We start from the raw sequence: 57,671 nt of genomic DNA, 5'->3' as shown, positions 1-57,671 counted from the left end.
GTCACCACCAAAAGTGGTTCCCAGCAAGGTGTAAAGCGCCTCGTATTCCGCAATGGGCTTGAGGCTGCCATCGCAGGCAAACCAGCCGCTTGGAATACGTGGGAAAGCGAACAGCCGGATTTCTCCGAGATAAGGCGTGCTCATGGTTTGGCTCCAGTGCGAACTTGGATGCGGAAACGTGTCAATTACGCGACGGGAAAATGCCGTTCAACGCGATATTGAAATTAAGTACGCAATAAGGCTGCATGTTCGCGTGTGGCGTATTGCCACCCGTGAGCCCGATCGTCTGGCCGTTCAGCGGTACCTGCGGTCCCGAGGACGGCGCATAGATCGATTCCGATCCGCTACCGGCGTACAACGCGTTCGTTGGATTCTTGACCGCGCCGGCATTGGTCGAGCCGAGCGCTGTATGTGTATGCGGCGGAAGATTTGGCGACAGCAGCGTGACCGTTTCGACGCCGCCAAGCTCGCCCTGCACATACGGCGTAGGCTGCCAGGCGGGATCGACGGAACTCCCCGCGCCTACCGGCGTTCGCCCCTGCAGATTGGGCAATGCGAAGGTGGTTCGGCCATCGCCGCCATATTGCGTTCCCAGCAATGAGAACAGTGCCTGATTTTGACTAATGGGCAATAGTTGCCCGTTGCAGGCCGCAAAGCCGCGAGGCACTAAACCGAACCCCGCGAGCATAATTTGCCCGAGATAGACCTGAGCCATTGATATTCCCCCCTGTAGGATGCGCTTCCCCGGCGCGGCGCTAAATGTGCTCCAGGCTTGTCGCACTTACAAGGACATTTTTTCTTGCGTAAAAAGCAAGTTTCGTAAATATTTACAGGCACTGTTATTTGTGCCAATTCCCTGCTTCAATAGACTGGGGAATAACGAAAGCTGGAAGGCTTGTCGCGGGTCGAGGCAGGGAGCGCTCGACTACCAAGGTCTCCCGGACTCGTTACTGCAGTGACATCGCAATGATGTCAAACGCTGTAGAAAACAGGGAACCGGGGCCAATATGTTGAATCGTTTGTTTGAGCGCGCCATGGCGCGTGCAGGCAGGTTCTCCCATCTTCGATTGAAGATGAGTAGGTATCGTCCATCCAGTTTGCTTGCGCGTCTGACGATGCTGTTGCTGATTGCTTGCGGCCCGTTGTGGCCAGACCTAGCGCACGCCGGCGGGCCAAGCACCGAATGTCCGCCGACGCAGACGCAGACCGTGGCAGCCGGCGGCACCTTTACGGTCAGCCTTATCAGTTGCTCCCAATTGGGCCTGGATGGCCTTCCCGTACCTCCGTCTCATGGATCAGTGCCCACTGTGAATCCGACGGGCGGAAACGGCACCGGCGTGGTCACCTATGTCAACGATGGCCTCGGCGCACTTAGCGATACCTTCACCGTGTACGACGACGAAAACGGTGAGATCGTCTTCAACGTTACCGTCTTGCCGGTCACCTCACCGCTGACGGTTTCGCCGGCATCGCTGCCTACGCCGGTGATCGGCCAGTCTTACAGTGAGACCCTGAGCGCCAGCGGCGGCAAGGCACCTTACACTTTTTCGGCCACTGGGTTGCCGCCCGGGCTGACCTTCAATACCAACACCATCTCCGGCACGCCAACCGGCACCGGCTCGTTCGTGATCGCGGTAGTCGTGACCGATTCGACCACGCCGACCGCGCTCGGCGTCAACAAGAATTACTCGGGCAACATCGCCGAACCGGTGTTGACAGCAGCACCGCCGCCTGCGGCAGCGGTGGGTGTGCCCTACAGCTATCAACTGTCGATCAGCGGTGGTACGCCACCTTATTCGAATTACGCGCTGGTGTCAGGTCTGCCCGCCGGCCTCAGCCTCTCCAGCAGCGGCCTGATCACCGGCACGCCCACTGCGGTCGGTACGACCAGCTTTAAATTCACGGTACAAGACAGCACCACCGGCCTCTCTACTTTCTTCGGCACGGTGACCGCATCGCTGACCGTCAACGCGGTGCCGCCGATCACGCTGAGTCCGTCCACGCTCGGCACGCTGACCGTCGGCGTGCCGGTGAACCAGACGATCACGCCCAGCGGCGGCTCAGGCGTATCGCCCTATACCTTCAGCATCAGCGCGGGTACCTTGCCGGCCGGCCTGAGCCTGTCCACCACGACCGGCGTGCTGTCCGGCACGCCGACGGCCGGCGGCAGCTACAGTTTCACGATCGGCGTGCAGGATGGCGGCGCCGGCACCGGCTCGCTCGCCTACAGCGGCACAGTGCAACCGGCGACTGTCGTGCTGACGCCGACCACGCTCGCAGCCGGCACGCAAGGAGCAGCCTATAGCGCAACCATCACCGCGAGTGGCGGCACCCTACCTTACACTTACGCGGTGTCCGCCGGCTCGCTTCCCACAGGCGTGACCGTAAATAACAGCACCGGCGCGCTCAGCGGCACGCCGACTGTCTATGGCAATTTCAACTTCACCGTCACCGCCACGGACAGCAGCGGCGGCACGCATTATTCGGGCAATCGCAGCTACACACTGACGATCAATCCGAGCGTGCCGACCATCACTCCGGCCAGCTTGCCCAATCCGGTCGCCGGCGTGGCCTACAGCCAGACGCTGGCAGCCAGCGGCGGCAACCCGCCCTATACGTTTGCGATCAGCAGTGGCAACCCGCCGCCGGGGATTTCGTTGCTCGGCAACACGCTCTCGGGTACGCCCACCGCCACCGGTGTCGCGACTTTCACGGTCCAGGTCACCGACGCCGCCGGCACGACCGCGACGCGTACCTATTCGCCGAACGTCGCCGCGCCGACGATCACCATCACGCCGGCGACCGTGCCCACGGCGACCCTGCATGTGACGTATTCGCAGCCGCTCGCCGCACAAGGCGGCACAGCACCGTATACCTTCAGCGTGGCCAGCGGCGCTCTGCCGCCCGGCCTGCAGCTGGGCACCGATGGAACCCTGAGCGGATCGCCGAGCGCTGGCGGCACCTTCAATTTCACGGTCGCCGCCACCGACTCCACCCGCAACGGTACCTACCAAGGCACCCGCAGTTACGCGATGACGGTAAGTGCGCCGACCATCACGTTGACACCCGCCAACGTAGCCGCGGCTACGATCGGTACGGCCTACAGTCAGAGCGTCGGTGCAACCGGCGGCACGGCGCCCTATACGTTTGCAGTCACCAGCGGCAATCTGCCGGCTGGATTGCAGCTTAATAGCAGCGGCGCACTGTCCGGTACGCCTACGGCGGGCGGTACGGCCAACTTCACCGTGACCGCGACGGATGCCAACACCAATACCGGCAGCGCCACGTATTCACTGGTGGTGAATACGCCGACGCTGAACTTCACGCCGGCGGCCGGCACGCTCAATGCGCCATATGGCAGCGCTTACTCGCAGAGTTTCGCCGGCAGCGGCGGCACCGCACCGTACACGTTCGTGCTGAGCGGCACGCTGCCGAACGGTCTGAGCTGGAATCCAGCCACGGCGACGTTGTCGGGCACGCCGACCCAGCCGGGCAGTTTCCCCGTCTCGATCACGATGACCGATAGCAGCACCGGTAGCGGTCCGTTCTCCAAGACCAACAACTACACGGTGACAGTCGCCGCGCCCACCATCGTGCTCGCTCCCGCGACGCTTCCGTCCGGTGGTGTCGGTACGGCCTACACACCGACCCAGCTCACGGCCAGTGGCGGCATTGCGCCGTACACCTACTCGATCATCAGCGGCACATTACCCGCTGGCCTGAACCTGAGCGGCAGCGGCACGCTCAGCGGTACGCCGACGGCAGCCGGAAGCTTCAACGTAACCGCGCGCGCCACCGATGCGAATGGCAGTTCCGGCCAGCAAAGCTATACGGTGACCATCGCCGTGCCGACCGTGACGTTGAACCCGGCGACATTGCCAGTGGCGACCGCCGAGGTGGCTTATTCGCAAAGCCTCAGCGCCACTGGCGGCACCGCGCCGTACACGTATTCCATCAGCAGCGGCGCGCTGCCGGCCGGCCTGAGCCTGGATCCCGCAACGGGTGCGTTCGCCGGCACACCAACCGTGGCCGGTACCTTCGTCGTCAGCGTCACCGCCCACGACAGTAGTACAGGCACCGGTGCGCCGTTCTCGGCAAGCCGCAACTACACGCTTACGGTGAATGCGCCGAGCCTCACGCTGACGCCTACGACCTTGCCGCAAGGCAAAGTGGCGGTTGCTTACACACAGGCCACCTTGTCGGCTTCCGGCGGATCAGCCCCATACTCCTATGCAGTCACCTCGGGTTCGATGCCTGCCGGGTTAATACTCAGTCCAGCTGGCGTGGTGTCCGGTACGCCGACGACCGCCGGTTCGTTCAGCGTCACCGTAACGGCCACCGACAAATTCAACTTTGCGGGCGCTCAGGCTTACACCATAGTGATCGGACAGCAGGTGCCGATTGTTTCTAACGGCGCCGCCAGCACCAACGCCAACACCGTCGTGACGATCCCGGTGACGAGCGCAGGTGGGCCGATTACCAGCGCCGCCGTGACACAGCAACCGGCGCACGGCACGGCGACGGTCAACGGGCTGAGCATCGTCTACACACCGGCATCGAACTACTTCGGCGCCGATGCGTTCAAGTACACCGCGACAGGCTCAGGTGGCACGTCCGCGCCGGCGACGGAAACCATCACGGTCGTTGCCGGTGCCGTGCCGGTGGCTACTGCGCAGTCCGCCACGGTGCTCGCTGGCAAGTCGGTCACGTTGCACGCCACCACAGGGGCCGCGAATGGACCCTTCACTGCCGCAGCGATCACCACACAACCGCCCTCCGGCACGGTGGTCGTCCAAGGCACCGATCTGGTCTACATCGCAGCGGCCGATGCATCTGGCACGGTCGGTTTCGACTACACGCTGTCTAACCCTTTCGGTGCCTCCAAGCCGGCGCATGTCACCGTGACGATCAATGCGGTGCCGGTCGCACCCACGCTCGGGGCCACGACGACCGCCGGCTCGACGGTGCAGATTGATCTCACCGCCAGCGCGCACGGCGGTCCGTTTACGGCGGCGACGCTGGTATCGATTTCGCCGGCTAACGCCGGTTCGGCAACGATCAAAGCCAGTGGCACGGGCTACATGCTCTCGTACACGGCCGCACCGACGTTCGGTGGTGCCGCGGTGCTGCGTTATACGCTCGCCAACGCGTATGCCACTTCTGCGCCGGGTACGGTGACCGTCAACGTGACCTTGCGCAGTGATCCATCGAAGAACGCTGAAGTGCTCGGCGTGCTCGATGCCCAGGCGGATGCCACACGTCGCATGGCGATCGGGCAGATCAGCAACTTCCAGCGTCGTCTGGAAGCACTGCACAGCGGCAGTGGTGGTGGTGGCTTCAGCAACGGCATCACCGCGAGCTCGGCGGACAGCATGCGCCGCCCCGACGCGATGAGCGATCTGAACAACGATACCCAGAACGGAACGACCCGTTTCCTGGTCTCGCCGGACGCGCCGACGTCGACCAGTCCGCTGATGGGACCGAGCGGCGGCGGCACCACGCTGGGTGGTTTCTCGATCTGGACCGGCGGTGCCGTGAACTTCGGTAAGACCCAGCCGGGCACCAGCGACAACGGCGTCGACTTCACGACGCAGGGTTTGAGCGTGGGTGCGGATAAACAGGTGACCGAACGACTGGCGGTCGGCGTAGGCGCCGGCTATGGCCACGACGATTCGGACGTCGGTCAGCACGACAGCCGAAGTACCGTCAACAGCTACAACGGGGCGATCTACGCCAGCTTCCGTCCGACGGAGGCGCTATACACCGATGCATTGCTCGGCTATCAGTGGCTGTCGTTCGATGCGCGTCGCTATGTCACCGATGACAGCAACACCGTGTTCGGCAATCGCGATGGCAAGCAATGGTTCGGATCGTTTTCGGTCGGTTACGAACACCATACCGACGACGGCCTGCTGTTCACGCCTTATGGGCGGCTGGACCTGGCCCACGCGAATCTCGACGCCTACACCGAGCACGGCGACGCGACCTATTCGCTCGCGTATCAGCGGCAGACGGTCAAGACCAGCACAGGTACTCTTGGTGTGCTGGCGCAGTGGTCGGTCAAGAGCGACTACGGTGTATGGGCTCCACAGCTGCGCGCGGAGTTCGGTCATGACATGCAGGGATCGAGTGAAGCCACGATGCGCTATGCCGATCTGCTGAGCGGACCGCTATATCAGGCGACCTTGCTCAATCAGTCACGCAACCACACGTTGCTTGGTGCCGGCATAGGCCTGCAGACCGTTCAAGGCTGGACGTTCCGTGCCGAGTATGAGAACTACCTGGACAACACGAGCAAGGACAACCAGTCGATCCTGCTAGGAGTGGAGAAGAAGTTCGATCCGTAGGGAACGGACGCGAGTCAAGCTACTACTGCAAACGCGGCGTGACTCGCCCCGCTGCTACGATCTTCCAAGGGTACACGACAGGAACGTGTCTCTTGCTCCCATGTCGCGCCCACAATGAGCTGCTGCAGGTTTGGCTACAGGTAGAAAAACGTACCGGGGCCAGTTTTGTTCTTGGCCCATGTGGTGGACAAAACAATCTTCACCTGCGCCTACGAAGACGGACGTCTGGACATTCCAGAGCACATGCTCTTCGAGTTCGAGCCATTACTTGAAACCTACTAGTGTCCGCTCTGAGTGGAAGCGGACATTTGAGGGGGCTACTCTCTACCGTAGGCCGGTTCAAGATTTAGGAGGCGGTCAGTTTGATCCTCATACCCTCTGCTCCACCATCTTTCAATTCCCTTCGTTTATCCACTAATTCCTGCAAATTTCCAAGCGTCTCTCTGCGCTCGGCACGGAGAGACTTGGTGCTCTATTTGTGGATTGAGTTTCTACGAAGGTTGTCGAACAAAGTACTGAGTACTAAGGACTGCAGCCCACGAGCAGCGGTGCACACTCCGCCCGGGTACCACCATCTTTAATACAACTTTGATATAACAAGACACACACGCTGGGTGGAGGCAGTATTTGAGCTCGAGCTTGAGCTCCGCCGCTATATCCACTCACGCCCAATGCAGCGAGACCGACGATCACTGATAACACGGCAGACGATGAAACGATTTTCATAACGTTCTTCCCGTAAGTTAATGAGTACATCGCATAGCTCGCCGTTGCAGCGAGCTCCCCAAACTATACGCCTTCGATCCGAACGGCGCGCTCCTTGGCAACACCGGCATCTGACTCGCGATTGCATTCTTTACCCAGTGAACCCGAGAGCGTTTTCGCGCGACGTGGTAGACGCCCTGCTCTTCGCTTACGCCGGCGTGCGAACCGCGCGTCGGGTTGAGCTGCTGCGATTCCACCTGGCGGATGATTTCGCGTACGGCGCGCGCGTCGTTGAAGATGGCATGCCCCAGTAGCGACAGCGTGTGGTCGGCCAGCTCGGCTTCATGGCTGGCGTTCACTACATCGCCATGAGCGGTAATCATGTCGATCAGCTGGTTGAGCATATCGACCTGATCGAGGGTCATGCCGAAGGTGTAGCACGCACTCGCGTCGTTGGGCATCACCTCTGCGGCGTCACGCGTCGCAGCGACGTCGGCCGCAGGCGCTGACTCGCTTTCGCGCCAGTAGGCCGGAAACGAAAGGTCGTTCAGCACGAGACCCACCTGCTCCGCCAGCAATTCGAGGCAGATCGCCACCTGCCCCACATGGATCTCTGGGATCCATTCCTGCTGCACGTCCGGCGTGCGCGGTTGCGCGATATGCGAGAGGAACTCGGCGTACTCGCGCAGCTTCTTCAGCCGGAGCTGGCTGTCCTCCGGCAGAAAATAGCCCACCGTTTCCCGATCATCCGAATCGAACGTTGACATGGCCGCCTCCTCATTCCGTAGAAGTGCCCGTCCACAGCGTTACGCCGGACGGGAAGTCGGGAGGTTAGAAACCGCTAACAGACGGCGGGCGTATTCCCCTTGCGGGTGTTGTATTAGCCGCCCTCCCGACGCAGGCATCGCGTCGGTTGTACCCATAAGACACATAGGCACAAAAAACCCACCGATTTGTCGGAGGTGGGTACCGCTGTTAGAGGAGTTTCTACGCTCCTTGACATCGAGTCTGCTATCGCTGGTCGACGGTGTCAACCGCTGTGCGCTAACGACATACTCGTCGATTCCAAAAGGTCCGAAGTCTTATTCCCGCCCGCGATATCAGCGGCATCGTGCTGGATGGACCGTGCCGCAGAGATGATTCTTCAGCAACAAGTTCCTCAACGAATCGAATGTCATTCGCCCGCCCTGGCATGCGATGGCTATCCCAACGATCGGGATCATCAGCAGTTCCTGATCGCACCTGGTGGATCGATCCGGCGTGGACGTCGGACGCATCCCAGAACATGCCATGAGGCATTGGGTACGCGTAGTAACCGCTCGCACAGTTGGCGTGGCGACCATCCATCCACGCCCTCACCATCCTCGAGGAAAAGTTGAGGCCGCGCATCGCGTGCCGCCGCAGCTGCTCGGCCTGGCGTCAACGGGTACGACCGGTTTCGGCTCAGTGATTCCGGTCGCTCAAGTGTTCGCGGTCAACAAGCTGCAACCGCTGCGGACACGCTTCCAGCAGCTCAATGAGTGAATGGCTGGCGCCGGGAATTGTGAGGATGCCTCAGACTCTGAGCCCTTTGTCTAGCCCCCTTTGTCTAGCTTGTTATCCTCAAAGGGATAACTTTAAATCCTCTTCGAGCATCCCCGAAGTGAGATTTTCTATGGCCATGTTCTCTGTTCGTGCAGCTCTCGTATCTGCAAGATCGGCGGCCCTATTGATTCTTATAGGATGGCTGGCCTTTTCACCCGCGATCGCACTGGTTGTGACAGCCGGACCGACGACGGTTGCTCGGCCGGTGAAGATTGAAGCCGTCGATCAGTACTTGACTTGGCGGGGCGGCGTTGTATTTAAGAAAATGAGTTCTGCGCATATATCCGGCAGCATCGTCGATGGAGGCCTTCCTGGAACGAAGGAAGTCTGGACGACTCGTCGAGGTTTGTACTGGGAGCGCGAGGACCTCGACTCAATTCAGACCGCTGTTGCTGTCGCTGAAAGTGGCGGGTGGAAGACGAACCTGAGCGGTCAGGCGATCACGCTGTCGAACAGTGAATTGACCACGATGCGGCGTGAATCGGCGCTGCTGTTTGCTGGAATTTTCGTTGGCGAAATGCACGCGGGCGTCAGCGCAAGGCCCGACGAGTTTTACGACAAGACGCTATGGCATATCTTTCGAGTTTCGTTTGGTGACGAAGATACGTTTGACTTCTTCATTCAGCCGTCCTCGGGTCAACTCGGTGCGATCCGCATGACCGAGGATGGACGTTCCCGTATTGTTGTCTATTCCGATTGGAAGATGATCCAGGGCGTGCAGCAGCCATTTGCGCAGAAAGTCAAATCGGGAAACGAGGCCAGTCAGACGGATTTGCATGCCAGCCATGTCGTTCTGAATGCCGCATTTCCAATCGAACTTCTGAATCGGCCCAAGGACCTCGCCACAAAGACATTTTCATCTCCGTCCAATTCGAGTGGATGGATCGACTTCAAATTCGTCGATTCCAAACGCATCTTCATACCCGCACGGGTTAATGGACGAGAGGCGATGCTTCTGCTGGATAGCGGAGCAGAAACGACAGTTGTTGGGCATGAGGTTGCAGATGCCGCTGGCATCCGTTGCTCTGGCGAGATTGGAATGGAGGGCGCTGGCGGATCGGACAATGCCGCTCTTTGCAAAGGCATCTCAATCCAACTCGGCAATGCAAGGATAAACGGGATTGTAGCGACAAAGTTAGACCTCGATGCCATCGGTCGGACCGTAGGCGTTCCGATCGCAGCGATTCTTGGACAAGAAGCCTTCAACGCCTTCGTTGTAGACATTGACTTTGAGAAGCGAAGAATTGCCTTTCTCGCCCCAGACTCGTTCAAAGTGCCGATAGGCGCTCAACGCGTGGTTCTGAAACCGATCGCGGGCAATCGCGTACTCGACATTTCTGTGGAAGGAAAATCACCGATTCCTGTTTTCTTTGATCTCGGCAACGGATCTCCGCTTGATCTCTTCCCTTCGTATTGGAAGCCACAACATCTTCTGAGCAACCGGCCTCATACAGATTCGGAAACCGGCGGAGCTGGAGGCAAGAAACCAGTCGTTGTCGCTACGCTACGGACGGTATCCCTCGCGAATTTCACTTTCCATGACGTACCCACGAACTTTACCGCGGAAGCCGCAACTACAGAGAATTCGCTTCGGGTTAAAGGCAATTTGGGTATACCGATTTTCAGCCGCTTTCATCTAATGACCAACTATGCCGCAGATGAACTGTATCTGTTTCCGAACTCAAAGGACTTTTCAAATCCATTTAAAAGCCCTAAACATTGAGTAAGCCGCCGCTTCGTTACAACCCATTTGAGACGGATCGTGAGCTAAGCCAAACACTTGGCCCGGCGAATGGAGGGTAGCCTGAGTTTCACTTTCAAATGTCCCCGATCCATTCTGCTATCTTCCGATGCGGCGCACTTACATATGCACAGGAACGCTGGCATTGAGCCCGATGTAGTGGTCCGCGCTGGATGCTTCTTATTTAGACATCTATCTTCTATCGGAAAACGTCTATGTTCGGAATAAGGATTGTTCGCGCCGTCACCCTACTCGCGGCTTCTCTGGCACTTCTATCGCTTTTTGACATAGCCCACGCGCAAACCGTTGTCATTGGCGTGAATGCAGTCAATCCTCTGCGCTCTAGTGTTGCCGATCAGAATGCACTTATTGCGCAACTTAAGACTGCCCACGTGCGGATTATTCGCTGTGGCATCAGTAGCGATGCGAAAGGTATCGATTTCGCAAAGCGTCTGTATGCGCAGGGGATCAAGATCCAGCTGATCGTTAGCCCCGAATACTCACCGAATGCACCGGTGCGGCCCTACAAACCCGACGAATTCCCGCAGATGTGGGGCGGCCACCCGCTGTCTTCTGCCGATCCGACGCTTTCAAAGGCCGCTTTCCAGACCTTGTTCAACAGTCTGGATGCCAACGGCATTGGGTTGGCCGGCGTGGAGTTGGGCAATGAGATAAATTGGGCCGCTTTTAATCCGGAATTTCCGCTACCTGGCGAAGGAAAAACGTTTACGCTTTCCGATCTTTCGAATGATCCGGAAGGCAAGCAAATCGCCAAAGGGTTTGTGCAGTACCTGAAAGTAGTAACCGTACTGAAAGATGTTCGCGATCATTCAAAGTTGAATCGACATACACCGATCATTTCCGCGGGCATGGTTGACGCCGTGGATGGCGCCAAGCTTTACAACAACAAAAAGGAAGACATGGTGGGTCTATCGGCCACCCTCACCTTTCTTCGACAGCACGGCCTCGATTCGCTTGTCGATGCGTATGGCGTGCATACGTATCCTTCGCCTGGCCAACCTGGAAATTCGTCAGCGGCGGCGCAGCGCACCGCTCATTTCATGAATGTAGCAATGGCCGAATGTCGTCCGCGAGGCGCCGGTGGCGGCAAGCCATGCTGGATCACGGAATGGGGATTTCCCAATTCAAGTGCAACGTGCCCGATCCATGATGAGAGCCGCACCCTGCTCGTCAAGGAAATGCGCGCAAACTTTGCAACGGTCGTCGCACAAAAGCGTTTGGCTGGATTCACCTACTTTTCCTGGGATTCCGACCCGTGGTCCAAATCCGTTGCGGCGGACAGCGTTTTTCGTTGTGGCGAGTTAACCGAAGCGGGCAAGTTGGCTGTCGCTCCGATGTGAATCGGTAACGAGCAGATTGAACATGCGGCGTGTTTTCAATCGGAATTTCTTTGACAACAGCGTTGTTGTCGGTCGGTTAGCGCCAGCAATTTTCTCAGCATTGCGTCGCGGGATTGCTGATGTTCGCTGTGGGTCCAGGCTGTGTGAAACAGATTTGCGCCGACACCGGCAGTGAAATTACCACATCGAGACCCGCCGTCAGTACCCATCCGGTTGTTAGCCGGACTGGACACAGATAAGCTGCGATGGAATCAGCGCATTGAGTGGGGCATCCAAGCGCATCAAGGATGTATAGCGCAGTTACACGTCAGCACAGGGACAGACGAAATGGTTGACACACTAAAGCAGACAGACGGTGCCCTGTTCGGCATCGTAGTGCTCGTCGGTATCCTCGCTCTGCCAGTTGTTTTCATTCTTGGCAGTACATGGGCCTCAGATCATCTCCTCTCTCCTCTCATCGCTATTGGTTGGCTAGCCGTGGCGCTGGATATCTTGATACTTATGCCGCTTTCCATTTTCAAACGGCTTCGCGGCTTCACGGGCTCTGTAATTTTTATATCTTCCTACGTGTTTGGCTTGGTCACGTGGTTGCTAGGGTTCGTCCTGACCTATTCTCTCTGGGGCTTAGGCGCAGTCATCATCGGCCTCCTATTTTTTGGCGGCGGTGTCATCCCAATGGCACTACTAGCAACAATGTTGAAGGGTCTTTGGGATCCGTTCTCCACGCTACTCGTGCTGGTGATTATTACTTTTGCATCACGAGCCATAGGTTTTTCAATTGCCTCCTCAGACAGCGAGTAGTGGCGTCTAACTACTCGTCCAAGCGGATCATGCGTATTGTGCGATGCCGTTGCCAAACGACCAGTTTTCCTTGGCCGTCTCTAGCAGATTGATAAACACGTCCTCGGGGCGAAGTCCCGGAGCGATGGCGAGTTTCTCTGCTACGCATCGAAAGAATGCTTGTTTCTGCGTTACCGAGCGAGAGTCGCGGCAAGCAATCTGAATGACGACCAGATCATCGCTTCGTACGATATCCATATAACGAGGATCGCAGTCGAATTCATCGGCATCATGCTGGCTAACCAAGATGAAACGATCGTTTTCTGGCACATCGAAACTTTCACGCATGGCGGTGTAGATGCTGTCACGTACAGCAGCAATGTAGGCCGAGGGTTTGCCGCGGCGCATGGCGATGCGAACGAGGGGCATGAGCAATCTCCTGATGGTTAGTGCTTTGCTGAAGGCTGGGAAAGATGACCGACCATGTAAACATCAACACCATCTTCCACCGATGGATGGATGTTGCTTTGCCACAGTCGAAAGCGCAGCAACGTCCAGGTAGTGGGGTCATAGGCACGAATCGTTGCGATGGCGCCACGCTCAAGATCCATCTGCGCACCGATGCTTTCCGAATCGCGCAGCTCGCCCAGCGAGGCATGCGCGGCGATGGGCAGTATTTCACGCGTCGCATGGGTTGCGATGGACAGATCGGGAGCCGTTTCCGCACACCACACCGACCAGGTATGCACGATGGGACGACCAAACGATTCGACGACACCGGCGAACCCCGTGCCACCAAGAAACGTATTCATGCCTTGCGTGTCGTGCCACAGATAAAACGGTGCATACAGGTTTTCCCGATTGCCCGCGCTGCGATCAGCGTAGAGGTAAGCCTTGAACGACAACTGCGGAAAATCGTCCGTGAGATGCCCCCGCTCCGCAATGCGCCGCCGAATGATCTCCATGTCGTAGTCGGCAGGCAGAACTATGCGGTACTGCATCGTGATCATGGCGTCTTCGCTTCATTCATCACGGTGCGCAGTGCCGATACTGCCGATGCCGCATTTGGCCATCCCGCATAGAAGGCAAGATGGGTGATCAACTCGGCCAGCGTGTCGCGACTGATGCCGTTGTCCTGCGCACGCCGCAAATGAAACGGGAGTTGTTCGACCCGGTTGAGGGCGATCAGCGCCGACACCGTGGCGAGGCTGCGCTCACGTGGCGTCAAGCCGGGGCGCAGCCAGATGTCGCCGAACAGCGTCTGGTCGGTGAGTTCGGCCAGCTTGGGAGCCAGGTCGCCCAGGGATTGTTGGCCATAGTGAGGATCGAGGGACATGGGTGGCTCCGAGTGGTTTGACGGAACCTACCTTAGCGATCCAACATGATGCTGAAAATCGGGAATTAATGAATTCATAATCCCGTAAAGCAGGATGGTTATATGCAACGCATCACCTTTGATCTGGACGTCATGCGCAGCTTCGTTGCCGGCATCGAACTGGGCAGCTTTGCCAAGGCTGCGGAGCGGCTGGCCCGATCGACCTCTGCCGTGAGCGCGCAACTGAAAAAGCTGGAAGATCAGGCCGGTACGCCGCTGTTACGCAAAGCAGGTCGTGGCATGGCGCTGACCGAAGCAGGCGAAACCATGCTGGCTTATGCACGACGTCTGCTAGAGCTCAACGATGAAGCGGTCAGCGCTATGCGTGGTACTCAACTCGATGGTGCCGTGCGCCTCGGCATGCAGGAGGATTTCGGCGAGAACGTGCTGCCGGAAATATTGGGTCACTTCAGGCGCGCGCATCCGAAATTGCGGGTGGAAGTGCACATAGCGCGCAATGCGGTATTGCTGCAGTCGCTGGGCGCGGACCAGCTCGACTTGGCTTTGGCTTGGGAAACCGAGCCTGGCACGGCGCATGCCGAGCACATATGCACGTTGCCGATGCGATGGATCATCGGTGATAGCGAACAAATTGCCACGCTGCGCGAAAGTGACGAGCCGCTGCCGCTGGTGGTGCTCGATGCACCTTGTCTGATGCGAACGGCGGCGATTGATGCGCTGGATCGCGCGGGTATTTCCTGGCGTATCGCTTTCACCAGCGCGAGCCTGGCGGGAACCTGGGCTGCGGTGAAAGCTGGCCTGGGCATCAGCGTGCGCACACCACTAGGTTTGCCGTCGGAGCTGCGTGCGCTAGATGCGCATAACGCACATCTTCCCTCATTGCCAACCCTTGGCCTTGCGCTGTATCGCAGCGAAGCGGAACCGTCACCTGCCGTGACTCGCCTGGCCGAACTGATCCTGCAGCGCCTGCACAACTCGGTCCTTGCGTGAGTTGTCGATACGCAATCAATAGAAGCGCATGTCACCTCATCTTTTTTGTACTGCAGTGAACGGCCTTCTCATTAGTGCCACCGCCTGGAAGGCCAAATAGAGCGCTCAGAGATGCGCCGGAAGATAGTAAAAATGGCACCCGGCATGGCTAGTAGAGCAAGCGGCCATAGCTACGGCGCTTTTCGATCGTAGTAGGTTGAGTCACTCACAACTAGGTGATCCTTGATCGTGTAAACCGACATGATTCGAACGCTGATGGGTTTGTTTCCTGCATCTTTCAGATGACCGGACAGGACAAACTGAACGTAGACATGGTTCGCCGCACTTTCGATGGTGACGATGCTGTCTTTCGCGTCGGGTATGGCGTCGAAAATCCAACGGTATGTATCGGCGATCTTCGAGTTGCCAAGGAGCTCAGGATAGTCTGGGCTACGCAGGATTGCATCGCTGGCGTAGAGATTTTCGATAGCGGCAGCGTCGTGTCGATTGAATGCCGAAAATTTCAACTCAACCGTCCTTATCGGCTCAAGCTCTGATGTGCCGGAGCCTGACGTAACCGGACTTTCGACGGCTAGTGACGCGGGCCTCGTTACGCTACATACAAAGCAAGCAAAGCAAGAGAGAAGAATCATCGTGACTATTTTCATAAGCATGAGCTCTCGGTTCGTGTGGTAGTAGGATGAGCGCCAGGGAGGTTGCACATCGCTGAACAACCTCATCCTTGCGCCCCCTCCCCGGAAATCTGCCCTCTTATTGCATCGCGAGTCACGCGAAGATGATTGGAAAAAGCCGACATCCGAATACGCAGCAGGTCGCCCCAGACAGCCCGCTTGATCGGAGTGCATTTGGACAGGGCTGTGGTGTATTGCACCATTCGCCTTCGCCAGGGACTTATCAGCACAGGCGCCATGCGCCACCGAGTGAACTGACCGAGTGGGTCGAGCATTTCTGGTTGGAAACCTGGGATCTTCGGGGGTGCTCGCCACAGACGCGGATCGTGCTTCCGCATCCGAGCGTACATCTCGTATTCGCACCCGGCCGCTCGAAGATTTACGGTGTGCAGTTGCGTCGCTTTACCCGTGAATTGAAAGATAAGGACAGCATTCTTGGCATCAAATTTCGCCCGGGCGCGTTCTATCCATTCTTCGGAAAACCCATCAGCACGATCGCCAATTCGTCTGTGACCGCAGAACACGTTTTCCCCGATGCTGTATCCGCTGAGCAGCGTGTACTGATGTGCGGCGATGATCACGCCATGGTGGAGGCTGCTGCAAAATTCTTGATCACCCACTTGCCCGCGCGCGACCCTAACGTGGGAATCGCGCGTCGCATCGTTGATGCCATAGCGAACGACTGTGCAGTGACACGCGTGGAGCATCTCACCACCCGTTTTGGCCTGCCAGAACGCAAACTTCAGCGACTATTCCATCGATATATAGGCGCGAGCCCACGCTGGGTCATCAAGCGCTATCGTGTGTATGACGTACTCACTCAGCTCACCGCAGGCGAGCCTGTAGCGGGCGCGACACTCGCACAGAACATGGGCTACTTCGATCAGGCGCATTTGTATAACGACTTCCGGAAAATGATCGGTTGCTCCCCTGGCCAATATCTGGAATCAAAGTAGTGTATGTCTGCGTCGTGCATGTCTGCCCTGGGTCAAAAACGGGGACTAGAGATAGCTTATTGCGCTACCCTCGATAACGCACCCTAATCGCCTGCCCTGCGCCACCTGGCTAACTGCGACTACTTCCTCATCAGTACCAACGATAAGGCGAAGTTATAGCACGCGCCGTGCGCTCATATTCAATTGCCCGTATAAATGGCCAAATGAATTTGCTAGATTGAATGGGACGCTTTGCAAGGCGGTTGCATGAAGGTAAGGCGTCCGTGGGGAGCTCGTTGGGGCGCGGGGTAAAAGCCGCGATGAATTTTACAGAAGCTGGTTCAACTGACTTTGGGAGTATTTCCAATATGACGAATTTTGCAAACGGTATGTCGCGCACTTTTACACGTGGACGTCTAGCAGTGGCGTTGGCATTGGCGATCGGTATGCAAGGCCTGATGGTCGCCCCTGCTGCGCACGGCGCTGATGCCGCGGCGTGGGCGGCAACCCGCACGCAAGTGCCTGATACCGCCGATGCCGCCTTTAACGGCTATGCGGCGGATCAGGAGCTGGTGTCCATTACCGTAGCGTTGAAACTGCGTAACAAGGATGTGCTGGATAGCTATACCCAAGAGCTGTTCCATCCCGGTCCGTCCTACCACCAGTTCCTGACCAGCCAGGAGAGCGCGGCGAATTTCGCGCCGACCCAGCAGCAGGCCCAAGCCGTAGCGGATTACCTCACCCAGCAGGGCTTCACCCATGTACAGATTGCACCGAACCGTTTGTTGGTGACGGCTGACGGCACGGTGGGTGCGGCGCGCAGCGCATTCCACACCGAAGTCGGGCACTTTACCCGGAACGGGCATAGCGGCATTGCCAACACATCCGATGTCCAGGTGCCGGCGACTCTGAGTGGGCAAGTCGATCAAGTACTTGGCCTGCAAACGCTGCATCAGGCGCACACATTCTCGTTGCCGGCATCGCAGCTGCGTCCTGCCTATACCGTTGTTTCGGTGACCGGCAATTCGTCGGCGCACGCGTATTATCCGCAGGAGTTCGCCACGGTTTACGACGCGGGCAGCACAGCGGTAGCTACCAAGACAACGGTGGCGATCATCGGCTGGGGCAGCATGACCAATGCAGTGAACGACCTGACCCAGTTCGAAAGCGGTCAGAAGGTCACTGCCGTGCCGACTTCGATCGTCTCGACCACGACCAAGAGCAGCAGCGACGATAGCGGTCAGGGCGAATGGGGCATGGACGCGCAGGCCATCGTCGGCGTCAGCGGCGGCGTGCAGAAGCTGATCTTCTACACCGATGGTGGCACCTACAGCAGCACCAACGGTTCCAGTGGCGCCAGCAACAGCGGCCTGCTGCAGGTGATCAACAAAGCAGTGAGCGACAACACCGCCAAGGTGATCAACATGTCTTGGGGAGAACCCGAGTGCGACGGTGCGCCAGGCTTCGCGGACTCGGCATTCCAGCTTGGTGTAACGCAGGGACAGACCTTCTCAGCCGCGACCGGCGATAACGGCTCCTATCCTTGCCCGCTGAACGGTTCGGCTCCTGAAAACGGTGCTTACGGCAGCAAGACCACGCTCTCGGTGAACTACCCGGCGAGCTCGCCCTATGTAGTAGCGGCCGGCGGCACGACCCTGAGCACCAGCACGTCCGACGTCTACACCTCGGAGGCCTCCTGGCCCTACAGCGGTGGCGGCATCAGCGGTTCCGAAGCCACGCCGAGCTGGCAGTCGAGCAGCTATCCGCATCGTGAAGTGCCGGATGTGGCTTTCGACGCGGACTGGACGAATTCGCCGATCATCGTCTACTTCACCAAGAGCTCGACCTCCGGTATCTCGCAGTCGGGGTATTACACAAACGGTGGCACCAGCCTGGCCTCGCCGTTGTTCGTCGGTTCCTGGGCTCGCCTGGAGACCGCGAATAACAACGGTCTGGGTTTCGCCGCGCCGGCGCTCTATGCCTATGCAAGCAGCTTCCCGTTCCACGATGTCACCACTGGCAATAATGGCTATTACTCGGCCACCACCGGACGAGATAACGCCACCGGCTGGGGTAGTTTCGATATCCAGGCGGCAAGCACTTTCATTGGCGCAACCCCTGGCTTTATCACGGCCACCAATCCCTAAGTAATGCAGTAGTCGACGCCCAGGAGTCCGCTCGCTGCGGGCTCCTGGTTTTTTGCGCAGAAATTAGCAGGCGGTCAGTGACGGCCGTATTCTAAAGTCGACTGTCACTCAAAGCGGGGGATGTCGGTAGGACCGCGTTATGGACAGACATTCACCGCAGCCAGAGCACGACATGGCCCACGATAAGGCGGAAAGGGCTGGAGTGATTAGCCAACTCCTCTCAACACATCCCAGTACGCCGGGATTCCCACGGCCTGTTGAAGGTGCGCAATAAAGAGTTTTGCCTTCACTTCATGAGAACGCCCTGGAAGACGGACAGCATGGATGGCCGGCCGGGCACGCTGTGAAGGCTGGGGTATATCGGCAAATAAAGGGATCAGCCGACCGGCCTGAATATCCTCGAAGACAAGCCAACTGGGCAATTGCACAATCCCCAACCCGGCCAGTGCCCCTTGGAGCATGCCTCCCTTGTCGTCGGTACGCAGGCAACCACTAACCGGAAGTGGCTGGTTTCGGTTGACACCTTCATAGCACCACGCTCCCGCCGCTGCCGGCATCGTTGCCACCGTGATGCAGTCGTGGTGCAACAAGTCGCCAAGTTCTTCAGGCTTTCCCGCATGCTCGATGTAGCTGGGACTCACACACGTAATTTGGCGTAGTGGCGCCAAGGTCACTGCGTGCAGATCACTATCGGGAAGCAAGCCAATACGAATCGCGACATCAAGGCGACGCTCTACGAGGTCAATGACTTGATCGCTGAGATGGAGCTCGATCTCCACACCGGGATAGCGCCTCAAAAAATTCGCGATCGCCGGCGCCAAATGCAGGCGACCAAAGATCGTAGGCGCCGTTATGGACAACAGTCCACGCGGATCGTCGTTGGCCGACGAGATGGCTTCTTTCGCTTCCGCGAGTTCGTTGAGGATGTTACGTGCGCGAGGCATGAACTGCTCACCCGCATCGGTGAGCACGACCCGACGCGAACTGCGGTGAAACAGCCGAGAACCGACTTCCGCTTCAAGCCAGTCAATTTTGCGTGTCACCGATGACACGGCAACAGCCTGCTTCTTCGCTACCTGAGAAAAGCTTCCGCAGGCGGCGACTGCCAGAAAATCATTGAGCGCATCGATCATAAGGCTTGCCATTCTATCCAAATATTATTGCGTATTTCGCAATAGATATTTGCATATTTTCTTATTGTTCCAATTATCGCAACGATACAAACTCTCGCCGACCGACAAACCCAACCCTGTCGGGCTAACGGAGAGCTCGCGCAATGAACCTCAAGTCTTTACCTACCCGCTTCCTTCGCAACACGGTGCTCGCTTTGGCACTGGGCACGTTCGGCGTTGCCTTCACTGCCGGCCCGGTGAGCGCAGCGGCACCAATGGTCAAAACCCAAGCGCCGGGTTTCTATCGCACCATGCTGGGCGATTTCGAAATCACCGTCATCAGCGATGGCACCGTGGATCTGCCCGTCGACAAGCTTCTGAGTGAACCAGCGGCACTGACCGATGCGACGCTCAAGAAATCGTTCTTGGGCTCGCCACTGGAAGTGTCCGACAACGCCTTCCTGATCAATACGGGCTCACGCCTGGTGCTTGTGGATACCGGTGCCGGTACGTTGTTCGGCCCTACCCTTGGCAAACTCATCGCCAACTTGCGCGCTGCAGGTTACGCACCCGAGCAGGTGGACGACATCCTGCTGACGCATATGCACCCTGATCATGTAGGTGGCCTCGTCGCAAATGGACAACGCGTCTTCCCCAACGCCATTGTTCACGCCGACGAGCATGAAGCAGCGTACTGGCTCAACAAAGCCAACATGGATAAGGCTCCCGCAGATTCCAAGGGCTTTTTCCAGGGTGCCATGGCCTCGGTACAGCCCTACATCGACGCAGGGAAATTTCAGTCGTTCAACGGCAACGCAGAAATCGTACCTGGCGTGAGATCGATGGCCAGCCCCGGCCACACGGTGGGCCATACCGCTTACCTCGTCGAGAGCAAGGGCCAGGATCTACTGCTGGTAGGTGACTCGATCCACGTCGGATCCGTGCAGTTCAACAATCCGTCGATCACGATTGCTTTTGATACCGATGCGAAGGAAGCCGCTGACTCGCGAGCCAAAGTGTTTACACGCGCCTACAAGGACGGTGCGCTTGTCGGCGCTGCCCATCTCTCTTTCCCAGGCCTCGGTCATGTGAGTGCGAACGGTAAAGCGTGGCAGTGGATTCCGGTGAATTACACGACTGAGTTGCACTGAAGGTCAAAGCTTTTCTCCATCTCGTACTAAGAGAGGGGGCTGTCTGCCCCCTCCTCTTATCGCCTGAAACCGACCGATCGAACAACTTCCTGATTAGATGATCAGGCAGGCGTTGACTTGGCGAGTACTGAAGCTGCTAGATCGCGCTCTGCCATAAGTATTTTGAAGCTGTACGAGACCAATTGATGGCGCTTAATTGGTTTGTAGGTCCGCAATAGGGCGGCACAATCCATCGATGAGATCGCTGCCGGTCGAGAGAGCACCTATGAGCGTATGAGCTGCAAAAACGGCCATCTCGAGAGATGGCCGTCTGTGTTTTCTCTATAGCGAGCGTTGGAGCTTTTAGCGAATCACGCTACTCGTTTCGTCCTCAGAGGCAACCCGGCTGGGTTGCCACGGATGCGGGAGAGTTGCCAACGGCCACCGTCGTGGTCACCGTGTCATTGCTCGTGTCGATCACAGACAAATTGGCGGAATTAACATTGGCTACGTAGAGACGCTTGCCATCAAGGCTTACCGCTTCGGCTTGAGGAGCCGTCCCTACCGGCACCGTGGCAATCGTCTTGCCATTGATGGCGTTGATCACGGAGACGGTGTTGTCGTTGAAATTGGCTACATACAGACGAACGCCCAAGGGCCCTACCGCTACGGCGTTGGCACCATTCCCGGCCGGGTACGTGGCAGTCACAGTGTTTGAGTTGGTGTTGATCACGGAGACGTCGTTGGAACCAAAATTGGCTACATACACTTGTTTGCCGAAGGGTCCGACCGTTACGCCAAAAGGATTATTCCCCACCGCTACCGTGGCGGCCACGGTGTTGGTCGCCGTATTGATCACCGAAACGGTGCCGTCTTGTTCATTGGTCACGTAGACGTGTGCGCCATCATGGCTCACCGCTATGCCGGAAGGGCTGTCTCCCACCGCTACTGTGGCGGTCACGGCATTGGTGGCCGTGTCGATGACGGAGACATTGCCTGCATTCGCGTTGGCCACATAAGCCTCTGCCCCATTGGGAGTGATCACGATGGCTGCAGGAGAGCTGCCTACCGCCACGGTAGCCGTCACGGTGTTGGTAGCGACGTTGATCACGGACACATTGTCGGAACTGAGATTGGCCACGTAGACTTGCTTGCCATTGGGGCTGAGCGCTACGCCCGCAGGATTGGTCCCTACCGGCACGGTGGCCATCACGCCATTGCTGGCCGTGTCGATCACCGAGACCGTGTTGCCAGTTTGATTGGCCACGTAAGCATTGTTGTTTTTGGCTGCGGCAGGCAGCGCGACACTTGCCATCAGCAGAGGAAGCACGCAGCGGCTCACGCCGGCGGACCACCGGCGCCCTGAGGCACGCGTCTTGAATCTTAGTTGATCAGTCATCATGGAACTCCTCAATTGAAAGTTATGGGCGCTACGCAGCGCCCGGCAAGAAACCATCTCGTTGCGTCGGTATTCGTACCGTTGAAGATGTCTTCACCGGGAAGCTTGTTTGTTGTTGCCCCCTGTCGCGCACGCCTCAGACGAGGACTGCAACGCGAAACATTTCATTGGTGCGCGTGTTGTCGCTCAACGTTTACAGCCGTAATGCTCACGATCACTACAAGTGCCGATGCTTGCGAGACCCGCTCGTATCACACTGCGGCACTTGCAAACTGTGCGCTTACGCCATGAAGAAGGCATGACGAAAAAAAACATCTATTTATGTTAATTGCCACATTTTTGTCATTGCGAATTTTATTCGGATCGAATGAATCACGAGAACTCGAAATACATAACGTCCTCTGATCGAGATGGCGTTTTAATAACGCAGCAATCGCTGCGACGACGTTAATGAAGGTTTCGGCTTGATGATCTTTGCTCGTGCCGCGTTTCGCGTTTTTAAACCGGCAAAAAAGAGGAGAGAGCGATGGCTCTCTCCTCTCGTGCTTTATGAAACGTGGAACTTAGTGCAGGCAGGCACCCGGGGAGGTCGCGGTGAAATTAGTACCGGCATTGGTGATGTTCAGGAATGCCAGGCCCGTGCCCGATCCGACGGTGGTTACGCTACCGGTGATGGTAGCGTTGTACGGGGCGTCCACCAGTTTCGCCGTGCTGGCCAGGTCCGTCGATATATTGCCCTGGGCGTTACCCAGGAAATACGAAACGGCGACGATCGGATAGCTGGTCGACGGCACAATGCCACCGCGGCTACCGGGAATCGCATAATCCGTCGGCGGCACCAACGCAATGCACTCCGTGCTGGGAGGGCTGGTGAGTGCCTCAACTTGGGCGGTACCGTTGGTGGCATTGGTGGGGTTAATGACTTCGTTGTAGACCACATCAGTGCTGCCGATGACAAGCGGGGTGCCGAAGTTGGCTGTCGGGCTCTTGCTGGCCACATCGGCAAGCTGCAGGGTTGTCAAGCCTAGCGCGAGGGCATTGGCCGTCTCGACGTAACCGACGTTGCCATTGCCGGTGGCAGATGCAATGGCATTCGCTACGCCCGAATTACCGCTCGTGCCGGTCCAGTTGCTCGGCAGCGTTGTAAAGAAGTTGGAGATTACGCTGCCAGCTGCGGGTGTACCGCCCGACCCCGCCGTCGTAGAGCCGAAGGTTTGGCTGGTTTCAAAGACGCTTGAAAGCCCGGCGGGGCTGCAGTTATTCGACAGATAGTTGCTGAGGCTGAAGGAGGTGCCGCTGCCATCCGAGCGGTACTGCACGTTGATCGCAGTGGCAGGAATCGAGTGTCCCGAAGGCAAGGTAAAGGCGCTGGCCAAATGCGAGTCATTCCAGGCGGTGACCGTGCCGGAGAAAATCTGGCAGACCTGCGTCGCGGTAAAGTTCACTTCCGAAGCAGTCACCTGGGCGCCTGTGCTGTCCGTCAAATTGAAGCCAATGCCTACTGCGCCCGCAATGACCGGAAACTGCGTGGGAAAGTCGGAAGCGGAGCCATGACCGGTTTGGTAATTGGACACATCCGTCGCAGCCAGCGGTGAATCGGCCGCCGCAAAGCTCGGCTGGAGCAGATCCGTGCGGCTCACTGCCGGAGCACCGAAACCGTTGACGACACCATTGGCATTCTTCGCACAGTTAGTCTGCACGCCATAGGTGTTGGCTCCGATCGTGCCTCCAGCCAGGACATCCTTGCCCGCGCCACTGCCGGTCAGGCAGTAGGAGACACCGGGGTTGCCCGTCTGTGCCGCATACACGCCGAACAGCGAACCTGCAGCGATGCCGGTGCCGGTGCCGGTGCCGAAAAGTTGCAAATTGCCCGAGGCAGCATTGCTGCCCACATAGCCGACCGATGGCAGCGTCGCGCCGCCACCCACCAGCGTGCCAGAAGCGTGCGAAAGTCCGGCCAGAACCAACGCGATAGCGCCAACCACCAACTTGGTGCGGGTGCTGAACTTAGTAAGTCCGAATGTCATGGTCTTTCCCCAATTACGCATATACCTCCGAATTAGAGGCCCGTACTTTGTACATCCCGGCAATGACAACGACATTAAGTATTAATGTCGCCAAATATTCCAATTGAATTACACTATTTTTTATAGAACAAATCAGTTATGTCATATTTTCAGTAATATAATTAATATGCGACGGCTCGCACGAATATTCAAATTACACTATTTTTTATGACTAACTTCACGTTTTTCAGTCAATATTATTTTATAATCCTTTGGGGAGTTATATGTATCGGTATCTATCCAAATAACTTCGTCTCACGTCCAATACAGCGTGCGCTCACGCCTTGCATCGCTTTGGCTATTCGCCTACTGCCGAATGATGTACTCACGCAGCATGGAGTAGATCTCGCGATCAAGACTGGCCTGCTGCATCAATACGGCAAGATCACTCTCCTGCATTTCGCTCAGCACGCAGCGAACAGCGCTACGTCTGCCCTCAGCGCACCAGGTGTTCAAAATGATGACTAGGGCTTTCAACGGAGATTTCCTCCCTTTGTATGCAGCGTCCTGACTGCGTTGCCATTGCTTTTTCAGCGAATACGTCAGGCGTGCGCTGAAAGCCCGATCCGAGACGATAAGCAATTGACGCAGCTGCTCCATTTCACAGGTGGCAAGCACAGACTCGGCCCTGTCGTACTGTCGGAAATTGGAAAGCTGGATGAGCGTTTCCAGGAGCGCACTCTGGTTCAATGTGAGTCACCTCAATCCATTGCAGTGAACCGGTTCACTGCGAAGGGAGCACATCGCCTCCCTCGATATCGATTTCCGTGAAAACGACGGCTACGACTATTCGGCGAGCCGTTTACGTTCGCTTTCGGTCAGCGACTGCTTGCGCGCCTCGCTGAGATGTCCCGCGCCAAGCACTTGCACAGGGCTGTTTGGGTCGTAGCCGCTGCCGCCACCCATGATGCTTGAGCTGCTGTCGCCGAAACCAAGCACCTCGACCGAGATGATTGATGGCAATTTGCTGAGCGCATCATTCTGCTGCTGATTCACCATGTCCTGCGCCACCTTGCTCACCGCGCCGGCAGCGGCGCTGGCGGCAGTCAGCCCGCTGATGTTCACCGTCTGCGCTACCGGCACGCCAATCTTGCTGCCTTGCACCTGGATGTTGACGGCGTTCAGCACTTGCGCAGCGGCCACGTAAATGTTGCCGGAGACACGAATGCCCGCATCGCCGGCATCGACCGTGCCACGCGGCGCGACCAGGTAAACATTGCCCGCTGCTGCACCTGGAATGGTTTGCAAGGTGGCAATACCGGCACCGCTGACTTCGCCCTGGGCATCGATCAGGCAGAAAGCATCCAGGTCGCACAGGTACGTGGGCGGCGGTACCACCGCTACGGTTTTCGCACCCTGGCCCGCATTGATGTCGCCGTTGGAGCTCCAGATCACCATGTTGCCGCCCTGCTCGGTGAAGATGCGGCTTTGCGCCAGCAGCAGGCTGCGGTCGGTGAAGATATTCACATCACCCTGCTCCAGGGTGAGCACGCCCATGCTGTTGGGGCCAGCGACGACAGCACCGCTGGAGTTGGTAATAACGGGGGGCGCATCGACACTGCCGATCAAGGCCTGCCCGCCCGGACCCAGGATGTTGATGTTGCCGCCCTGCTGGGTCTGGATGGTGGAACTGCGAATATCCAGATCGCCCGTATCCACCGTTTGCGCTTCGCCATTGAGGCCGCCCGCGCCCGTACCATTGTCGGTGTAGCCGAGCGAAGCGGGAAACAGGCTGGAGATGGCGGCATAGCCGCGCACGTATTGATGGTAGTAGGGACTGCTGGGGTCGTTGTAATCCACGCCTACTTCGGCCAGCAGCTTGAAGAACTCCTGCTGCACGAATTGCTGTTGTACATAGGTAGGCAATTGCTGGAAGGCGGACTCGGCCTGCGACGTGGTCAACACCACGTTGAGCTGATCCTGGGCGAAACCGGTATCGACCGCCTTGCCGTCTTCCTGCTGTTCGGTGAATGTGACCAGGTCCGGCAGCAGGCTGCCAAAGCCATCCACGCCATTGGGGTTACTCAGATACTGGGTAAGGAAGTTGCTGGTTTCGATGCCAGGCCCCACACCGAACAACACATCGATGCTGGCGCCATCGTGCGGCAGATAGGGGTTGAGCGCGTTACCAATGGTTTCGATACCGGTTGAACCCTCGCTGGCACCTGCGTTGAGAATATCGGCCTGACTGGTCAGCGGACCGATATTGTGGCCCGCCTCCACATCCAGCGTGCCTACGCCACTCAGTTCAATCACAGGTAGCAACTGGTAATTCAGGCCCGCCGGAGTGAAAACACTCAACACATTGGGGTTGTATTCGGTATCGTAGATACTGCCGCCCGCCGCGATCCGAGTGATATCCGATGCATGCGTTTGCTGGCCGATAAACGAAAGATCGACGATATCCTGGCCCGCGTAGACCAGCGCCGGCTTGTCCGGCTCGATAAGCACTTGGTCCACCTGGATGCCATTGGGTGCCGCCGTGCCATCGGTGATGCTGCCATTGAGCGCATAGATGTGTGCCGGCGTCGTGTCGGCGTCATGCAGACCAGCCTGGTGCAACACACTGTCATACCCGGATATATTGGCCGTCGTTCCAGAATCCATATAGACAAGCAAAGATAGAAATCTGTAGTTCGCACTATCGGAGCCTTGTGGCTGCAAGGGTGAGGGCAATACCGAGGCATTCGCATCGATCAGGCCAAAAGCGTCTACACCGGCGCCATTTAAGTCGTAGTTTTGCTGAGCAAAATTGATCGAATCGGCAGCCAGCAGGCTCAGATTGCCGATGGCGGAGGGATACAGCCCGCCCGCCGTGAGCACATTGATATTCCCGTTCAGCGCAGTGAAATCGAGCGTCGAGGGCAGTACGCCGAGGTCAGTGTCGGTCACATCGTCACCCAGTACCTGGGTTTCCCAGGCGAGGCTGCCCAGTGTGAGGTTGCCGGAGGCGGTTATCGCCTTGACCGCCGAGCTGGCGCTGTAGCTTTGCTCATCCGGGATTATATTATTGGGAGAGGCATAGGACGGGTCGAGAATATCCGCGATATCCACACCATCGCGGGCTTGCACGGTCCACTGCGCATTCTGCAACGCAAGCAAGGTGGAAACTGGCGTCGTAAGGCCGCTAAGCGAAATGCCGTTTGGACCCGTGCTACCACTCGGTAGCACATAAGAAAAATCGGATCCGATCGAGCCGCCAGCGGACAGACTGCCCGTTCCATTGGCGACGAAGTAGCTACCGCTAAGAATGTTGCCGCCCGCGCTGACAGTCAGATTGCCGCCGCCCACGCTGGTGATCGCAGTGTCAGCCGCGTTGGCGTACCAGGTCGTGGGTAGCGAGACCGAAAGATCGCTGATATTGCCGCCCGCGGTAACGGTGACATTGCCGCCCACGCTCATCACACCCTGATCGAAATTGGCGAAATTGATCGACGAGCTGGTGGCGCTGTTGCCGGTTTCCAGCCACGGCCACCAGAACTGGCCGATAAACGTGCCCGCCGTGCCGGTGATGCTGCCGGTGGTGTCGTAGACCTGCTCGATGCCGTTGATATTGGCGCCGGCACTCAGCACAACATTGCCCGCATTGGCGGGATTGACCTGGCCAGTGACCAGCCAATCGGGTACGACTCCATCGTTAGAGGGGACGACTGCCGTCACCCCGGTGCCTGCCGTGGTTCCCGCCGCAGGTGCGCCCGCCGTGTAGACCGCAGCAGGCGCAATGGAATCCTGCCAGTCGATATCGCCTGCCGCCACGATATCGATGGAGCCGGTACCGGTGCGCACCACGGTCGGGAATTCCAGCGTTTGGCCGTTGCCGCCAGCGGCGGTGTATTGCACGGCGAAGTCGCCGTTGAGATTGACATTGCCTGCGCTGGTGTTCGCGACGACGGAAAGCGGGTTCGCACTGGAGAAATTGGCGCCGGCGACCCATTGGTAAGTACTGCTTGATCCGCCCAGCAAAGTGGCCGAAGCCAGCGAAACCGGATTGCCCAGGCTCGGCATGTTGGACGGCGAGTTGTTTGCCACCTGGGGGATGAAAATTGCGCCACTTATTGGCGAAAAGGGTGCATAGAAGAACTGCGAACCAAAACCGCCACTAGAGCCCAGATCGGAGGCGACATAGTTGTAGTAGGCGTTGTATCCATTGATATAGGTGCCGTAATCCGTCGAATACTGCGCGTAGCTGCTGACTGCCTCCGAATTCAGAGGCGACAGCAGGGGCGCGGGTGTTTGAATCTTTGAGAGCGGAAGGTTGAGGTTGGCATCGTCATTGCTGTCGTTGAAGTTGCCGGTCAACCATTGCTGATAGGCCGTCACATAAGCGGCGTAGCTCGAATAAGCACCGATTTGCGGCCAGGACAGGTTTTGCAGGTTATAAGGAAGGAAAGCGGCCACATCCGCCTGGTTGAAGGCATTCGACCAGGTGCCAGGTTGACCTGCACCCACGGTCTGAATGTATGTCTCGTAGTTTTCGTAGTACGCCGTGGCTTGGTTTGGCTGCGGAGCAGTTATCGGCTCATAGAAATTGGGAATGTTGGGGTTGGCAGCGTTGAGATTGGTAATGCTGTTGGGTCCGTCTATGCCGGAGGTAACTGGGTCCCAGAAAAAGGTCACTCCGCCATTCCACAGATTATAAGAAGGTTCGTATCCGCGCTGAACTTCCAGACTGTCGTTTTCCAGATAATTGATCGTGGCGTCATACAAATTTAAATCCGTGGCATACAACGAATCGCTTCCGCTCCCTGTAGTAGGTTCTGGAATGGGTACCGTAGTCGGCGCCCCATCATTCTGCTGATAGAAACCATCGGTAACGCTGGCATCGATATTCACGTTGTGCAGAGCTAGTACCGTCAGCGTGGGCGCGGTGCCTGAGGCGGAAACGGCAGGATTGGCGCCATAGCGATACGCCAGCTGGATCGTGCCATCGGCTGCGGTAATACCGGCGCCCAGATTCCAATTGGTAAGTACCGAGATGTCGCCACCGTTGATGGTCGCATCGGGATTGATCAACTCGATGCCAGGGCTGATCTGCAGATTGGCAATGCCTGCGTAGCGATTGCCGAAACTGTAGCCCGGCTGCTCCACATAGCTCATCAGGGTGCCCGGATCGCCGGCGTTGCCGCCGGCATAGCCGTAGAAGTCCTGATGCGCGGCGTTGACTGCATCCGGCACGAAGTAGTCGTTGCTCAGATAGGTTTGCAGCATTGCGGCCGTGGTGGGCGCCGTCAGCGTACCGCCCGCCGCGTTGTACCAGGTGCCTGCAACCATTTGCACCGGGGCGCCGGGAACTAAGCTTGCGTACCAGCCAGCAGGATCGATCAGGCCATCGAAATGTTGGGTGGGATTGGAGCTGGTGTCATCCGTGCTCCACGCCGCATACGGCACGATGAACACATTGTCGGCGCCAGTGATCGTTGCATTGCTGGCGAAGGTGATCGGCACATCGCCATTGGCCAGCAGCGGCGCGCGCAGGCTCACTATGCCGCCCACGTCGGCGGAGCCACCGGCAACATTGACGATCGCATTGGGCCCGAACACGATGCTGCCTGCACTGCCTGGCTGCACGTTTTCGTAGCCATACGTGGTGTTGAGCGTGCCATCCGGCATACCGATCGTGCCGATCTCCACGATGCCACCGAATTGCCCCGGCACACTGCTGGTAGCGAGCAAACTGCCGTTGACGGTGACGCCATTGCGACCATACAGCTCGATTTCACCGGCGGCGTTGCCGGAGACGTTGACCGTGCCTTCGATATCCACCACGCCGGCATTGGCGTTGACGGCACCGCTGCCGCCATTGGCGGTCAGGTATACATCCTGCGCCACCAGGCTTTGGCCGGCTGAGAGCAGCAAGTTGCCGGCACCGCTGGTGATGGAGATGCCGCCGGTGGTGCCCGCGCTGCGCGTTAATTGCGCCAGTCGATCCAGATCCAGCGCGCCGCCGCTACTCACGCTGAAATCGCCGCCCTGATAGCCGCTGACAGCGCCACCCTCAAAGGTACCATTCAGCGTCGCGAGATTATCCGCGGCAATGCTGAGGCTGCCGGCCGTGCCGCCCAGCGGCGCGCCAGCGAAATTCAACACCGCACCAGAATCCACGATCACAGAACCCTGGTTCGAGGTGAGCGCAAGGCTGCCACCCGCCGCATAGGTCGTGACGTCGTAAAAGGTTTTATTGACGCCAGCAGCGTCGACGTTGGCGCCGCCGCCAAGCGTGAGGTCGCCGCTGGTGGCAGTAAGGCCGACTCTACCCGCCAGCGCATCCACGCGCGTGCCCAAGGTAAGCGTGCCGCCACTGAGCGCCAGCGCCCCGCCCAGATTATTGTCGGTCAGCGCAGTACCGCTGGCGCCGTTGATGGCGAAGCTGCCCGTCGTGGTCAGCGCGGTATCGGCGCCACTTTCGGCCAGCAGGATCGGTGTGTTGAAGCTGACATTGGCCGCGCCGAAATCCATGCCACCGTTGCCTTGGCCGGTGATGCCCAGGCCGGCATTGGCGGTTACGCTGGCAAAGCCCTGTATGACGCTGTTGCCAGCGGTGAAATCCAGCTCGTTCGCGCTGAGCGTCAACTGGCCCGAGCCCGCTGCAGGCGCAACGGTCCCCGTGCCGACGGCATTGCCCAAACCCAGGGTGCCCGCCTTGATGCTGACCGTGCCGCCGTCGCTGACATAGGCATCGGCGTTGAGGTCGAGGGTCTGCGGCAGATCGATGCTGACATTGCCCAGAAAGTCGATGGCGCCGCGACTGTTCAGGGTGACCTGGCTGGCATCGTTGAACAGGCTCAAGGTGTCTGGGCCGATTACCAGACCGCCAGTAGCGGCCGTCGCGCCGCTGCCGATAAAGCTGATCTGGTTGGCGGTGGCCTGGATATTCTGTGCGGTGAATATCGCGTTCGGATCGACACTCGTCGCGCCGGTGGTATCCATGGTCAGCGAACCGCCGCCCTGCACGGTGGCGCCCGCGTCAATGGTGAGATTGCCCAGGGTGATTCCGGAAACATCATCGCGGGTGATCGGGGCGACGCCGTTCTGCGAGACACGCAGCAGCGCACCGTTGCCGCTGACGGCGGCAATACTGGCGCCGCTGCCGTTCGTGCCCGCATCGCTGCCGAATAACAGAGGCGTGGTATTGGGTATACCGGCCCCTGTCGCAGCGAGGTAACTGCCCGGCTGCAGCACGATGCCTTGCGCTCCCGGATCGCCATTGCCGCTGGCGACCAGCAGGATCTCCTGCCCTTGCAACGGATCGGCGCTGTCGTTGGACAGCACCACACTGTCGGCGATACTGGTGATCTGGTAACCGTCGCTGGTGAGCTGACGCGTGCCACCCAGCAGCAGGCTGCCCGCACCCAGCGCAGTCAACTGATCGGCGGAGATCTGCAGATAGTTGCTGCCCAGTGATGTGGAATCGGCCCCGGTCACCTGGATCGCCTGCGCCGCGATGTCTACCATGCCAGGGCGCCCAGCGTTCGCGGGCGCATTATCCAGGGTGGCGTTCAACTGTAATTGCTGAGTCGCGCTCAGCACCAGATGGCCGCCATCGGCAGGCAGCGATGGCGTGACCGTACCGTTGCCGGCGGCCTGCTTGGTGAAGTAGCTGTCCGCGCTGGTGAAGGTGTACTGCGAATACTGTTGCCAAACCGGTGCCGACTGCACCAGGAAGGTGGTGTTGGTGGATTGATGCGCACCGTCCAGGGCGTCCGCGAAATAACCCGTGATGCTTAGCGTGCCATCGGGCAGCACAGCATTCTGGCCCAGCACGCTGTTCTGCGAACTGGTGTTCTGCACCACGCGGTAGGCCCCCGGCAACGTTGCATAACTGGCTGGCAGCAAGGTGTAGTAGCCGGCAGCCAGGCCGGCGATGCTGGACAGGTACACCGATTCGCCTACGGCTGGGCCAGCGCCTGTATCCGGGGCGTTGGTCGTGGCCGCATCCTGCGGGCTGACCGGCGCGGTATAGCCAGGCACGATCGCGTAGATCGCCCGCCCGTCGGCGTATTGCGGCACCTGCACGCCGGCGGTGCTGTTGGCATAGCTGGTTTCGTATTGGGTCAGTACGTTGACGCTGCCACCCGTGCCCGGCACCCATTCCGATGCCTGCAAGGTGCCACCACCACTGATATCGATGGTAGCGCCGTTGTTCAGCGACACGTTGTTGCCTGCAATGGTGATGGACTTGGCCGGCGGCGCGGTCAGTGGCGAAACCGCATAGCCGGGAGCACCGGCATAGTTCCAGTCCAGGCCATCGATGGTGCTGCCATAGGGTACCGTTTCGCCATCGAGCGACACCGACGTGAGGCTGCCGGCGCCGAGCGTGACACTTTGCGTGGCAACCAGAGTCCGACCGTCAATAACAAGGCCGAAGGCGGCCTGCGTGGCACTGGGGTTCTGTACCCCAATGATGAGGTTGCCGGAAGGCACCCAGACCGTGCCGTCCTGCGCGATGTTGTCGGCATCCAGCAACAGGCTGCCGCCCGCCGACAGCGGCGCGCTGGCGGTGCCGTTGCCGAGGATGGTAAGCGTGGTGCTGAGCGCCTGGCCCTGCGCGTTGGTCAGGCCCGAAGGGTTAGCGTCGATCGCAAAGGAGTAGTTGCTGACCGGGTAAAGCTCGGCTGCCTGCAAGGTGATGTTGCCGGTGCTGAAGAGGGAGCCGGGAAACACGTTGGCGTTGGCGTATTCAAGGTCGATGGGTTCGTAGAAGCGGATGGCGTTGCTTGCGGTGAGGTTGCTGTTGGCCCACCCCTGCAAATTGATCTGACCACCAAGGTCCATGAAATCGGCATGGATGTCCAAGGTACCGTCACCCGCCACGGGGCTGTGTTCGGCCGCCGTTGTGCCTATAAGGCCGGTAACTTCTACATAGGGCGCGCTGATCTGTACCGTGCCGTCACCTACGTTGTAGGCAGTGGTGCTGACGCCGGACAAGTCCTTGCTGCCCGCAGGTAACGCGGTAAGGGTCAACGCATTCGCTTCAAAACTTTTGCCCAGCGAGAGAGCGATATTGCCGGCAAAGCCGATTGGTACAACGGAATAGAAATTGGCATTGTTGATGGCTGCTCCCGCCGAAACATTGGGACCAAGGCTGAGGCTGGTGATGCCCGAACCATCCAGGTGATCCAGCGCGAAATACAGCACGCCGGCATTGGCAGTCCCCGCTATCTCGCCACTCGGCTGCAGACCGGAGCCGGGCAGCAGCAGACCGGATTGCTGCAATACAATCGCGGTGGCGACAGGCATTGGGAAGTGGCTAAACCCCGCTCCATCCATGCCGACGATTTGCAAGCTTCCGCCTTCGGCCTTGGAACTACCCGCCTGCGCCGACAGGTTACCATCCGCATACAAACCCGCAGCACCCAGCACGATCGAACCGGCGTCGCTCCATACCGGCGTGGGTATGTAGCCGGTTTCGGCGCCGTTGAGCGCGCCATTGGCGACAGGCAGGTCGTAGACATCGGAGCTGCCCGACACATCGATCAGGCTACCCTGCTGGGTAACCACGTAACCTTGGGCGGAAGTCAGGCTGACACTGCCGCCGTCCAGCACCAGACCGGTGTGCGGGATATAACGCGTCGCCAGCCCGAGGCCCTGACTGTCGCCGGGCACGACCGCCGCCAACGGATCAATCAGGGACACCCCGGCAGCGTTCAGGACCGCATCCGCTCCCAGCCATACCTGCGGCACGTTTAGGTCGTAGCCAACAGGCGTAGTAGTGATATTGATGGTGCCGCCAGGTGCATCGATCGTGCCGTCCACGATGCTGGACTGAGTCCCGGCCAGCGTGATCCTGGCTCCCGCATCGGCAGAAATCACTGCCCCCGTACCCACCGTCAGCGCGCCCGTGACACCGGGATACGTCGCGTGGACCGCAGGACCAGCGCTTGTTTGATAATTCCGGTACAGGCCCGCGTTCAATGAGAAGCCGGGGCCGTTGGAGTCGCGGGAAATATAACGCAGATAAGGCGCCAACTGTCCCACACTGACATAGGCGCTATCGGTCGACACGCTCTCGCCATAGATGTCCGTGCCGGTGGGCGCGGCCAGCAGCGCGCTGACATTGGGCAACAAATTGTCACGGCTGACCTGCACCATCGCGCCGGGCGCGATATTGGCGTCGGTAAATGACGTAATCGCATAGTTATCGAAGCCCTGACCCGCAAAGAAAGAGGGCGACAGGTACAGGCCATTGCTCAGCGCCAGATCGTTGGTACTGCCACCGATCTGGACATCGATGGCCTGCAAGCTGAGCGTGCCACCGCCGCTAAAGCCGTAGGCGCGCAAGCTACCGTCCAGTACGAGCTTGCTCTGCCCGAGGGATGCAGGCAGGAAAGAATTTACGGCGTTGAAGCTACTTACCCCCTGATCGGCGTAGTCGATGAGACTGATACTGCCGCCACTGCCATCGGGTACACCATTGGTCAACTGCAACTGACCGGTGCTATTGACATAACCGCCGCTCGAAGCGTCGAGCAGGCTGCCGGACTGCAGCACGATCGAACCGGTTTCATCGGTTTGAACTGCAGGACTGCTAGGTTGGTCCCGAACCGCGATATTAGATTGGTCCTGAATGAGACTGATGTTGCCGCCGTTGATGTAGCTATCGCCGATGTAATTGCCGGCCGAAGCGTGCGCATCGTTGATCCATAGCCCGTCGGTACTTAGCACCGCGCCGCTGGCAATGGTGATGTCGCCGGGCACGATCGTGCCTGCAAGGCTGGTCGGATCGACAAAGTAACCTTGACCTGATCCCGTCAAGGTGATCGCGCCAGAGGGTGCGCTGATTTCACCCAGAATGGTGATGGCGTTTGCCGCAAGCTGGACCGCCCCCCCCGGCCGCACGCTGAGCACGGTGCCAGCCTGCTCCAGAATCTCGCCACCGATGCCCACCGGGAGACCGCTAGTGTTACTAGCGTACGAAGTGGAACTTAGGCTAAGCGTGCTGAAGCCCGCCTGCTGCACCAGATTGGCCGAGACCGGTACCCAGCGCGACAGGTCATACGGGTTGGTGCCAGCGGGATCGTCGTTGCCAAGCACGGCCGACCACAGCGTATCGACCTGGAAGCCGGGATCGATCTGCTCGATCGGCGCTACCGATTGTTGCAGCAGGATGTTGAGCCCAAGTGCCTGATCAGCCGTGTTCGTCCCATTGACCACGCTGATATCCAGCGTGCCGCCGTTGGGCTGCGCGCCCTGTACTACCTGATTGCGGCCAGCAAACGCCTGCGCGCTGATCTGTCCATCCAGCGTAAGGGCATAGCCCGTCGTGATATTGAGCGTGCCGGCGTTGCCGCCTTGGGCAAAGCCGTTGTCCCAGCGCGTGGCGCCCGTCAACAAAGGATTGCTGAAGTTGGTGCTGACGCCCCAGCGGTTGTCGATAACATCGTATTCGCCGGCGAAACCCACATAGTCCAGATTGGGATCGGCGTCGGCGATATTGTAGACGCGACCATCGGAGGCCAGCAGATTGGGCGTGGTGATCCAGCCGGGCTGATAGGCAACGTAACCGCCATCCAGGTTCAGTTCGGCGCCGCTGCGCACGATGACCTGGGTACCGTTGAAGTTGATGGTGCCGCCATTGGTCATCAGCTGGTTGACGGTGCGCGGTACATCGTCGACATAGCCGGAAACATTGAGGACAGGGCTGCCTATCCAGGCGAGGCCGTTGGCCGTGGTACCGCTTTGGGTGCTGTCTACCGTGAGGTTTTCGGTATGGTAGAGGAAGCTATCGCGCAGCAGGGGCGAGTTGGCCAGCTCGTTCTGGCCCACCAGTGGAATGGTGACCAGTAGCGCCGAGATCGGCAATTCGACATTGGCCAGCCCCGAGACATCGATGACCGCGCCATTGTCGACATAGACGCGGCCACCCAGCGGATCGGTGTAGCCATTAGTGAGATCGTCCTTGGCATTGATGGTGAGAATGGCATCAGGCGCTTCCAGCAGCGAGCCAGACTGGAAGTCAATGATATTGCCGCTGAGGGTGAGGCTGCTGCGGGTGAAGGCGGCGGTAGCCGCGGCGGTGGACGTGGTGGTCGCGCCATCTTCTTCCGGCAATACCGCAGTGATGGAGTTGGGGCCGAGTAACAGCGTGCCGCTACGAGGATATTCTTGGCCATAGTAATCATCCTGGGCGTTCAGAACGATGCTGCCCGGATAGTTGAGGCTGGTGGAGGCCAGTGCAACGCCATCCTGGGTCACGTTATAGCCGTCCATTTCCACTTCGCCGCGGCGTGATTGCAGCAGGCCGGTATTCGTGGCGGTGCCTTCCGGGTAGCTCGAGATCGTTGCCAGGCTCCCAGGCCCCGAGGGCACCACGGACAACGGCAGCGTGGTCTTGGTCGCATTCAAGTTTACGAATTCTGCGCCCGCCGCCAGGATCACCTGCCCCTGGTCGTCGACGATGCTGCCGGCATTGGAGACGTTGGGCGCGGCCAGCAGCACAAAACCTTGCGTGCCGCCGGTGATGGAGGCGCCATTCTGCACCACCACATCGTGGTTCTTGCCGTCGGTGAAAACGCCGTTGACCAGGAAAGGCGTAGCGTTCGAAATGGCGTTGATGCCTCCACTGAGAAATTCGCTGTTGCTGGTGGCAAGGTCGCTGCTGAAAAGATCCAGCGAACTGGCGATCAGCGACTGCGTATTCACCTGGCTGCCGGCACCAAACAGGATGCCGTTGCGATTGAGCAGATAGACCGTGCCTTCGGCCTTGATCTGACCGAAGATCTGACTGGGCACGCCGCTGGGATCGACGATGCGGTTCAGCACGATCCAGTTGTTGTTGGAGCCGTTGGTCTGGTTGCCGCCGCTTTGATTGAAATAGAGCGTGGTATTGCGACCGACGTTGAAGCTGTCCCAGGTCAGGATCGCTTTCTGTGCAGTTTGCTTGACCTGTACAGTCACCTGTCCATTGGCCGTGGATTGCGTCGGCGCGTTGGCGTTCTGCCATAGCGTTGGATCCGTGGCGGCGGCAGCGGCCACCTGCAGGCCACCCTTGACCAGTCCATTAGGCACCGGCGAACTCAGTTTTTGCGCAGCCTGTTGTGCTGCTTGCTGGATCGCTATCTGAGCGGCGACGGCCTGGGCGGCATTATTGAGGTTAGCCAGCGACTGTTGCACCGCTTTTTGCTGCAGCAGTTGCGCGGGTGTCTGGGCCGCTAGCCCCTGAATGGTCGACCCGGGTACGGTATTGACCGCTGTTTGCGCCGTCGTTTGTCCTTGCTGCTGCGCTAACCATGCTTGACTGAGCACCGGCGGTCCGCCGGCATGTGCCTGCATGGCTGCCAGCGAGAGGACCGATGCGATCGCGGACGCCAAGGGATGTCTGGCGCTCATCGTGCGCGACGATGGACGTAGACGTTTGCCTGAACCGATCGGTTGAATCACGAGAACATATCCCCTGGTGTATGTCGCACAACACAAAGCCAAGCCTTCGGCGGTTAGACCGATGTCTGCGACACCGACTGAACCATGTCATCAAAATTTAATGTGCACTGTCGTTTTCGTTTCACACCGGTTTCGCATGACGCCGCGCCATGAGCGAATTTGTGGCAATAGGAAGTCAGCATTCACGTCTAATGAACGCCAATCGGAAAACCAAACAACGTTGTTGGCGGCGGCGCTGGTGGTGGCCGCTGTGGTGTCACTGAATGGCCGAGCTGATTTCCCATCCGGTTGCTGAGCGCAGAAAAATTAAACTGCCCAACCTGGCGATTGCTCGGTTCGCGCGTCACGGCGTCCAGTTCGCTCGCTTGACGGGTCGGCGATCTGTTTTCCGCTGGGATCAGCCGACGATTGAGGCAATCGTATGACAGCGCTTGGTGACCATTGACGCTCACGTCTACGCACGACGCAGCGACGCCTGGCGGCACATCGACACTGGGCTCGACCTGCCCGACTGCCGGTGCCGCTGCCGCACAAAGTAGGTACAGTATGTGGACGTGAATCCGCATCGCCGATACCGCCTCGGTTCGAATCAGGGTGACGAACGCGTGTTGTTGCCTGTCAGCGGTGCTTCCAGGTCGAACGAGATCGTCGTGACTTTCGCATCCACACCCTGCACGACGGCTGCCGTCAAATCGTTCGACATGTTGCCGCCCAGCACAACGTTACGATCGAGCAACAAGCCGCAACCTTTGCTTTGATAAACGCTATTGATGACCGGCTGCGCCTCCTGCGCGATGCGAGCAAGTATTTTCACGCGCGTCGCTTCTACTTGCTTGGTGACCGTGGCGGCATGGGCCTGCATCGTCTGTACACGTTGCGACAAGGCCTGCTCGTGCGTCTGACGCTGGTCGGGGCTTAGCGACGCAGCTTGCGAACGGAAAGCCTGTACGTCGGCATCAATCGGCTTTCGTTCTCCATCGAGCTCGGCCTGCGCCTGATCGGAAATTTGCTTCAATCGCGCGGAAGCTGCCTTGCCGATCTTGGCATTGGCGAATATCGCCTCGCGAGACAACAGACAGACCCCTGCGACGGCCGGACCACTTGATGATTGGCTCGCGCTGCTCTGGGCATGCGCAGGCGATACCGACGTACTGCCCAAAATTACGCTGGCAACCATCAACAAAGTGATATCGAAACGCATGGCATACCCTCGTGGAAACACTGGTTTGAATAAGTGAACAAAAATGCGCTTTGAGTCGTTGCCATACAACGGTGTCATCACGGCTTCTTCGTACTCACCGCATTGGGGTCGTAGCGTTGTTCGTACAGCTGATCGCCATACCCTTGCGCCGCGTTTTCCAGCTTGACTCGCGACGATTGAGCGAACGGCTCGCGGCTGGATAAAACCGTGCGCACATTTATATGACTGTACGCATCGAGAATTTCGCTACCCACCTTGTATAGCTGGACGTTTTTCGCGGTGCATGTGGTTACCTGGCCTCGTGCCACTTTCAATTGGCTGGTCAGATCGGCTTCACTTGCATCCTGCGCTTGCATCTGCACTTTCAACTGAGCAAGTGTCTGGTGTTGTTGTTGCAACGTTGCGTCGTCTGCCGCTCGCGCGGCGTGTTCGCGAGTCAGTTCCGATGCGTCGCGCCCGGCGAGTGATTGCTTGCTTGCCAGCTCATTTTTCGTTGCCACCAACGCCTTGCGTGCCTCATCGCGCTCCTGCTCCAATGTAGCCTTCTGCGCCTGCCATTGCGCTTGTTGGTCCTGAAGATTCTGCAGCTGGCTGCGTGTGTCGCTGAGTTGGCCGCGCAACTGCTCCTCCAGGGTTTGGGCCGTGGCGGAATGTGTAAGCATCAGCAAGCATAGGATGCTTAATGAAATCACGAAGCGCTTCATCATTCGATCCTCAGAATTTTGTGCTGAGCTCAATCTGCAACACATCGATGGCCAAGGGTGGGCCGTACACCTGCTTGGCATCGTAATAGCGAGCCGATAACCAGGTACGCGGTGCAATGCCGTAGTCGGCGGTGAAAATGAAGCCTTTGTTGTTGGTGCCCCCAAGGTCGAAGTTCGCGTCTGTCAGACCATCGAGCATCGAATCGGGCTGTACGTACTTGTAGCCGAGCGCGATGTTCCATTCGTTGGCTGCCATGGGATGCGGCGTGCCGACAATGCCGCGCACCAACCACGCAACCGGCCCGCTTTTGTAGGGGCCCTGAGTGGTTGCCGTTGCACCGCTTTGATAGTTGTTGATGGGTTGGCCCAAGCCACCGGGATACCGATTCAAAGCGTCGCTTTCGTGGTAGGCCATATTGCGTGCATAGTCTGCCTGGAGACGGACCGATGTCTCACCTAACTTGAAGTCGAGCTGGTTGTAGAAATCGGCAACGTGATAGTTGTAAGAGAGGCCGACAAACTGCGGCTGTGCGTAATTGCTTGGCGATGAAGGGTCCGGGATGATGTCGCGAATCAAGAAGACCGTGTTGCCCTTTTGCATGAACTGCGGCGCGGTGTCATCCGTACTGCAATAGTTGATCCCGGTGTAAAGGGCGCACGGTGAAGAGAGCTCGCCGCGCATGTGATCGAAGTAGTAGTAGGCCAGCGCCGACTTGAATTGGGTATCGTTATCGATCTTCCATGTCGCGCCTATTTGAGCGGCCGTCATCCACTTTTCATTGCTTACGTTCTTGTCGTAACCAAATGCCTCCGACGGTGAGTCAGAGGAGGTGTATTCAATAGGAAATGCGCCGACCGTTGCGAACGAGTTGAGACTATCCGTAAAGGGCAGATCGAAGTGGCCTGCAACGCCATCGAAATTCAGCTCAGTCGAATAAATAAGATCCGACACCACAAATGGCTGCGCCATACGGCCAGCCGTGAGCGAACCCCAATCGGTGGGCTGCCAGCGAATCCAGGCTTGATCCAACCAAAGGTCCTTCTTGGTCAAGCCGCCGCCCAACGTCTGTGTGGTGGACACCGGGTTGTCGTCGCTACCCGAGCCGATGCGAACACCTGCGGTTACCGTATCGCCCAGTTTCACTGCAACGCCCAGGTGAGCCTGCAGACGCAGCATATTCAGGCGATCCTGCTGGGAATTGAGAATGGGCGGATTCGCGCCCTGCGTGATGCTGTTGATGTCGAACGGGCCATTGCGATTGAACGCACCGTAATCGATGAAGTACGGGGAGTTGTTTCGGCTGTAAAACCACGATTCGTCGCGCACATGCACGTCGCCATACCAACTGATACGGTCGAGCCATTCGGGTATCGCGTTAGGCGTGGCCCAATGTTCGGTCTTGGCTTGCGCAACCACTTCTTGCTTGACTTGATCGCGTATTTCGTTGCGCACACTTTCCGGCACGTATGCAACACGCACATCACCCGGCTGCGCGCCATCGGATGGGGGCGCTGCAGAAACAGCGCTGCGTGCCTGTGCAGCTTCTGTATTGGCCTGCGCAAGCAAGCCATCCGCATCGGCCTGGGTGATCAAGCCTCGCTTCACCATGAGTCGAATGAGATTGACCGTTGCATTTGGCGACGGCGCGGCGGCATCTTGGGCGAAGACCGAAAGAGCTGCGCCACTCAGCAAGAGGCCGACGGATAGACACAGCAATCCCCGGCGTAGACGTCGGGGATCTCGGGCGGCAATTTTAGACTTCATCAGATTCTCCAATACGGTTGCGCGGCGATCGTGCTAAATGAGAAAAGTGGGGCGATGCTGTATTCATCCCGGTCGATGGCCGCGCATCGCAACGCGCACCGGCATGCTCAGGCTTGGCGGCGGTGGTGTGTCGATGTGCAGGCTACGCAGTACGTCGAGTAGCGCGTTATCGGTGGCCTGTATGCCACTGGAATTGATCAGCTCGATACGCGTAACACTGCCATCGGCGGAGAGCCATAGCTTCGCGTGCACGTCAAAGATCAGCCTTCGCGTGCGGTCATCGCGTTGAATCGCTTCTTGCAGCGCGTAGCCCAAATATTGCTCGTAGGACGAACCGCCCACGCCACTGCCGCCATTGCTGCCGACCATGCCGCCACCGTCGCCGGCAGCGATGTTGAACGAGTCGTTGCCTGCTTGTGCCGGTGCATCGATGCTCACTTGCTTGGCGACATCGGGTGCCTGTTTCGGCGCCTCGACCGGCTTGGCCGGTTCGTTTGGCTTGGGCAACTCCTGTTTGACTTCCTCGAGCTTCTTGGGCTCGGGCGGCTTTTCTTTGGGCGGCGGAGGCGGTGGCGGCAACGGCGTAATCGTTGCGATGCGCGGCGCTTCTTTGCGAACGCCGACTTGATGGCGGGCAAACGTCCAGATCAGCCACGCTGCAACAAGCACCATAGCGAGCGCGATGATGCGCCCACGCCACTGGCGCCAACGCGATTGCTCTGGATACCCGGACTCATACATCACAGCGCTCCGGGGTCAGTTGGACTTTTTGCCAGTCACGAGCCCGACCTGCGAGAGATCGAGGCGACGTAACAGGTCAAGGATGTCCACCACTTTCTGGTATTGGACATTCGAGTCACCCTTGACGATGACGGGGAAATCCGGCGTGAGCGCCTTCTGCTGGCGCAGCCGCTGCTCCAGCTCATCGATCGTCACCGGAAAGGCGTCCAGAAAGATCTGTCCACTCTCCGACACCGTGATCGCCTTGGTCTGCGCCTTGGCCAGGCTGACGGACGCGCTAGCCTTGGGCAGATTGACTTTGACACCTTGCACCGCCGCAGTAGTCATGATGATGAAAATCACCAAGAGCACATAGGCCAGATCGAGCATCGGCGTGATGTTGATGTCGTCGTAGGGCTTGTCTTCTTCCTGGGCTCGCATGTGCGTTTCTCCTAACCATCAACAGTGGATTGATCGATGGCGCGGTGAAGCTCCGCGAGGCGCGTAACGAACTCGTCCACGAATACCTGCATGTTCGCGGTCACTGATTTGTTGCGCGTCAACAGATAGTTGTAGCCAAACAGCGCAGGGATCGCGACGAACAAGCCGGCTACCGTCGCGAGCAACGCGGCAGAGATACCTGGCGCGATCGCGTTGATGTTGACGTCACCGGCGGCGGCGATGGCGGCGAACGTGATCATGACGCCGACGACCGTGCCGAGCAGGCCGAGGAAGGGACCGCCGGAGATGGCAATCGTCAACATCACCATCGAACGCGACAATGCCTGGTTTTCGCGCACCAGCGTCGAATCCATCACCGCCCGAATGGCCTCGATGGACTCGCTTGCGATCACGAGTCGGCCATTGCTATCGCGGCGACGCCACACTTCTTTGGCGCCGGTTTCATACAGTCGGTAAAGGGAGGAACCCATGAGCCCCCGCTGCTCACTCGGGGTCACCTTTCCGTCAGCAAGTCCCAGCAGATCGCCACCGAGCTCTCTAAAACGGCGCAGGAAGCGATCGTTGGCGTTAGATACCAGCGACACATAACGCCCGCGCTGCCACATCACCACCCAGGAGATCAGGGCCATGATCATCAGTGCGCCAATGACCACCCACGCATCGACCGTGACTGACTTGACGATGATGCCGAAGTAGCCAAAACCGAATCCAGATTTCTTCTCGTCTTCACCATAAGCAACCAGCTTTGATTCAGCGCCCTGGGAAAGTGCATCGGCGGCGATGAGAACCGGCGAACGCGCGACACGCGAAAGTCTGACCTCATCCATCTGACCCACGAACGAGGCGTAAGGCACTGCAGTTGTACTGACGTTGGCAAGGTCACCGCCGATCGTCGCGCCGGCATTCAATGCGGGCAACGTTGCGGACAGATTGGCGTAGCGCTTACCGTCGACATACAGCACGACATCGTTGCCGTTCGCAGTGACGGCAAGGTGGGTCCACACCGCAGGCTTCAGTGGAGTGCCCGCGACACTGCGCTGCGGCTGATCACCGTCCACTTCAACGAAAGGCGCGCCGGCGTTGATGCCGATAAGGAGTGCCTTACCGTCCTGTCGATGGCCGTACAACAACGTCTGTGTGGTTGGTAACGCGTCAAGCTTGATCCAGGCACTGAACGTGAAGCTGCCACCTTGCGTCGTGTTCAGCGACGCGCTACCCGGAAGTGTCAGCACAGTTGACCCCTCGAAACGCGCAGCGCTTCCGATGACGCCGCCATCAACAATGCGAGGAGTTCCGCCGACGACGTTGTTGCTATAGGCGGTCGCGTCTTTCGGCGCAGTGCCAGTCTTATCGTCAAAGTGGTACACAAGCGTGTAGTCGGCATCGAACGTCGCCGCTCCGCTGCTCAGCGCGGGTGCCTTGTCGTTGCCGTAATACATCCATACGGTTTGCTGACCACTGGCCGGCAGTTCGGGAACATCCAGCCAGATTTGCGCCACACCCATGACCGGGTCGAAGCTTTCGATCTGATAGTTGAGCGGCGTCTTGCCGTCACTGGCGACAAAGCGAAGATCAGTTCCTGTCTTTGTCACACCGTCAAATTGGAAGTTGCCCGGATGCAGCCGAATGAGCAATGGCATACGGCCCGCCGATTGGGCCAGGTCCGCTCCCTTCGCCGTGGTGTCAATCGTGATTGGTTTGCGATATGACCAATCGTCGTTCCACCACGACGTGTCGGTTGCAGTGCTCAGCCGCGGCATCAGCGCGAGAAAAAGCGCGCATGCAAAGATCAGGTAACGCATGGTCAGTGAACCTCTGTCCGAATGTGGCGATGTATTTACGGTGTCGAGACTTCTTAGAGCCCAGCCTTGACGCTGAAAAGGAGTTGCCCGTCATGCGCCTTGGTCTGCACGCCATTTCTGAGCGGATAGGCGTATTCGACTTGGCCATCCAAGTAATGAAACACGGTGAAGCGCGTACCAACGCCCGTACTCAGCAGCGTGAAGCGCCCGCGCTGTCCCGGTAGCGGATCGATCAACTGAAGGTGTGCGCCATCGAAAAAGGCATGGAAGCGCCAATCGTTGGCAAAGCTACCCAACCATGCATTGATGGATGGACTGCGCAGTTCAACGGAACCGACGCCGCCGGTATCGGCGGTCTCTTCGGCTGATAAGTAACCGCGCACGGTGGTTTCGCCACCGGCGGCAAATTGTTCGCTCGATACCAATGGCGCATCCGCCACTTGACCGCTGAAACGCGTGACCAGTGAGTAGTCGCCGGTGAATAGGCGCGAGTAATTGAAGTCGGCATGCAGGTACGCGAAGTTGTCGCGCGCGTTGAAACGTTGATTGTCGAAGGCCGAGTTTTCGCTTCCCGCCCCGCGCAAGCCGAAATTGCCGGCAAGGGTGAAGCCGGTTGTCGATTTTTCGCCAACATGTTGACCGGTATAAGCGAGCGTCAGCGGAACGTAGGTCAGGGGCGCTTTTTCAGTCTCGCCGCCGAGCGTGATGTTCTGGTCAAAGTGCTTGCGGCTAACGCCAAACGACACCGATTGCGTGTATTGGCCCAGTGCTGACAACTGCAGGGTCGCCTGCAAACTGAACGCTTCGCCCTTGCCCAGTACGGTGGTACCGCCCAATGTGTTGGCATTGCTGTTGGACTTATATCCCGAACCGAGCAAACTCCAGTCGCTGCTGAGTGGCGCCAAATAGGAGAGCGCATAGACCTCCGTCGCGCTTCGATCCTGCGGCGCAACGATATACGACGCCGAAATGGTATGGCCCAGCTGCCAAAGATTGTCGTAGCGGATGTTGGCGATCGTGCGCAAATCGGGCGTATCGGCACTGTGGTCGTTATCGACTTCGACGCTGCCATGCAGCGGATTGCTGTCATCGACCTTCAGTGTCACATCCATCGTCTGTGGCAGGCTGCCGGGACTGAGTACCGGAACGACTTGCCGTCCAGGCTGTCGATTGAGATCGGTCAATTGTTGTTGAACGTTGGTGAAATTAGGCACCGTTCCTTCGGCGAGCGAAGGCACCGCGTCGCGAATGGCTTGTGGCGAATGATATTTGGCGCCAACGACGCGCACATGACCGATCTCGTTCTCCGAGACCTTCAACAAAACGACACCACCCTTCACTTGTTGTGGCGGAATTTCCACCACGACTGATTGATACCCGGTCGACTGATACAGCTTTTGCAACGCATCGCGCGCGGCGTGTACATCCGTCATGCTGCGTCCTGGACCAAGAAAAGGCTCGACTGTTTTTTCGATATCGACGGCACCGAGCAACGTATTGCCACGCACCAGATATTCGTTGATCTGATAGGTCGACGGTGCCGGCGTCGGCACAGCTTTTGCTGCATCCTGCGCCGTGGCGTAAACAGGCAGCAAAAACGCGACGGCAAGCGCCAACGGGCAACGCACGCCAACCCATGGATAAATTCCCCTCCGCATGCTCATGCCTCGCCCTGATCCTGATCCTGAGTCATTGATTCAGCTCCATGTGCAAAGCGACTTGGTGAAGCTAGCGCAAGGTAGATAACCGAATCACGACAAGCACGTGTCGGACTCAAAACATCAAATGAATCGGTGTTGGCAGCAGTACCCTGAAAACCCCGCAGATGGGTTGGCGATGCGCCGTAATCGCCGCTCAAGGCCTGAACTGCTGCGCGGCCATTCCGTGCGCACGGGTGTTCAGTGATCGACAAAAATATCCTGCGACCAAACGGCGTTGATGCCCATAACGATCGCGCAGCTTCATTTCCGCATGTGGTAAGTGATCCATTCACGCGCCTGGTTTTTCTGATTCGATTGGCCACGCAACATTTACCCTTGAGGGCCGGCGCAATGCCGCCCCACGATCAAATAGAGGATCCCCACGCAGTCGTCGAACCGTTCGCGGTGTATTTGCTGGCTGTACCAGGCGTCCATGCCTTCCAGTCATCGTCCTTGCATGGATAGACAGATGACAGCGTGTACGACTGAACCGTGTCATTAAAATTTAATTTGCCGACACCAATCCAAGCGCAAACGACGCCTCAAGACATCAAAGCGTCATACAGTTAGAAAGATTTGGCCTTCCCGGTACGACTTAACTGAGGACGACGATGCCGCCGGGCAGTTCGATCACGCTGGCGCCATAGGCGTCATGAATCAAGGCGGCGACGTCGCCGAGTTGGTTGAGCGAAAATCTGGCCTGAACCTTTCGTGCAGCCAAGCGATCGTTTGCCAGAATGAGTTTTCCCGGGCGATAACGATTGATTTCCTCGATGACATCCGAGAGCGGCTGACCATCGAAGATCAGCACGCGTCGTCGCCATGCCATGGTCAGATCGGTATCGGCGTGGCTCAATGCGTCCATTCCGCCGCGACCGTAATCCACGCGCTGTGCTGCCATCAGAGATGCGCGCTTGCCGCCATACTCTAGTGTTGTCACGCCATCCAGACCCGTAACCTGCACTTGCGATCCCGTACAGCGAATATTGCATTGTGTTTGCCCAGATACCTGCACGCGTCCTCCGCCGGCGTAAACCGTGAATTGACTTTGCGCTGCACCGGAGGTCTTGATGTTGATCTCGCCGCTGATCAGGTCGAGGCCAACGGCATGTCCTGCGGCCTTGCGCAAATTCATCGTGGTCTGCGTGTTCATCACGACGATCAGGCCCGGACTCAGTTCAACCTGCCGTTGCTCGCCCGTGCCGGTGCGGTAGTCCGCAGACATGTCCGATAACGATGGCCACAGTTGCAACGGCGGTCGCACCAGGAGGAGCGCCGCCGAGGCGGCTACAGCGCCACCGAGAAAGGCCCGGCGCGTCATTCGCCTAGGCTGCATGCGCGGCACCGCCGAGATGGCAGTGACAGAGGTAGCGATTTGCGCTGCCTCACTCGAAGCCACCGCTTGCGCAGCGGGCCCAAGGTTTTCCCAAAGACGTCGGGTCTGGGCGAATGCCTCCACATGGGCGCGACTTTGCGCGCACCACTGCTCAAATGCGCGCGCGTCTTTTGTGGTGACCATGTCCGACTTCAGATGCAAAAGCCAACGCTGCGCTTCGCGACGCAGGCCCGCTCCGTGGTTGGGGACGTTATCGAACAGTTTCATGCTTCTAAGACTCTTTTCCAGCGCCGGGACCGAACCGTTGGGTGATTTTTCGATCAAGCCGCTGCCCACAATGGAAAAGTGCCTTTCTCAGCTCTTTCCCAACCATGCGCACGGAAATGCCAAACCTCAGCGCAAGCTCACTCAGCGGAACGTCGTCCAGCCGCGCTGCGGTCAGAATTTCCCGCTGACGGGAACTCAGCTCTCTCAACGCCTTTTCCAGCGCGTGCACTTCAAACTGTGCGTGCACAATCCGCGCGGGATCCAGGGTTTCGGCGCCAACGTTCAGCAATTCTTCCACCTCGCTCCCCGTCAAATAGCGTGCATCGACCTGACGCTGATCCGCGGCGACGTTAAGTGCCATTCGGAAAAGGTAACCAATCGGATTGCTGAGTGCCGCTCGACTGTCCCCCATTCGCTCAATGCGCAGATAGGTTTCTTGCAACGCGTCGTTGACGAGATCATCGGAACCGAGCCGATACTTGAGGCGCCGCCGCAGTTCGGAGCGCTGTTCGAGGAACAAGCGAAGCAACGAAAACGGCGAATGCTCCATGACAGTTCTTTTCTACTGCACTGCGTGGTCGGTTGTAGCGCAACTCAAGCCCGACGCAGCGCCTCGTGGCATCAACAGCACGGTCAATGGTTCTGGCATGGTCGAGGGAGGCGCGTCGAGTGTCAGTTGCTCTAACGCTCTCACAACCTGAGCGCTACGCGCCTCGGTTGACACGCTCAATAGGCGGGTCTTCTTCACGCGGCCATCGGCGGCTATCCATAGCTGCAGTGCGAGGCGGTAATTTCCTGGGCGCGTCTCTGGAGACCGGCAGAGCGCCAACTCGATCGGTTTCTGTATTCGTGCCGCATAGTGGCTGATGATGCTCTCACTGCCTTCTGCGACAACATCGAGTTGACCCAATGCGCTGTTTGGACTGGCGTGAACAGCCGGATCAGCCACCTTCAGAGTGAAAGCTTGATCGGAAGAATAGCTTGCTGTGAGACCGGTCCCTATCAGTATTTTCAGCAATGCATCCACTTTGTTGAAGTCTCCGAGCACTCCTTTGGAACGCACCCCAGCGGTCATTGCATCATCGAACAATACCGCTTGTCCGGTGACTTCGCTGTACTGCCTGAGCGCGGATAGAAGCGGCTGCGGCGGGATGTTGAAACTCACCTTCTCGATTTGGTTTTTTTTGTCCCACCCAGGAACCTGATACGGCAATGCCTGGTATGCCAAACATGTTTCCGAAAGCATCAGCCCAACAAGACACAGCATCAGTCTGTGCTGAAATTGTTTGGCTGCACTCTTATTTACGCGATGACGCGCCACATCCCCTCTCCGAGCGGAACTGACAGGTTAAGTGCGCGATATGACAATGGGGTGACGATACTTGGAAGCTTCTGGCGATGCGCCAAGACAGGCGACAAGACGTCAGCGTTTGAAAGCTGGCTTATCAGGTCGACGTCCAGCCTCGTACTGAATCCTCCAATCAGAACGTTGCCAAAAATCGGGATCGGTGCGAGTCCTTCAATACGCGACAGCTCGTTCCGAGTTCTAGCCGTCTATCGCGTCCAGGGAGACTATGATGCCTGAGGCGAGTCGCGTGACTCGACTATGAAACGCGTCTTCGCCAACGCCATTGTTCACGCCGACTCAGTTGCACTGATCGCAAACATCGAAGCGTAACCTGGGTGAACACGCGACAGGCTAAGTCGCATGTTTCAAGCCGGCAGCACGGCAATCGGCAGATACGCCGCTAGGCATATTCCAACCTACGACGTTGCTACAAGAGTTACGACTTCCAGCGACGGTGCGAATACATGCGTGCGATACCTCTAAGGGGAGGGCTAGGCCGGAAACACCCTCCCCTCATCCGCAATTCCAGCTAACTAGCGCAGAAGACAGGTCACCGATGAAACAACTGCCATGTGGTACGAGCTTGGGGCATCGATGAGACAGTTCGAAATTTTCGGTGACTGCCTTCTGCACGGTCACGGTAACCCAACGCGATTCAAAGCGGCATCGCCTCATAGGCCAAGATACTTGTCTTGAGCAGTCCATTTGCCGTGGCATTAGAGAATCGGCGTGTGGCTTCTACCCTGCTCAATACGTAGCGTTATGTGCTTGTTCTCGTTGTCGATGTCTCGTCCATTCCACATTGCCAAAATCAAGCGGTGTTGTGTGCATCCTAGCGCTAAGCTACGGCCCATAGTCAGAAGACGCACCCACATGCAGTAATCGATCACCCGCAAGCTGTTCAGCCTTATTCCGAGACTTCTCCCAGGAAGATGTTTGGCCTAGCGCCTGGTATACACGTGCCTCAACCCAGGCGGCGCGCCAATCCGTATTACTCCACATGGAAAGACTGCCACTGACTGCTATAGCCTGATCGAGATGCCCGATGTCCAGGAGCATCAGCGCGTAGGATTTACCGACACTTACAATAACTTCTGGTACACCCAGCTTCTCCGCGGATGCCATGGCCAGCTTGAACTGCTCGACAGCCTTGTCATGATTCCCTTCGATCCAGTACTGAGCGGCAATCGCGCGTATCACATAGATGTGGGTCCAATCGTCCTTCACCGATAAGTGGGTTTCCCACTCGACCATGGCCGAGACGTCATGCTTGGCCTCATCGGCCTTACCTGCACGCTGAAGGGCAGATATCCGAATAAGCCAGGTTTCTGCGTAATCTCGCCGATCGCCTTCCGCTAATGCGGGCGTCAGCGCTTTCGAAGCCAATGACGCTGCGCGCTCGTTATTTCCCTGGTCCAGAGCCACCCTGGCGAGCAACTTGTTTGTCTCGGCAATCTGTGCGGCATCGTTCTTGGGATCTGCTTCGTTGACGATCAGCTCACCAAATGTAGCGGCTTCGGATGTTCGTCCGTTATCGGCCAGCGCTATAGCACGCACCATGGTTAATTCGCGGCGCATCGGCGCGTCGATGAATCCAAAATCTCTCTCATTCACGGGCCAGAAGCGATCCGTCGTGCCCAACTCGTCGGTGAACTTCAACAGCATTTGCTGCGCGTATGCCAAACCATCCAATGTAGACGGCAACATGGATCGCATGCCCATTCCATGGAACTGGTCATAAGCATTCTGCAGCAAAGATACCGCCGCGTCGGGCTGTGCTCGGCGCTCAGCGAGAAGTCCCATCTCGAAATCCGCCTTGGCGGCACCTACGGCATCGCCCGACAACGCGTAGTTAACGCGGGCCCGGCCGAGATCAGAGGTCGCATCATCCAATCTCCACAGCATCTGTTCCACATAGGAATGATCCAAATAAGCGTTCGCCAGCGCCTCAGTGTCTTTCTGCTCCTGCAGCGTATGCAGCGCTTCAGTGAGTTTGGCCTCGCCTTCGACGTCTTGGTTTTTATCGCTGTAAATCATTCCGAGCTTTGTCAGGATTTCCCCACGCAAGACGGGCTCTTGTTTTTTATCGGTTAACTGCTTCAACAAGGTCGACAGGCGTTGTTCGCACGAGTCCTTTTTCCCTTCATCGCAATCGAGCGAAGCCACCGTGTAGGCAAGTTCCGGCTTGTTACGCAGGTCGGGCGGTGCCATATCTATCAGTTCGCGCGCGGCATATGGTTGGCCGGCCAACCTTGCCGCATCGATGCGCTGCATGTATTCCAATTGCGAGTCACTGGCAACACGCGGCCCACTCGCTCCCGCAGCGTAGCCAAGCTGTGCAAGCAGCAAATCGCTGGCAGCACGAGACGCTTCCAATACATCACTGGATGACGACTCAGCTCGCCATATATGTCCATCCTGGCTCCTCGCATCCAGATGAACACGCCAGCGATTACCTGCCAATTCGACATGTGGACGTATCACTAAAGCAAATGAAGAAAGCCCTTCACCCGAAGCATCAGCGCGCTCTTTAAGTAGTTCCAATACGGCTTGACTGGTTTCTGTGGGAATCTTTGCCTCGTGCAGTCTTGTCGATATCAGATCCATCAAGCCGAAATGCAGCCATTTCCAATCTTCGGGTGCATTGACCTCCACGGGAAGCACGATCGCCGCACTTTTGTTGAAATGAATAGTCGCTTGAGCCTCTTTTGGGCGAAGCCTCTGCTCTCCCGCGTAGCCCGCAGCAAGAACGAGCGCGAGAATCAAAGCAACAAAGAGGTAACGACGGACTGGCCTCACATGCGGCAAAATACCGATCGCGTCATCGTCATCCACGTCACCCGCAGCTTCCGAAACGAGGCCATATGGTTCGACGCCCGAATCATGTTTCACCGAAGCCGGCGCATCAAAAGTAACCGTAGTATCGAGCATCCAGCGGTAACCAACGCGTGCGATGGTCTTTATACAGCGCTGTTGCTCATTGCCGACATCGCCCAGCGTGCGCCTCAAGCGGACGATGGTCTGGGCCAGGAGATTCTCGCTTACGTCAGTACGTCCCCACACTGCGGAAATCAATTCGTCCTTTCCGATGGGACGCTCGCGGTGCTCGATGAGATAAACCAGGCAATCGAAAGCGCTCGCAGAGACAAAGAGCGGCTCGCCATCTCGGCTCAGCTCTCTGGCAACAGGGTTAAGGCAAAAATCGCCGAACTTATAAATCTTGGCTTCCATGCGGTGAATCATAGGCCTGAAGGGCTTGCCATTTCAGCGATGCAAGATACAGGCTCAGCCTGAGGGCTGAATATTCAGAACGCCACGCTCGAACGCAAGCTTGCCGGTTTGGGCGAGTCGCTTCCGTTGGGACTTGATGACTTGACCGAAGCGACTTTTGTTGCGGCCTCCATGCTCCGAGATTCGAACGTGGGTTACCGGCTGATACCCATGTATGCCTATCTATTGGGGCTAACGTGTTCTTCGTCACGTGCAATGGGTCGCAATGTGGCAGCGGCGTCCTCAATTGACAAACATCTGGCACCTTGCGGCGATAGATGGCCTGTCCGCAAAACGCGATGATTTGATCGCAATGTCTGATAACAAGCAGACACGGCCACATGGATGTCAATTTGGTGCGGATTGCACATGACGCAATCTTTTGGAGCCACGCACAGGCTCCCGATCGTTACAGGGGCAATCCATGAATGACAGATGCTTGCATCGCAGGCATGCGGCAGGTTTTACGTTGATCGAGCTGATGATCGTGGTGGCGATCATTGCGATCCTCGCTGCCATCGCCATGCCGATCTATAGCAACTACGTCACGCGTAGCAAGCTTACCGATGCGCAGAACGGTCTGAGTGCCACGCGTGTCCTGATGGAACAGTACTACCAGGACAACCGGCAATACCCGAGCACGAGTAACTCGGCCAACTGCGGCGCGAGCATGCCCGTGTCGCAGTATTTCAGCTATACCTGTTCCGCGACCACGACGACCTACAAAATCACGGCCAGCGGATCTTCTCCCTCTACCATCAATTTCCAGTTCACTATCGACCAGGCCAATAACCGCGGTACCTCCTACGCTGGCAGTTGGTACACCACCCCAACCACTACTTGCTGGGTGACCGCTCCGGGTGTGTGCCAATGAGTCGATCCGGACAGCGCGGCGTCAGCCTGATCGAGCTGATGATCGTGATTACGATCACGGCCATCCTGGTCATGCTCGGCATTCCCAGCTTCCAGCAGTGGATGCTCAACACGCGCATCCGCAGCGTCACCGAATCGATCCAGAACGGCTTGCGGCTCGCCCGCAACGAGGCATCGCAGCGCGGCGCCGACGTGCGCTTTCAGTTGATCTCCAGCAGCAACTGGCAGGTCTGCACCTTACCTGTCAGCGCCGCCAGCGCGGCGGCCGCCACCGATTGCAGCAGTGCCTCAAGCACAGTACTGCAGACATTCAATTCGCCCGGCAGCGCCAGCAACGTGCAGGTCGGCGCCACGACGGCCACCAGCAACGTAGCCACCAGTGTCTATAGCGGAATCATCAGCGGCGGCATTCCGGCCGGCATCACCTTCACGTCGTTGGGCCGTCCATCTGACTACGGCAATACATCGATTCTGCGCATCGATGTCACCGCCGCCGAAGCAGCGCTGCAGGCGACCAGCCGACGCCTCGTCACCACGATCTCTGCGGGCGGAATGGTGAACATGTGCGACCCGGCTATCACGCTCAGCGCCAACAGCCCGCAGGGGTGCCCATGAAATACGTAAACCCTCGATTGAACCGGACTGGGCTTGCCATATCCCGTCGCGGCTTTGTCTTGCTGGATGCCTTGGTCGCGGTCGTGATCTTTTCGATCGGCATTGTTGGACTGGTGGCATTGCAGGGCTCGGCCATGCAGATGACCAGCGCCGCCAACTACCGCATTGATGCCGCCATGCTGGCCGATCAGCTTATCGCGCAGATGTGGGCCGATGGCGCTCCCAGCGACTTGGCGACCGATTACATCGGCAGCGGTGGCAAAGGCGATACCAAATATTTGACATGGCTCAGCAGCATCGATTGCACGTCGACATCGCACGTGACGGGATGCCTTCCCGGCGTTCCAGCCAACCCTCCCAGCATCGAGATCAGTCAGCAGGCCATCACCAATTCGAGCAACGCTCAATATCAGGTGACGATCACGATCAACTGGCAGGCGCCCGCCGATAGCAATCCGCATAGCTATGTATCCATTACCGACATTGGCTATTGATCCCATGCAACGCTTACGACTACATCACTTACGACAACAGGGTTTCTCGCTGATCGAGCTGATGGTCGGCATGCTGGTGAGCATGATCTGCATCCTGGCGATCATGTCGGCTTTCGCAGTCTACGAAAGCCATAAGCGCACCACGACCAGCGGCAACGATGCTCAGCAAAACGGCAGCTATGCGTTGTATGCGATGGAGCGGCAATTGCGTACGGCCGGTTCGGGGATCGTGCAGGGCTTTAACTACAGTCTATGGGGCTGCCCGGTCAGTGCGTATAGCTATACAGGCAGCAGCACGACGTCAACCTTGCCGGCCACGTCCCTGCCCGCTCCATTCAGCACCTCCAGCTGGCTTCTGACTGCACGATTGGTACCGGTGTTGATTGCGGCCGGCGGCAGCAATCCGGATGTCATCGGTACGGTCAGCGGCAACTCGGCGTTGCAGGTTTTCCAGATCACCGTCAGCAGCACACCCTCGGCAAGCAGCGTGGTGGTCAGTAATGCTCTGGGCATCCTGACGGGCGACTATCTTATAGGCACGTTGTCCAATGGCACCTGTGCATTGGCGCATACCCACAGCGCATCGCCGACGGCGCAGGTCAGCAGTACCACCATCGCGCTGGATATGACCAACAGTGCGCCGACTGGCCTGATCACCGCCACCAAGTTGTTCGATCTGGGCCCCTCGCCCGCTTTCACCCTGTTCGGCGTCGATCCCAGCACCAACTCATTGGTGTCGTACGACCTGCTGCAACGGCCGATCAACAATAATGCCGCCACCGTCATGCCGATCGCCGATGGCATCGTGCAGCTCAAGGCGCTGTACGGCATCCACAATGTTGGCGATACCAATCCCAACCAGATCGATCAGTGGGTACAGCCCACCGGCACCTGGGACATCGGCACGCTCACCGCGAGCACGGCTGCGGCACAAACGGCTATGTCGCAGATCCAGGCGATCCGCGTTGCGGTAGTCGCGCAAAGCCGATTGCCGGAACGTTCCACGGATTACGTCGGCAGCACGTCGCTGACGCTGTTTCCCGATCTGTCGTCATCGTTGCAATACACCGTGACCACGCAGACGCAGTATCGCTACAAGGTTTACGACACCACGATTCCGATCCGCAACGCACTCGTCACCATGCACTACTAAACGACATGAATATTCCCATCACGCGTTCGATCCGCCATGGCCGCCGGTATCGGCAACAAGGCATGGTTTCCACCCTGATCGCACTGATTGTGCTGGTTGTGTCGTTGCTGGCCGCGATGGCGCTGATGCGCTCGGTGGACACCAGCAACACCATCGCCGGCAGCCTCACCTTCCGCCAGGGCGTGTTGCAGGAAGCGGAGCGCGCCTATGTGGACGCCCAGCAAAAGATCACCTTTACCCAACCCACCAGCGATACGGATAACGCCCCGCTCGGCTATTACGCCGAGCCGCAACCTGCCACCGCGCGATCCGCCGGCGACGTGCCCAACGTGCTGGTGAACGCAGTCAGCGGCAGCATCGGTAGCGTCACGCCACTCAACAGCACCGACAACAGCGTGACCTATGTGGTCGAGCGGCTGTGCCCGACATCCGGCGCCGCCACCGTCACGGGCTGCATCGTGTCCGGCGCTTCGCTACTTGGCGCCACCTCGTCCAACCAGACATCGGACAACCTGACGCCCTTCGACAACGGTGCCTATGCAGCCTTTCGGCTGACCGTGCGCGTCAATGGCTCGAAAGGAACCAGCGCCTACGTGCAGACCATTCTGCGCTGATCCAACGGCGGCATCGTCGCCAGCACGACCACCTATCTATCGGCATTACGGAAGCGTCCATGTCCAAGTTACTTCGCGTACTACACCGGCTTTATCTTGATCGCGTACTGCTTGCCTGCGCGGTCGCATCGATGGTCGTCGGCCAGGCTACCGCACAGACGACGCTTTCCGATACGCCCGTGTACAGCACGTCCAACGTACCCGCGAATCTGATGATGGCCCTGTCGGTGGAATACCCAACCGGCACGGTCGGCGCCTATACGAATGCGACCGGCTACTCGCCGAGTACCACGTATCTCGGCTATTTCGATCCGACCAAGTGCTACGACTACAACAACAATACCGGCGCGGGCTATTTCCTGCCGATCAACACCTCCGGCCCGACTTGCAGCGGGCACTGGAGCGGAAACATGCTCAACTGGGCGTTGATGACCTCACTCGACGAGTTCCGCCAGGCACTGACCGGTGGCAATCGCGTGATCGATACCACCTCGACAACGGTGCTGGAGCGCTCCAACCTCAACGCGGCACAAAGCAGCACCAGCAATTTCCCCAACAAGCAGATCGGCAGTTCGGTAAACGTGTCGCCCTCGACGGTGATCGGTGACAGCAATTACGCGTCATTGTCGAATGTGTATCTGGAGTCGGCCGGGCAAGGTATCACTTTCATCATTTCCAACAACAGCAGCTTCCGCAACACCGGCCAGACCAACGGCATCAACAACCAGGCGACCACCTACAATGCGGAGGTGGCGGTCTGCGTAGCCAACATGTTGGAGAGCAACTGCAACTCGGCGCACAAGTCTACTGATTACGTAGGCGCCGGCGCCTACAACAAGCCCGAAGGCTTGATCCAGCAGAACTACACCAAGATCCGTGTCGGCGCGTCGGCCTATGCCTTCCTGAATGGTAGTACCCAGCCGAATGGCGCCGTGCGTGCGCTGCTGCGCGACAACGGTCCCACCACCTATAACGGCTACGGTGCTCGCCAAACCAACAGCTACGCGGAATGGGACAGCAAAACCGGCATTTTCTATACGAATCCGGATGCGGCCGACTCCATCTATGCCACCGCGCCCGGCGGCGGCGCCTTTCCCAAGAGCGGTGCCATCAACTATCTGAACCAGTTTGGCTATCAGGTTAATTACGAGCTATACGATACCGTCAGCGATCTCTACTGGGCCACGCTGGCCTACTACATGCAGGTGCCACTCGACTCGACCTATACCGCTGGCCTCAGCTCGACCAACAGCGCCGATCCCAGCTTCCCGGTCTTTACCGGTACGCCAGCCAACTCATCCAAGAGTCCGACTGTCAACGATCCGATCCAGTACACCTGCCAGAACAACGCCATCGTCACGATCGGTGATTCGCATACCTGGTATGACACGCGCGTGCCGACCAGCGCGCCGGCCAGCCAGATAGGCGCGACAGGAACGCCGCTTACGCCATTGAGTATCGGGGGCACCGTCGCCGTGTCGCTGGATGCTTCCGTGTATGCCACGCAGCTCGGCAATCTGCCTTTGATCGAGGCGCAGGGCACGACGGCCGCCTCCAAGACCATGGCGCAGTATCTAGGCGTGACATCTCTGGGCACCACCTTCGAAGTCAGCAGCGGCACCGGACAGGCCACCTACAACATGGCCGGCCTCGCCTATTACGCACA

The 57,671-nt window shown here is 58.2% G+C and carries 39 protein-coding genes (2 of these 39 running past the window's edge); 16 read left to right on the top strand and 23 right to left on the bottom strand.

Features of this window, described 5'->3' with window-relative positions; genetic code table 11:
* Together HDE79_RS18975 and HDE79_RS18970 are read right to left on the bottom strand one after the other, a co-directional pair.
* On the bottom strand, positions 1-144 hold the 5' portion of the coding sequence (locus HDE79_RS18975) for a tail fiber protein (RefSeq protein ID WP_184604372.1). It extends 387 nt beyond the left edge of the window; 144 of the gene's 531 nt are visible here — the first part of the coding sequence; it begins with the start codon at positions 142-144; its stop codon lies off the left edge, out of view.
* A gap of 37 nt (positions 145-181) precedes the next feature.
* Positions 182-715, bottom strand: coding sequence for a tail fiber protein (locus tag HDE79_RS18970; protein ID WP_184604370.1), 534 nt, complete (start codon positions 713-715; stop codon positions 182-184).
* 592 nt (positions 716-1,307) lie between these two features.
* Here HDE79_RS18970 and HDE79_RS18965 point away from each other — a divergent pair.
* A complete protein-coding gene (locus HDE79_RS18965) occupies positions 1,308-6,347 on the top strand; it encodes a putative Ig domain-containing protein (protein ID WP_184604368.1) in 5,040 nt (1,679 codons plus the stop codon).
* A gap of 743 nt (positions 6,348-7,090) precedes the next feature.
* Here HDE79_RS18965 and HDE79_RS18960 read toward each other — a convergent pair.
* Positions 7,091-7,819 carry a hypothetical protein gene (locus tag HDE79_RS18960; protein WP_184604366.1) on the bottom strand — a complete coding sequence of 243 codons (729 nt, stop codon included), beginning with the start codon at positions 7,817-7,819 and terminating at the stop codon, positions 7,091-7,093.
* Positions 7,820-8,342: 523 nt separating this feature from the next.
* Between HDE79_RS18960 and HDE79_RS18955 the strand changes: the two genes are divergently transcribed.
* From HDE79_RS18955 to HDE79_RS18940, 4 genes are all read left to right on the top strand, one after another.
* Entirely contained in the window at positions 8,343-8,576 is a 234-nt protein-coding gene (locus tag HDE79_RS18955) for a hypothetical protein (protein ID WP_184604364.1), read from the top strand.
* A gap of 130 nt (positions 8,577-8,706) precedes the next feature.
* Positions 8,707-10,359, top strand: a complete 1,653-nt coding sequence (locus HDE79_RS18950; RefSeq protein WP_184604362.1) for a retropepsin-like aspartic protease — start codon at positions 8,707-8,709, stop codon at positions 10,357-10,359.
* A 233-nt stretch (positions 10,360-10,592) separates the two neighbouring features.
* Positions 10,593-11,738, top strand: a complete 1,146-nt coding sequence (locus tag HDE79_RS18945) for a hypothetical protein (protein WP_184604361.1) — start codon at positions 10,593-10,595, stop codon at positions 11,736-11,738.
* Positions 11,739-12,065: 327 nt separating this feature from the next.
* Positions 12,066-12,539 carry a hypothetical protein gene (locus tag HDE79_RS18940; RefSeq protein WP_184604360.1) on the top strand — a complete coding sequence of 158 codons (474 nt, stop codon included), beginning with the start codon at positions 12,066-12,068 and terminating at the stop codon, positions 12,537-12,539.
* Between the two features lie 27 nt (positions 12,540-12,566).
* Here HDE79_RS18940 and HDE79_RS18935 read toward each other — a convergent pair whose 3' ends face one another.
* From HDE79_RS18935 to HDE79_RS18925, 3 genes are read right to left on the bottom strand one after another with little or no spacing between them, the layout of a single operon-like run.
* Positions 12,567-12,947, bottom strand: coding sequence for a tautomerase family protein (locus tag HDE79_RS18935; RefSeq protein WP_184604359.1), 381 nt, complete (start codon positions 12,945-12,947; stop codon positions 12,567-12,569).
* A 17-nt stretch (positions 12,948-12,964) separates the two neighbouring features.
* Complete coding sequence (locus HDE79_RS18930) at positions 12,965-13,528, bottom strand: DUF4865 family protein (RefSeq protein ID WP_184604358.1); 564 nt, start codon at positions 13,526-13,528, stop codon at positions 12,965-12,967.
* Entirely contained in the window at positions 13,525-13,854 is a 330-nt protein-coding gene (locus tag HDE79_RS18925; RefSeq protein WP_184604357.1) for a carboxymuconolactone decarboxylase family protein, read from the bottom strand. Before HDE79_RS18925 ends, HDE79_RS18930 begins: the two co-directional genes overlap by 4 nt.
* Positions 13,855-13,956: 102 nt before the next feature.
* Here HDE79_RS18925 and HDE79_RS18920 point away from each other — a divergent pair, with 102 nt between their 5' ends.
* A complete protein-coding gene (locus HDE79_RS18920) occupies positions 13,957-14,844 on the top strand; it encodes a LysR substrate-binding domain-containing protein (RefSeq protein WP_184604356.1) in 888 nt (295 codons plus the stop codon).
* Between the two features lie 170 nt (positions 14,845-15,014).
* Here HDE79_RS18920 and HDE79_RS18915 read toward each other — a convergent pair whose 3' ends face one another.
* Positions 15,015-15,350 carry a nuclear transport factor 2 family protein gene (locus HDE79_RS18915; protein ID WP_184604355.1) on the bottom strand — a complete coding sequence of 112 codons (336 nt, stop codon included), beginning with the start codon at positions 15,348-15,350 and terminating at the stop codon, positions 15,015-15,017.
* Positions 15,351-15,619: 269 nt separating this feature from the next.
* Between HDE79_RS18915 and HDE79_RS18910 the strand changes: the two genes are divergently transcribed.
* Together HDE79_RS18910 and HDE79_RS18905 are read left to right on the top strand one after the other, a co-directional pair.
* On the top strand, positions 15,620-16,471 hold the full coding sequence (locus HDE79_RS18910; protein WP_343206003.1) for a helix-turn-helix domain-containing protein: 852 nt from the start codon (positions 15,620-15,622) through the stop codon (positions 16,469-16,471).
* A 347-nt stretch (positions 16,472-16,818) separates the two neighbouring features.
* Positions 16,819-18,597, top strand: a complete 1,779-nt coding sequence (locus HDE79_RS18905) for a S53 family peptidase (RefSeq protein ID WP_184604353.1) — start codon at positions 16,819-16,821, stop codon at positions 18,595-18,597.
* Between the two features lie 206 nt (positions 18,598-18,803).
* Here the strand turns inward: HDE79_RS18905 and HDE79_RS18900 are convergent, their stop codons facing one another.
* Positions 18,804-19,730, bottom strand: a complete 927-nt coding sequence (locus HDE79_RS18900) for a LysR family transcriptional regulator (RefSeq protein ID WP_184604352.1) — start codon at positions 19,728-19,730, stop codon at positions 18,804-18,806.
* A 143-nt stretch (positions 19,731-19,873) separates the two neighbouring features.
* Between HDE79_RS18900 and HDE79_RS18895 the strand changes: the two genes are divergently transcribed.
* Complete coding sequence (locus tag HDE79_RS18895; RefSeq protein ID WP_184604351.1) at positions 19,874-20,860, top strand: MBL fold metallo-hydrolase; 987 nt, start codon at positions 19,874-19,876, stop codon at positions 20,858-20,860.
* A 370-nt stretch (positions 20,861-21,230) separates the two neighbouring features.
* Here HDE79_RS18895 and HDE79_RS18890 read toward each other — a convergent pair whose 3' ends face one another.
* The 4 genes from HDE79_RS18890 to HDE79_RS18875 form a co-directional block, all read right to left on the bottom strand.
* On the bottom strand, positions 21,231-22,238 hold the full coding sequence (locus HDE79_RS18890) for a beta-propeller fold lactonase family protein (protein WP_221440253.1): 1,008 nt from the start codon (positions 22,236-22,238) through the stop codon (positions 21,231-21,233).
* 563 nt (positions 22,239-22,801) lie between these two features.
* On the bottom strand, positions 22,802-24,265 hold the full coding sequence (locus HDE79_RS18885; protein ID WP_184604349.1) for a substrate-binding domain-containing protein: 1,464 nt from the start codon (positions 24,263-24,265) through the stop codon (positions 22,802-22,804).
* Positions 24,266-24,610: 345 nt separating this feature from the next.
* Positions 24,611-24,994, bottom strand: coding sequence for a hypothetical protein (locus HDE79_RS18880; RefSeq protein ID WP_184604348.1), 384 nt, complete (start codon positions 24,992-24,994; stop codon positions 24,611-24,613).
* Between the two features lie 96 nt (positions 24,995-25,090).
* Positions 25,091-37,612: a filamentous haemagglutinin family protein gene (locus HDE79_RS18875; protein ID WP_184604347.1), complete on the bottom strand. Its 12,522-nt coding sequence runs from the start codon at positions 37,610-37,612 to the stop codon at positions 25,091-25,093.
* Between the two features lie 332 nt (positions 37,613-37,944).
* Between HDE79_RS18875 and HDE79_RS18870 the strand changes: the two genes are divergently transcribed.
* A complete protein-coding gene (locus HDE79_RS18870) occupies positions 37,945-38,106 on the top strand; it encodes a hypothetical protein (protein ID WP_184604345.1) in 162 nt (53 codons plus the stop codon).
* Between the two features lie 164 nt (positions 38,107-38,270).
* On the opposite strand, the gene HDE79_RS18865 is transcribed toward HDE79_RS18870, so the two are convergent.
* The 11 genes from HDE79_RS18865 to HDE79_RS18815 all read right to left on the bottom strand — a co-directional run bounded on the left by HDE79_RS18865 (position 38,271) and on the right by HDE79_RS18815 (position 52,217).
* Positions 38,271-38,882: an OmpH family outer membrane protein gene (locus HDE79_RS18865; RefSeq protein WP_184604343.1), complete on the bottom strand. Its 612-nt coding sequence runs from the start codon at positions 38,880-38,882 to the stop codon at positions 38,271-38,273.
* A gap of 77 nt (positions 38,883-38,959) precedes the next feature.
* Positions 38,960-39,544 (bottom strand): hypothetical protein, encoded by a 585-nt coding sequence (locus tag HDE79_RS18860; protein WP_184604341.1) that lies wholly within the window; start codon positions 39,542-39,544, stop codon positions 38,960-38,962.
* A 52-nt stretch (positions 39,545-39,596) separates the two neighbouring features.
* Entirely contained in the window at positions 39,597-41,351 is a 1,755-nt protein-coding gene (locus HDE79_RS18855; RefSeq protein ID WP_184604339.1) for a putative porin, read from the bottom strand.
* 63 nt (positions 41,352-41,414) lie between these two features.
* Complete coding sequence (locus HDE79_RS18850; RefSeq protein ID WP_184604337.1) at positions 41,415-42,092, bottom strand: energy transducer TonB; 678 nt, start codon at positions 42,090-42,092, stop codon at positions 41,415-41,417.
* A gap of 15 nt (positions 42,093-42,107) precedes the next feature.
* Entirely contained in the window at positions 42,108-42,512 is a 405-nt protein-coding gene (locus HDE79_RS18845) for a biopolymer transporter ExbD (protein WP_184604336.1), read from the bottom strand.
* A gap of 11 nt (positions 42,513-42,523) precedes the next feature.
* Positions 42,524-44,335, bottom strand: a complete 1,812-nt coding sequence (locus tag HDE79_RS18840) for a MotA/TolQ/ExbB proton channel family protein (protein ID WP_184604334.1) — start codon at positions 44,333-44,335, stop codon at positions 42,524-42,526.
* Between the two features lie 53 nt (positions 44,336-44,388).
* The gene (locus HDE79_RS18835; protein WP_221440252.1) at positions 44,389-45,999 is read right to left on the bottom strand and encodes a ShlB/FhaC/HecB family hemolysin secretion/activation protein; all 1,611 of its coding nucleotides are present in this window, start codon (positions 45,997-45,999) and stop codon (positions 44,389-44,391) included.
* Positions 46,000-46,630: 631 nt separating this feature from the next.
* Positions 46,631-47,638: a FecR domain-containing protein gene (locus tag HDE79_RS18830; RefSeq protein WP_184604332.1), complete on the bottom strand. Its 1,008-nt coding sequence runs from the start codon at positions 47,636-47,638 to the stop codon at positions 46,631-46,633.
* A gap of 4 nt (positions 47,639-47,642) precedes the next feature.
* Positions 47,643-48,188: an RNA polymerase sigma factor gene (locus tag HDE79_RS18825; RefSeq protein ID WP_184604330.1), complete on the bottom strand. Its 546-nt coding sequence runs from the start codon at positions 48,186-48,188 to the stop codon at positions 47,643-47,645.
* A gap of 12 nt (positions 48,189-48,200) precedes the next feature.
* Positions 48,201-48,959, bottom strand: a complete 759-nt coding sequence (locus tag HDE79_RS18820) for an STN domain-containing protein (protein WP_184604328.1) — start codon at positions 48,957-48,959, stop codon at positions 48,201-48,203.
* 870 nt (positions 48,960-49,829) lie between these two features.
* Positions 49,830-52,217, bottom strand: a complete 2,388-nt coding sequence (locus tag HDE79_RS18815) for a transcriptional regulator (RefSeq protein ID WP_184604326.1) — start codon at positions 52,215-52,217, stop codon at positions 49,830-49,832.
* 463 nt (positions 52,218-52,680) lie between these two features.
* On the opposite strand from HDE79_RS18815, the gene HDE79_RS18810 reads away from it, so the two are divergent.
* The 6 genes in view from HDE79_RS18810 to HDE79_RS18785 are tightly spaced (at most 59 nt apart) and all read left to right on the top strand, a layout consistent with a single transcriptional unit that may run on beyond the window.
* Positions 52,681-53,130 carry a type IV pilin protein gene (locus HDE79_RS18810; protein WP_184604324.1) on the top strand — a complete coding sequence of 150 codons (450 nt, stop codon included), beginning with the start codon at positions 52,681-52,683 and terminating at the stop codon, positions 53,128-53,130.
* A complete protein-coding gene (locus HDE79_RS18805) occupies positions 53,127-53,744 on the top strand; it encodes a GspH/FimT family pseudopilin (RefSeq protein WP_184604490.1) in 618 nt (205 codons plus the stop codon). The genes HDE79_RS18810 and HDE79_RS18805 overlap by 4 nt, the downstream gene beginning before the upstream one ends.
* Positions 53,741-54,238 (top strand): hypothetical protein, encoded by a 498-nt coding sequence (locus tag HDE79_RS18800; RefSeq protein WP_184604322.1) that lies wholly within the window; start codon positions 53,741-53,743, stop codon positions 54,236-54,238. The genes HDE79_RS18805 and HDE79_RS18800 overlap by 4 nt, the downstream gene beginning before the upstream one ends.
* 4 nt (positions 54,239-54,242) lie before the next feature.
* Positions 54,243-55,391 (top strand): PilW family protein, encoded by a 1,149-nt coding sequence (locus HDE79_RS18795; protein ID WP_184604488.1) that lies wholly within the window; start codon positions 54,243-54,245, stop codon positions 55,389-55,391.
* Between the two features lie 5 nt (positions 55,392-55,396).
* Positions 55,397-56,005 (top strand): hypothetical protein, encoded by a 609-nt coding sequence (locus HDE79_RS18790; protein WP_184604320.1) that lies wholly within the window; start codon positions 55,397-55,399, stop codon positions 56,003-56,005.
* 59 nt (positions 56,006-56,064) lie between these two features.
* A protein-coding gene (locus tag HDE79_RS18785) for a PilC/PilY family type IV pilus protein (RefSeq protein ID WP_184604318.1) crosses the window boundary here: on the top strand, positions 56,065-57,671 show its beginning. Its footprint extends 2,416 nt past the window's final position; only the first 1,607 of its 4,023 coding nucleotides appear in the window; its start codon is at positions 56,065-56,067; the stop codon falls past the right edge of the window.

Source organism: Rhodanobacter sp. MP1X3, from assembly GCF_014207165.1.
Taxonomy (GTDB): domain Bacteria; phylum Pseudomonadota; class Gammaproteobacteria; order Xanthomonadales; family Rhodanobacteraceae; genus Rhodanobacter.
Note: the sequence above shows the minus strand (reverse complement) of the source record. Positions and strands in the feature narration are given on the sequence as shown.

What these genes read in the sequence shown, in the direction of transcription:
- HDE79_RS18850 (WP_184604337.1), bottom strand. Translation starts at nt 42,092, where the DNA reads ATGTATGAGTCCGGGTATCCAGAGCAATCGCGTTGGCGCCAGTGGCGT.
- HDE79_RS18870 (WP_184604345.1), top strand. Translation starts at nt 37,945, where the DNA reads ATGGCCGAGCTGATTTCCCATCCGGTTGCTGAGCGCAGAAAAATTAAA.
- HDE79_RS18900 (WP_184604352.1), bottom strand. Translation starts at nt 19,730, where the DNA reads ATGATCGATGCGCTCAATGATTTTCTGGCAGTCGCCGCCTGCGGAAGC.
- HDE79_RS18950 (WP_184604362.1), top strand. Translation starts at nt 8,707, where the DNA reads ATGGCCATGTTCTCTGTTCGTGCAGCTCTCGTATCTGCAAGATCGGCG.
- HDE79_RS18825 (WP_184604330.1), bottom strand. Translation starts at nt 48,188, where the DNA reads ATGGAGCATTCGCCGTTTTCGTTGCTTCGCTTGTTCCTCGAACAGCGC.
- HDE79_RS18830 (WP_184604332.1), bottom strand. Translation starts at nt 47,638, where the DNA reads ATGAAACTGTTCGATAACGTCCCCAACCACGGAGCGGGCCTGCGTCGC.
- HDE79_RS18835 (WP_221440252.1), bottom strand. Translation starts at nt 45,999, where the DNA reads ATGAGCATGCGGAGGGGAATTTATCCATGGGTTGGCGTGCGTTGCCCG.
- HDE79_RS18845 (WP_184604336.1), bottom strand. Translation starts at nt 42,512, where the DNA reads ATGCGAGCCCAGGAAGAAGACAAGCCCTACGACGACATCAACATCACG.
- HDE79_RS18905 (WP_184604353.1), top strand. Translation starts at nt 16,819, where the DNA reads ATGACGAATTTTGCAAACGGTATGTCGCGCACTTTTACACGTGGACGT.
- HDE79_RS18960 (WP_184604366.1), bottom strand. Translation starts at nt 7,819, where the DNA reads ATGTCAACGTTCGATTCGGATGATCGGGAAACGGTGGGCTATTTTCTG.
- HDE79_RS18815 (WP_184604326.1), bottom strand. Translation starts at nt 52,217, where the DNA reads ATGGAAGCCAAGATTTATAAGTTCGGCGATTTTTGCCTTAACCCTGTT.
- HDE79_RS18920 (WP_184604356.1), top strand. Translation starts at nt 13,957, where the DNA reads ATGCAACGCATCACCTTTGATCTGGACGTCATGCGCAGCTTCGTTGCC.
- HDE79_RS18935 (WP_184604359.1), bottom strand. Translation starts at nt 12,947, where the DNA reads ATGCCCCTCGTTCGCATCGCCATGCGCCGCGGCAAACCCTCGGCCTAC.
- HDE79_RS18840 (WP_184604334.1), bottom strand. Translation starts at nt 44,335, where the DNA reads ATGCGTTACCTGATCTTTGCATGCGCGCTTTTTCTCGCGCTGATGCCG.
- HDE79_RS18930 (WP_184604358.1), bottom strand. Translation starts at nt 13,528, where the DNA reads ATGATCACGATGCAGTACCGCATAGTTCTGCCTGCCGACTACGACATG.
- HDE79_RS18855 (WP_184604339.1), bottom strand. Translation starts at nt 41,351, where the DNA reads ATGAAGTCTAAAATTGCCGCCCGAGATCCCCGACGTCTACGCCGGGGA.
- HDE79_RS18800 (WP_184604322.1), top strand. Translation starts at nt 53,741, where the DNA reads ATGAAATACGTAAACCCTCGATTGAACCGGACTGGGCTTGCCATATCC.
- HDE79_RS18810 (WP_184604324.1), top strand. Translation starts at nt 52,681, where the DNA reads ATGAATGACAGATGCTTGCATCGCAGGCATGCGGCAGGTTTTACGTTG.
- HDE79_RS18865 (WP_184604343.1), bottom strand. Translation starts at nt 38,882, where the DNA reads ATGCGTTTCGATATCACTTTGTTGATGGTTGCCAGCGTAATTTTGGGC.
- HDE79_RS18860 (WP_184604341.1), bottom strand. Translation starts at nt 39,544, where the DNA reads ATGCTTACACATTCCGCCACGGCCCAAACCCTGGAGGAGCAGTTGCGC.
- HDE79_RS18910 (WP_343206003.1), top strand. Translation starts at nt 15,620, where the DNA reads ATGATTGGAAAAAGCCGACATCCGAATACGCAGCAGGTCGCCCCAGAC.
- HDE79_RS18795 (WP_184604488.1), top strand. Translation starts at nt 54,243, where the DNA reads ATGCAACGCTTACGACTACATCACTTACGACAACAGGGTTTCTCGCTG.
- HDE79_RS18940 (WP_184604360.1), top strand. Translation starts at nt 12,066, where the DNA reads ATGGTTGACACACTAAAGCAGACAGACGGTGCCCTGTTCGGCATCGTA.
- HDE79_RS18805 (WP_184604490.1), top strand. Translation starts at nt 53,127, where the DNA reads ATGAGTCGATCCGGACAGCGCGGCGTCAGCCTGATCGAGCTGATGATC.
- HDE79_RS18895 (WP_184604351.1), top strand. Translation starts at nt 19,874, where the DNA reads ATGAACCTCAAGTCTTTACCTACCCGCTTCCTTCGCAACACGGTGCTC.
- HDE79_RS18790 (WP_184604320.1), top strand. Translation starts at nt 55,397, where the DNA reads ATGAATATTCCCATCACGCGTTCGATCCGCCATGGCCGCCGGTATCGG.
- HDE79_RS18955 (WP_184604364.1), top strand. Translation starts at nt 8,343, where the DNA reads ATGAGGCATTGGGTACGCGTAGTAACCGCTCGCACAGTTGGCGTGGCG.
- HDE79_RS18885 (WP_184604349.1), bottom strand. Translation starts at nt 24,265, where the DNA reads ATGACATTCGGACTTACTAAGTTCAGCACCCGCACCAAGTTGGTGGTT.
- HDE79_RS18945 (WP_184604361.1), top strand. Translation starts at nt 10,593, where the DNA reads ATGTTCGGAATAAGGATTGTTCGCGCCGTCACCCTACTCGCGGCTTCT.
- HDE79_RS18890 (WP_221440253.1), bottom strand. Translation starts at nt 22,238, where the DNA reads ATGACTGATCAACTAAGATTCAAGACGCGTGCCTCAGGGCGCCGGTGG.
- HDE79_RS18970 (WP_184604370.1), bottom strand. Translation starts at nt 715, where the DNA reads ATGGCTCAGGTCTATCTCGGGCAAATTATGCTCGCGGGGTTCGGTTTA.
- HDE79_RS18925 (WP_184604357.1), bottom strand. Translation starts at nt 13,854, where the DNA reads ATGTCCCTCGATCCTCACTATGGCCAACAATCCCTGGGCGACCTGGCT.